Consider the following 57671-nt stretch of genomic DNA (forward strand, 5'->3'; position numbering starts at 1 on the left):
TTAAAAAATGAGATGTATTATGGCTATGAGAAAGACTATTCTTCATTTGAAGAATTCTCAAGAGCAGTTGAGGAATATATTGATTATTACAATAACAAAAGAATTCAGGCAAAAACAAAATGGATGCTCCTGTACAATACAGGATGACATCCATGGGTTCTGCCTAGTTTATAAGTATGTGTCCAGGATTCTGGGTACATATCATTTGTGTCTAACTTTTGGGGTGCAGTTCATATATAAGATGCTTTTTTTATAGCGATTTCCGATTTTTTAACTTAGAATCAATACAGTACAAGTCAATTAGAATGTCCTTCCCAGCCATCGAATTTAATAGAATGTCTGCTGCCTTATGCCCAATTTCCACAGGATTTTGTTCTATCGAGGTAATTTCTGGATTGAATAAATCCGTTAATGCTCCATCATCATAACCAACCAAGCCAATTTTATCAGGAACAGGAATATTTTTTTCCTTTAAAAGTCTGATTAACCCATAAAGTAATCCGCCATTGAAGGCATAAAGTACCGTTTTGACATCATCGTAAATATATTGCTTCATCTGATCCCAAATATCAATATCCCTCGCAACAATGTCTTTTATCTCATTAGTAGTAACAATTATAACCTCAACATCATAATCAGCTAGACCATTTTGTAATCCTTTATAACGGTTTATACGAGGAGAGGCATTTTTTATTTCGGGAGTTAAGATGATAACTCTCTTATAATTATGTTCAGCTATAGTTCTGCCCAAGTTTTGTGATTGAAGAAAATTATCTGATACTACTGCTGGCCATTTCAATGGCTCAACATACCTATCAATTTGAACAAGTGACATTCCTGACGGAATAAAGTCATATTCCAATGAGGACTCACCAATCGGTTGAATGTCAATCCCATCAACTTGTTCATCTATTAATTTTTTAATATTATTGGCTTCTCTTTTTGTATTTAAATCAGAATCCATAATGATAGTATGATAGTCGGTACTATTTAAACGATCCATAACACCTTTGATCATACGCGAAGTATATGAATTCGAGATATCAGCTACGACAATACCAATTATTGATGAGTACTGTGATTTTAAAGCCCTAGCTTGACGACTTGGTCGATAATCTAACTCTTCAATCACTTCTTGTATGCGATTCCTGGTTGCTTCAGACATGCCTTCATACTTGCCATTTAAATAACGAGATATTGTCGTTTTGGAAACTCCAGACAAATTTGCAATATCTGAAATTGTTAATTTTTTATTCATTCTCTTACCTATCTTTAGTATTCAATTTATCTAATTTGATTTTACCACCATATTAGTTCATAAACCATATTACTTTTATAATTTTTTTCTTTCATATTACTTATATTTGTATATTTATAATATAAGTATATCAAAAAATTTAATTCCTATGATATAATTATCTATATTAAACCTTAGGAGAATATTATCTTATGATGAATATGCAAAACATGATGAAGCAGGCGCAAAAGCTTCAGAAACAAATGGAGCAAAAGCAGGCTGATTTGGCGGCTATGTCTTTTGTTGGTAAGTCTGCTCAGGAGCTTGTGACGGCTACTTTTACTGGGGATAAGAAATTGCTTTCCATTGATTTTAAGGAAGCGGTTGTGGATCCTGAAGATCTTGAAACTTTGTCTGATATGACAGCGCAAGCGATTAATGATGCTTTGACTCAAATTGATGATGCGACTAAGAAAACAATGGGTGCTTTTGCTGGGAAAATGCCATTCTAACTTTCTGAACATGATAAAAGGAGCAGAGACCTTGGTCTTTGCTCCTTTCTTTTGGGCTTGGTTTCAAGTGCTACTTTGCTTGGGCTTGGTTTGGGGCTGATGTCGTCTCAACTTTAGGTTAGTTTGGCTGTTTTTTTAATCAAAGAAGCCACCCAGGTCGGCGAAGGGGTTGTTGCTAGCCACTTCTTCTTGTTGGGTCAGGTATTGTTTGTTGTCGTCCAGCTCCAGGAAGGTTTCATAAACACGCGCAGTCATGCGGGCGTCCTCTAGGCTGTTGTGGCCCTTGCCCTTGATGCCTAAAAAGCTAGCAACGGTGGTCAACTTGAGATTGCTAATACCGTTGAGGTCGGTACTGCGACGTTCGAAAGCTTGGTCATAGAGGTCAACCTGGTATTGCCCATTTAAATCGAGGCCGTTTTCCGCTAGGATTGGTAGATCGGATTTTTGGGAATTGTAGCCTATCAGAGGGTAATCACCGACAAATTTTTTAAAGTCCGCTAGAACTGTGTCAACCTTGGGTGCCCTAGCAATTTTATCGGCAGTTATTCCGGTTAGACCATTAATAAAGCTTTGGAGGGGGACATCCGTGTATACATAAGAGTCAAAGCTGTCAACTTCCTCATGCTGGTCCATTTTGACAGCTGACAGCTGGATGAGATGGCTAACCTCATCAACGGTATTAAATTCTAAATCAAAGGCGATGTAATGTGTTAGATTTTCCATAAGTCTCCTAGATAAAAAGACCCTTGAGGGCCTTTATTAGTCTTATTTTCCAAATAATCGGCTAAAGAAGCCTTTTTTACCAACTGTGCCTTTTACTTCTTCGACTTGATTTTTGGCTTCATCAGCTTCAGCTTTTGCTTCTTCTAATTCCAACTTCAAGGTTTCTTTATCAGCCATAGCTTTGGCTGTTAATTGTTGTTGTTGGTCTAATTGTTTATCTTTTTCAGCAATTTGAATGTCTTTCACCCGCATTTGCTCATCTTTGGCTGCCAACTGCTCGTCTTTAGCCATTAATTGATTATAAAGGCGGGTAATTTCAGTGTTTTTCTCATCAACTAAAATTTCTAATAATTCACGTTGTTTAGTTTCTTCACTGATCGGTTCATCGTCAAAAATCGTTTTTTTATAAATTTCTTCCAACTTAATAAGGCCACTACGTTTAACCACAGTGACACCCTTGTCATTTTTATCAAGATCTTCTTCGGGAAGTGCTTTGACACGATTATTGACGGCCTGACGACTGACTCCCAAAATTTCAGCTAGTTCACTAACTGTCTTTTCTATTGTCATATGATCCTCTTTACATTACTGAATATTCTAATAAGCATAGTAACATAATACTAGTATTCTGTCAATTTCAGCTAGGTTAAGGAGGCATTAAAAACAAAATAAGCCGTTTTAATGTACGGCTCGAGACATAGATATTGGATCACCTTCCTTTCAGTTTTCAGACGGTTTCAAGGAAAAAGCCTCCATTTCTATTATTGATAAGATTGACGTAAGAAATATCTCTCTTACTACTTCTATTATAGCGTGGGAAAGATTTCTTGTCTAATGAATACATCCTAAATGACTCTGGTTTATCTGCTATAAAAATTGGAATCATTATGATAAGATAGGCTTATGAATACTTATGATACGATAATAATTGGTGGTGGTCCTGCTGGTATGATGGCAGCCATTTCCTCTAGCTATTATGGCTACAAAACCTTGTTAATCGAAAAAAACCGTCGCTTGGGCAAAAAACTTGCTGGTACAGGTGGGGGACGCTGTAATGTGACCAATAACGGAACTTTGGATGAACTATTGGAAGGCATTCCTGGTAACGGTCGCTTCTTGTATAGTGTTTTCTCCCAGTTTGATAACCATGACATCATCAATTTCTTCCAGGAAAATGGGGTTAAACTCAAAGAAGAAGACCACGGTCGCATGTTCCCAACCACTGATAAATCCAAAACCATTATAGAAGCCCTGGATAAAAAAATCAAGGAACTGGGTGGGCAAGTTATAACAGCTACTGAAATTGTCTCTGTCAAAAAAGAAGGCGACAATTTCTTGCTCAAATCGAAAGACCAAGAATTTAGCTGTCAAAAACTGATTGTCACAACTGGCGGAAAATCCTATCCTTCAACTGGTTCTACTGGTTTTGGCCACGATATCGCCCGTCATTTCAAGATTGAAGTGACTGACCTCGAAGCTGCTGAAAGTCCGCTCTTAACCGACTTCCCTCATAAAGAACTGCAAGGCATCTCCCTGGATGATGTAACCCTATCTTATGGTAAGCATGTCATCACCCACGACCTGCTCTTTACCCACTTTGGCTTGTCGGGTCCTGCTGCTCTTCGTCTTTCGTCTTTTGTTAAGGGTGGTGAAATAGCTGAGCTGGACTTCTTGCCTCAAATGTCTGAAGATCTGCTTAACAGTTTCTTGGAAGAAAATCGCGAAAAAGCTATCAAGAATGCACTTAAGTCCTTAGTTCCAGAAAGGGTGGCTAATTTCTTAAGCACAGCCTATCCCGAAAAAGTTAAGCAGTTAACACCTGTTCAAAAAGAAGAATTGGTCGGAAAGCTTAAGCGATTCCCTATAGCAATTACGGGTAAAATGTCCCTAGCTAAATCCTTTGTGACCAAGGGCGGGGTCGATTTGAAAGAAATCAATCCTAAAACTTTGGAGAGTAAAAAGGTTCCGGGTCTTCATTTTGCTGGGGAAGTTCTAGACATCAACGCCCACACTGGTGGCTTCAACATTACTTCTGCCCTCTGTTCAGGTTGGGTGGCTGGTAGTCCCCATTATTAGGATGTAACATTTTTTAAAAGATGATTTTTAATAATCAAATAGTTTAAACGGAAGACAGGAAATTTATCCTGTCTTTTTTACTTAACCGGTTGCCTATCTTCTCAACTTAGTGTATAATGGTTTTATGTTTTCTTAACCGGTTAATTACCAGTTAAGGAACGGGTCTGATAAGCCCAAAGATTATTAATAGAATGAAGGAGAAAGCAATGGCAAAAAAATCAAAAATTGCTAAATACCAAAAGCAGCTCCAACTGATTGAACAGTACGCTGACCTTCGTCGCGAGCTTAAAGCCGCTGGGGATTATGAAGCACTTCGCAAATTGCCTCGTGATTCAAACCCTAACCGTTTGAAAAACCGCGATTTAATTGATGGCCGTCCCCATGCTTACATGCGTAAGTTTGGCGTTAGCCGTATCAATTTCCGCGACCTAGCTCACAAAGGCCAACTTCCTGGCGTCACTAAAGCTAGCTGGTAAGCTTGTCACACTTTCAAACACTTATTTTGCAGGTGGGTGTTTAACTATTAGTAATCATAGAAGCCAATTATTTATCACAGTAAACTCGGTATGCCAAGATGCCGGGTTTTTTGTTTGTACAAAATATGCTTTCGGCAAATCTTTCTATACAATTTAAGAATGGTTTTCCCTGGATACTGAGATTATGGTTTTTGCCATTTTCGGATTTCTTTAGATGCGAGATTAAAAGTTGTGAATAATGGATTGCCATATTCTAAATTTTTAAAATCTAGTACTTTTATTTTTTAAATTTTTAAGGAGCATATTTTCTGATTATTAAAACCACAATCTGCCATTGTCAGATTCTTAGAGGCTAAATTGATGGTTGTCACTTTTAATTTACCATTTTCTGATTTTCAAAGATAGTAGATTACAAATTGAATCACTTTCACACAATTATTCAAAAAACTCTTAGACCACATGATCTAAGAGTTGATTTTTCTATCATTTAATCAAGATAACTAAAAGCTAAGCTTGGTTTGGCATTGAGGTCCATTTGACCAAAATGACCCAAGTCATATTCAACAGCTGCGGCTAGGGCAATCATTCCGGCATTGTCTCCACAAAGTCGGAGTGGTGGAATAACCACTGGGACATCTGTAATGTCTTGGGCTAAACGTTCACGCAATCCTTGATTAGCAGCAACACCGCCTGCTACAACTAGCATTTTGACTGGGTATTTGGTTAAGGCTTTTTGCGTTTTAGCCATGAGGATATCAAGGACGGCTGCTTGGAAAGAAGCACAAAGATCTTCTAAGACCAGTTCCTCTCCTTTTTGTTCTGCGTTGTGGTGCAGGTTGATAAAGGCAGACTTGAGCCCTGAGAAAGAAAATTCTAAATGGTCTTCCTTTATCATGGCCCTTGGGAAGTTGTAAGTATCTTGCCCTTGGTGAGCTAATTGGTCAATTTCTCGTCCAGCTGGGTAGGTTAAGCCCATTACTCGACCTACTTTGTCATAGGCTTCGCCTACTGCGTCGTCCCGCGTTTCACCAACGATGTGGTAATTGCCAGGTTCTGATACGTAGACCAATTCTGTGTGGCCTCCTGAAACTAAGAGGGCCATCAGCGGATATTCTAGTTCTTTTTCTTCACGCGCAGCCATGAGGTGGCCGGCCATGTGGTTGACTGGGATCAGTGGGATTTGATGGGCCCAGGCAAATGCCTTTGCGGCAGCGATTCCCACCAATAAAGCACCGACTAAGCCTGGTCCATAAGTTACAGCAACGCCGTCCAATTGTTCTGCTGTGATGCCTGCTTCTTGGAGGGCGTCTTCGAAACAGCTGGTGATCACTTCCACGTGATGACGGCTGGCAACTTCTGGCACAACACCACCGAAGCGTTTGTGGCTCTCCACTTGGCTGGCAATGATATTGCTCAAGAGTTCTTTGTCATTTTTGAGGATGGCGACACTGGTTTCGTCACAGGAACTTTCGACCGCCATGATGTATCTATCTGTCATTTCTTCCTTCTCGTTTCATCAATAGTGCCCCTTCGACAGGGTTTTTGTAATAGTCCTTGCGTTTGCCGACGATGGTAAAGTCAGCTTTTTTGTAGAGGGCTTGCGCGGCTAGATTGGATTCTCGGACTTCTAGAAAGATAGGGATGTTATCATCCACGACTCGCTCTAGGAGCTGTGCGCCTAAGCCCTTTCCTTGGTATTGCGGTAAGACCGCAATATTGGTGATTTCGGCTTCGCCTAGTAAATTCTGTAAGGACAGGAAGCCGACAATTTTCTGGTCATCATAGACATAAAAATAGTCAACTTCTGGTGAGGCCATATCACTTGCTACTTGCTCTTTGGTCCAGGGCGACTCTTGGTAAACCTGGCTTAGGATGTCATAAACAGCAGTCATTTTTTCGTCAGTTGCATTCATCTTTAAACACGCTTTATATAGTTTTCATCATTGCCAGCTTGATGAGTTTTCAACCAATTCTCTTCGGCTTCAACTTTTTTCAGATACTCTGGAACAAAGGCGTCAACAGTGACTGCTGGCATGGTTTGAGCTTTTAGTCCCAGTTCATAGGCTGATGGGAGACTTGGTAGAATTTGTGCTTCTGGCAATTGAGTTGTGATAAATTCTCTAAAGACCTCCGCTTCTCCTGTGAAGATGACTTTGGGTTGATCTTTGATTTGCTCGAGTAAATCACCCAAGGCCATGTGTTGGTCTGGTCGGACAGATTCTTGATTGACGTAGAATCCTGCGTAGACATTTTGCCGTCTAGCATCAATTAAGGGGATAACTAAGTCATCTGGTTCCTTGATTCCTGCTGCTAGTGCATAGAGCTTGAAATGCCGACTAAGTCAATTCTTAGGGAGTAAGCTAGGGTTTTAGCTGTTGCGACGGCGACGCGTAAGCCTGTGTATGAACCTGGTCCTTCTGCGACTGCGATTCGACCCAAATCACTAGGCTTCAAATCCAAGGAATGCATTAGAAAGTCGATAGCGGGCATGAGGCTTATGCTATGATTCTTTTTGATATTGATGGTCAGGTCGGCTAATAAAGTTTGGTCCTCTAAGATAGCCAAGGACAGGCTCTTATTGGAGGTGTCAAATGCTAGTGTCTTCATTTTACCCTTCTTTTCTATGGATTTCTATTGTCCAATTATATCACAATTTGCCCTCTCTGAACAAAGGAGCGTTCGCGTGGGAGCTTATGAGCTCAAGATTCTTGCTATCAATGCTTTTACTAACAGCCCCAAATATGGTATAATTCTAGTAATTGCACTGAATCAGGATTAAAACTACTACACTCTTATTTATAGCGAACAGTCACGAGACACATGGTCATTTGACTTGTTTTATTATAGTTTCAATCATTGATGTACCCAGAAAGGAAAAATGAAATGATCTACAAAGTATTCTACCAAGAATCAAAAGACCGTAACCCACGCCGTGAAAATACTAAGGCTTTATATATTGATATTGAGGCTAAAGATGAATTGGAAGGCCGTATCAAAGCCCGTAAATTAGTTGAAGAAAAAACAAGCTACAACGTTGAATTTATTGAGCTTCTATCTGATAAACACTTGGAATATGAAAAAGAAACCGGTGTTTTCCAAGTAACGGAGTTATAATATGTCAACTATCGATTTAAAACCTCATGAAGTTGGCGTCTTCGCCATTGGTGGTCTAGGGGAAATCGGCAAAAACACATATGGTATCGAGTATCAAGATGAAATTATCATTGTTGATGCTGGGATTAAATTCCCTGAAGATGATCTTTTAGGGATTGACTATGTGATTCCTGATTATTCTTATATTGTTGATAATATTGATCGTGTTAAAGCCTTGGTTATTACCCACGGGCACGAAGACCATATTGGTGGGATTCCCTTCCTTTTAAAACAGGCTAATATTCCTATTTACGCTGGTCCTTTAGCCCTTGCCTTGATTCGTGGTAAATTAGAAGAACATGGTTTGCTTCGTGATTCAACCATGTATGAAATCAACCACAATACGGAATTGACCTTTAAGAATATGAGTGTGACTTTCTTTAGAACGACTCACTCTATTCCAGAACCTCTTGGTATTGTTATTCATACATCTCAAGGTAAGATTGTTTGTACCGGTGACTTCAAATTTGACTTCACACCAGTTGGTGACCCTGCTGATATCCATCGCATGGCTGCCCTTGGTGAAGAAGGCGTTCTTTGCTTGCTTTCTGATTCAACCAATGCAGAAGTTCCAACCTTTACTAACTCAGAAAAAGTAGTTGGTCAATCAATCTTGAAAATCATTGAAGGTATCCATGGACGGATTATTTTCGCCTCTTTTGCCTCAAATATTTACCGTTTACAACAAGCTGCGGAAGCTGCCGTTAAGACTGGTCGTAAGATTTGTGTCTTCGGTCGTTCTATGGAAAAAGCTATTGTCAACGGGATTGAACTCGGTTATATTAAGGTACCTAAAGGGACTTTTATTGAGCCTAATGAAATCAAAAATTACCATGCCAATGAAGTATTGATTATGTGTACTGGTAGTCAAGGGGAGTCCATGCTGCGCTTGCCAGAATTGCCAACGGTACGCACCGTCAAGTGACCTTGCAACCTGGTGATACGGTAATCTTCTCTTCAAGTCCAATTCCTGGTAATACAACTAGTGTTAATAAATTAATTAATACCATCCAAGAAGCTGGTGTTGAAGTTATCCATGGTAAAGTTAACAACATCCATACCTCTGGTCACGGTGGCCAACAGGAACAAAAATTGATGTTACGCTTGATGAAACCTAAATTCTTTATGCCTGTCCATGGTGAATACCGGATGCAGAAAGTCCACGCAGGCTTAGCTGAAGACACTGGTATTCCAGAAGAAAACATCTTCATCTTGGAAAATGGTGACGTGCTTGCTTTGACTAGCGACTCTGCTCGTCGTGCTGGCCACTTCAATGCCCAAGACATCTATGTGGATGGTAACGGAATTGGTGACATTGGGACGGCTGTTCTTCGCGATCGTCGTGATCTTTCAGAGGACGGTGTTGTCCTTGCTGTAGCAACAGTTGATTTTGATACGCAAATGATTCTGGCAGGTCCAGATATCCTAAGTCGTGGTTTTATCTACATGCGTGAGTCTGGTGACTTGATTCGTGAAAGCCAACGTGTTTTATTCAATGCTATCCGCATTGCCTTGAAAAACAAAGAAGCAAGTATTCAATCTGTTAATGGAGCTATTGTGAATGCTCTTCGTCCATTCTTATATGAAAAGACTGAACGGGAACCAATCATTATCCCAATGATTTTAACCCCTGACAAAGAAGACTAAAAATAGATAGTCGTTTTTTAGATACTTTACTAAGGTAGCTCGGACGATAGCGACTTCCTTTGGAATTCCATATCTAAATCTTAAGTCTTAAGATTTCCGAAAATGCAGAAACTCTAGGTTTCTGCATTTTTTGCTATAGTGTAAAGTATCTTTTTTGTCATTATTTTAACTCACAAGCATTACTAAGATAAGTATATCAATATGGTGCTTATTATCTGATACATTTTATCAGTATTAAATAACTCCCTCTTTACACAAACTGAAGACAAAGTCTATTTATTTTCAATTGATTGACAACTGTATAATGTTGTTTTGTGGAAGGCTTAATATTATTACCAACTCTTTTAGATTAATTTTTCCACTAAAAAATGTTTCTATATTAAAAAACAACCCGAAGGTTGTTTTTTTTAATGATGTTTTGCTTTATAAGCTTCTGCTTCTGCTTCTGTTGATAAGACAAAGTGACCAGCTGTAATTTCATGCATCTGACGCTCTTGTCCATCCATTTCCATACTTGGATCATAGATTTCAGCAACACGTTTGCGTTCAATATCTGGATCCGGTTCTGGAATAGCTGATAATAGGCTTCGTGTATAAGGGTGGATTGGATTATTGTAGACGTCGTCTGATGTCCCTATTTCTAACATTTTACCCCAGTGCATAACACCAATTCGATCTGATATGTATTTTACCATAGACAAATCATGGGCAATAAAGAGGTAAGTCAAACCACGTTCTTCTTGCAACTTCTGCATAAGGTTAACAACTTGGGCCTGAATAGACACGTCCAAGGCAGAAATTGGCTCATCGGCAATGATGAATTTTGGTTTCACAGCAAGAGCACGGGCGATACCGATACGTTGACGTTGACCACCTGAGAACTCATGTGGGTAACGGGTAACGTGGTCACGGTTAAGACCAACGCGTTCTAACAATTCTTGAACACGCGCTTCACGCTCTTCTTTAGAGTTAGTCAATCCATGGATATCCAAACCTTCAGCAACGATATCACGGATTTTCATCCGGCCGTTAAGACTGGCTTGTGGATCTTGGAAAATCATTTGGGCATCTTTACGGAATTCTAAAAGTTCTTTCCCTTTTAAATTGGAAACCGTTTTGCCGTTGAAGTTGATTTCACCTTCGTTAATTTCATAGAGTTTTAGGATGGCGCGTCCAACAGTTGTTTTACCTGAACCTGACTCACCGACAAGACCAAAAACTTCACCTTCATAGATGTCAAAGCTGACGTTATTAATCGCTTTGACTTCATTCTTTTTGCCTTTATTGAAGATCAATGACACATTTTTAAGCTCAACTAATTTTTTACGTTCTTCAGTCATTAAGCTTGACCTCCATTCTTTTCAGCCCATTTTTCCCAACGCTTTTGAATTTGGAGCGGAGGTGTCACCTTAGGTGCACGCTCATCTAATAACCAAGTCGCTGCGTAATGAGTATCTGAAATTTTAAACATTGGTGGCTCTTCTTCGTGGTCAATATCCAAGGCAAACTCATTACGAGCTGCAAAGGCATCCCCTTTTGGTGGGTTCAATAAATCTGGGGGAGTTCCAGGAATTGACTCAAGGGTTCCTGCTTCTGTATCAGTCGTTGGCATTGATTTTAGAAGTCCCCAAGTATATGGGTGTTGAGGATTATAGAAGACTTCATCAACTGTTCCATATTCAACAATCTTTCCAGCATACATAACCGCAACACGGTCAGCCATACCAGCAACAACACCCAAATCATGAGTGATAAAGATTATAGAAGATGAAATTTGTGATTGCAAGCCCTTCATTAATTTCAAAATTTGGTTTTGAATCGTTACATCGAGGGCAGTTGTTGGTTCATCAGCGATTAAGATTTCAGGGTTAGCAGCTAGGGCAATAGCAATAACTGCACGTTGACGCATACCACCAGACCATTGGTGTGGATAATCATTAATATGCTCTTCAGCATTTGGAATACCAACCTGGTTCATCAATTTCAAAGCACGGTCTAAGGCTTCCTGTTTGGAAACAGACTCATGGATCAAAATAGCTTCAGCAATTTGCATTCCAATTTTCATTGTAGGGTCTAAACTGGTCATCGGATCTTGGAAGATCATGGCAATCTCCTTACCACGAACTTTTACCCATTTTTCTTCTTTGAGCTCATTTAGTTTCTTACCTTTGAAATCAATATCACCAGTAATACTAGCATTTTTAGCATTTAATCCCATTAAGGTACGAGTTGTTACAGATTTACCAGAACCAGACTCACCTACGATAGCAAGTGTTTCACCTTTGTATAATTCGAAATTAATATCACGAATGGCTTTAACGTCTCCAGCATATGTTTTAAAATCAACGTGGAGGTTTTTAACATTTAAGATTGTTTCATTTGACATGTTTTTTCCTCCTAGTCGTTACTTGATTTTGGATCAAATGCATCACGTAAACCATCACCTAATAAGATAAAGGCAAGGGAAATAAGGACGAGAGCAAGGGCAGGAAGCAAGACTTGATATGGGAAATATTGCAAGTTTTCTTGCGCATCCGTAATCAATGAACCAAGTGATGCTGTCGGTGGTTTAACCCCCAAGTTAATAGCTGATAGAACTGATTCATACATGATGGCACTTGGAACAGTCATCATAATTTGAACAATAATGATACCTGAGATATTTGGCAATACATGCTTAAAGGCAATTTTAAAGTTACTTTCCCCTAGTGCACGTGATGCAAGGACAAAGTCTCGTTCACGATATGATAGGGTTAAGTTCCGTACTTGACGTGCCATTGAGGTCCAGCCAACAATTGCAATCGAAATAATGATAGAAAGAACACCATTTCCTAAAAGCAATCCAAGCATAGTAACAATAACCAAGTTAGGGATTGATGAAATAACTTCAATTATCCGTTGCATAACAGTATCCACTTTACCACCAGTAAAACCTGATACCAAGCCATAAGTGACCCCAATAATTAAGTCAATAATGGTTGCGACAATGGCAATTAAAAGTGAAATACGAATACCAACTGTAATCCGTTTTCCAATACTACGTCCTAAATTATCTGTTCCCAATAAGAACTTTTTATCTTCTGGTACCCCTTGATCAGCGTAAGCATCGTTAGGTTCTGTATTGCCAGCATAGGTAATACTACCATTCCAGAAAGGTAAACTTGAGCTGATTTTTGGTGGTAAGTTACGATAAATCGAAACTTCTTTACTGTCAAAACTATTTGCATCATTTTTACTCACAACAAAAGTTGAACCAACAGCAAAAACTAATAGGGTCGCCAAAAAGACCATAGAAACTACAGCTAATTTGTTTTTCTTAAGGCGTCGCCAAGCATCTTCAAGGAAAGATAAGGCTGGCTTTTCAATTTTTTCTTGTGAGTCAGTAGAACCAACACCAACAAGTTTAAATGATTTTGTATCTTCTAGCATCTTACTCTCCTATCCTAGACGTACACGTGGATCTGCAATACTGATAACAACGTCAGTAATTAAGATTGCCACCATTAGCATCAAGGCATAAACAATCGTTGTTCCCATAATAACTGGGTAATCTTTAGTTGGGATTGAAGAGACAAATTGTTGCCCAATACCAGGTATTGAGAAAATCTGTTCAATCAAGGCAGACCCTGTCAAAATATTAGCAGCCATTGGACCAACTAATGTCAAAACTGGAATCATTGAGTTACGATAAGCATGTTTATTGGTTACTTGACGATTAGTCAAACCTTTAGCACGAGCCAACTGGATATAGTCAGTATTTAAAGTTTCAATCATTTCACTACGGAAGAAACGAGTAACTTGCGCAAATACTGGAATGGCTAAACCAAATGTTGGCAGAATAGTTTGTGCAAAAGACCCCCACCCAGAAAGTGGTAATAGACCCCATTTGAATCCAAAATAGTCTAATAGTAATAAACCAATGATGAAGGCTGGTACAGAGATCCCTAAAGTAGAAATCACACTTAAGAAGCCATCAATTTTATTGTTTTTATTACGTGCTGAAATAGCACCAACTAACAATCCACCAGAAATACCGACAACAAGAGCTTGAATCCCTAAATGGACAGAAACGCCAAGTCTTTGCGTGATCAATTTGGTTACGGATTGGTTGATAGATTGATAACTTGTACCAAAGTCCCCATGCAATACATCAAATAAGTACTTCAAATACTGTTGCCACAATGGTTTATCTAAGCCATATTGCTTATTCATCATAGCAATCATTTCTGCTGTTAATTTGGGACTGTTGTAAGGTGTTCCTGGCATAATTTGCATTAAGAAGAACGATAGAGTTACAACTACCCATAAAGTTACTAATAAAATAGCAACACGTTTTAATAAATATCTAGTCATGATTTCCCTCTAACAAAAGCAAGAACTGGGGTCACCAATTCTTGCACTATTTCGTTACGATTAAGGTCTCTTATTTTTTATAAGCGTGTGTAAAGTCAACGTTTAAACCAGTTGAGTTACGAACAAGACCTTTGATGCTTGGATTTTGTAAAGCTTGTGTCGTTCTGAAGTATACTGGGTTGTAGTAAGCATTGTCATAAAGAATTTTTTCAGCATCTTTATAATCTTTTGCTGCTGCATCAGTATCTAGAGCATCATCAGTGATGGCTTTTTTGTAAGCTGCATCATATTCTTTACTTGCGAATTTACCATAGTTGTAGGCTGCATCTGAAGTGAAGAGACCGTAGAAGGTAGAACCTTCTGGATAGTCACCACCCCAAAGTACTAGAGCAACTTCAAAGTTTTGGTTTTTAGTATCTTCAAGACGTTGTTTGAAGGTTACAAATTTTTCTTCAACTGTAAGACCAGGAAGAGCTTTTTCCCAAGTTTCTTTAATGTAGTCAACTGTCGCTTTAGCAACTGGGCTATCAGCATCCGCAGTAACTGTTACTTTAACAGAATCTTTACCAAGTTCTTTCAAACCTTCTTTAAAGACTTTAGCTGCTTCTTTTTCATCGTAGTTATAGCCAGGTTCAACAAATTTAGTTAAGTCTGAACCATCTTTAAGTTTTGCAAGGCCTGTTGGGGCAATCGCTGTCGCAGGTTTTGAGCCAGTATCCACAGCTGCCGCTACGATTCCAGCGCGGTCAGTTGCCAAGTTAAGAGCCTGACGAATTTTAGTGTTAGCAAGAGCCTCTACTTTACCAGTTTGATTATAAACCATATAAGCAGTTGTTGCTTCTGGTACATCTACAACATCTTTATTTTTCTTGTTAGCATTGTAGATTGCTGAAGTTCCTGAAATGTTAGCTAAATCAAGTTTACCTTGTTTATACATTTGAACAGCAGTATCTGGTTTTTTAACAGTTTGAACATTGATTGCTTTAGTTTTAACTTCTTTAGCATTCCAGTAGTTTTTATTTTTAACAAGTTTGAATGTACCACTTGTACCATTCCATTTTTCAACAGTGTATGGTCCAGAATAAATTTGTTTGTCTGATGAAGTACCGTAATCTTTACCAGCTTTTTTCACAAATTCTTCTTTTTGTGGCATGAAGTTTGCAAATGACAACAAGCTCTTGAATTGTGGTGATGGTTTAGAAAGTGTGAAGATAACTTTGTTGCCTTCAGCTTTAACACCTAAAGAGTTGATATCTTTGTTCGCACCACTGTTAATTTCTTCAGCATTTTTTAAGTGAGCATCAAAAGTCAAATAAGCATACTCAGAGGCAGTAGCTGGATCAACAATACGTTGCCAAGAATAAACAAAATCTTTAGCAGTCAATTCGCTACCGTCAGACCATTTCAAGCCATCACGAAGAGTAGCTGTGTAAGTCAAGCCGTCTTCTGAAACGTCAACACTTTTAGCTAATTCAGGTTGAAGTTTACCTTTTTCGTCAACACGGAGTAAGTTACTTTCAGAGTTCCCAATTGCTAAAGCAGAATAGGTGTCCGTATTTTTGGAAATATCCAATGAGATAATTTCTGTTGGTGTATACCAGTTGATTTCATCTTTGTTTCCTGATTGGGCTGTTGATTTGTTTCCACAAGCCATTAAGAGTGTTGCAGAAGCAAGAGTAACTGCTCCAAGACCTAAACGTTTCCAATTTGCTTTTTGTTGCTCGTTCATGTAAAGACCTCCTAGTCAAACATTTTTTGTGTAAAAGTTGATAGATTAAATTATATCACAATTCAGAAAAAAAGGAATAGATTTATCTGAAAATTTTGATATTAAATTTTTATAAAATACTATAATTTTCAAACCTTATCATACCAAGGATTATGCACTCTTGTGTTAATAAAAAATCAGTCAGATGAATATAATAAAAATCACTAAGAAAACTTAGTGATTTTATCATTAGTAACTATGTAAATAATTATCGATTTCCCATTGTGAAACAAAGGTTGCATATGAAGCCCATTCAATACGTTTAGCTTCAATAAAGTTCGTATAAATATGCTCACCTAGAGCATCAATCACCACTTCATCTGTTTGAAGTGCTTTAAGGGCATTATGTAGAGTAGATGGAAGATCAACAATACCAGCTTCTTGACGTTCTTCCATAGTCATTGTATAGATGTTAGCTTCAACAGGGCTTGGAGCTTCAATTTTATTGATGATTCCGTCAAGTCCTGCTTCTAAAAGCACAGCCATTGCAAGATATGGGTTGGCAGTTGGATCTACAGAACGCAATTCTAAACGAGTACCATTACCACGAGAAGCAGGTACGCGAATCAATGGAGAACGGTTACGACCTGCCCATGCCACATAAACTGGTGCTTCATAACCTGGAACTAAACGTTTGTATGAGTTAACTGTTGGGTTAATAATCGCAGTGAAGTTATAGGCGTGCTGCATTAAACCACCTAAGAAGTAATAAGCATCTTCTGATAATTGCATCCCTCGACTATCATTTTCATCGAAGAACGCATTTTTTCCATCTTTATCAAACAGTGACATATTGCAGTGCATACCTGAACCAGCAATTCCAAATTTAGGTTTTGCCATAAAGGTAGCATATAAGCCATGTTTACGAGCAATTGTCTTAACAACCAGTTTAAAGATTTGAATATTATCACAAGCTTTTAAGGCATCATCGTACTTGAAGTCAATTTCATGTTGACCAACAGCCACTTCATGGTGACTTGCTTCTACTTCAAAGCCCATTTTTGTCAAAACATTAACGATTTCACGACGTGTATTATCAGCTAAGTCAGTAGGAGCTAAATCAAAGTAACCACCATTGTCGTTAACTTCGAGAGTTGGATTTCCTTGTTCATCCATTTTGAAAAGGAAAAATTCTGGTTCTGGTCCCAGGTTAAACGATTTATATCCGACCTCTTCCATGTGTCTTAGGGCACGTTTTAGATTACCGCGGGGATCGCCAGGGAAAGGCTCACCTTCGGCAGTATAAATGTCACAAATCAAGCCTGCGACGGCACCATTTTCATCACCCCAAGGGAAAACAATCCAGGTATCCAAATCTGGGTATAAATACATATCTGATTCATTAATACGGACAAATCCTTCGATAGATGAACCGTCAAACATTGCTTTATTTGATAAGACCTTCTCCAACTGTTCGTCGGTTGCTGGAATTTCAACGTTTTTCATAATTCCCATAATGTCAGTAAACATTAAACGTAAAAACGTGACATTTTTTTCCTTAACTTCGCGACGAATGTCAGCTGCTGTGATTGCCATAGAAATAATTCTCCTTACTATTTCCAAAATCTAGTTCGTAGTTAAATACGAAAGTTACCCATTGACTGTGCTGGTGCTGTAAAACCACCTTGATTTAAGAGTTCATCACGTAGAATCCGCCTAACATCAGCATCAGTTAATGCTTTATCAGCCTGATTAAATTTTGTTTCCCTTTGAATATACTCACGTTTTATGGCAGCTATATTGAGACCATCATCAATGAAATCTTTAATTTCTAACAAACGGTCCATATCATTCAATGAAAACATACGACGATTACCCTCAGTTCGTTCCGGTTTAATCAGTTCTTGATCTTCATAGTAACGGATTTGCCTTGCAGATAAATCTGTTAGCTTCATTACTGTACCAATCGGAAAGACAGCCATCGAGCGTCTTAATTCTTTTTCTTTCATGAATCCCCCTTTCACATCCTTTATTATAACCTATGAAAATTAAATGTCAAGGAGCGATGTGATATTTCCTCACATCGCTCCTATTTTTTTCATTTTTGCAATTTCTTGCGAATAAATTCAATGTCTGTATTGACCAAAATAGCAATAAAAACACCACAAAAGGTTTCAAATACCCTAGCTAAAACATAGACAAAAGTATCTCCAGTCGGAATGGATAGTGTTATCACTAATAAAGCTGCCACCGCTCCAATTATTCCTGCCTTATTATTAATAGCCACATTAATAATGATAGTTAGCATGGTTACAATGGGCACAAAAACTAAAGTTACCCAAAATTGATGATTGAAGAAAATTTGCAGGACATAGTAAAGCATGGCACATAGACCTCCTATACTATTCCCAATAATTCTGGAAGTCCCAAAAGAAACTGTTTCATCCATACTTTCACGTAAACTAAAAACGGCGGTTAAGGCCCCAATTTGTAAACCTTCTAAGCCAAACATATGAAAGAATAAAATGACCAAGAAAACGGAAAGCCCAGTTTTCAAAGTTCTCATCCCTAATTTCATTTTCTTGGGATCAAAATAATATTTCATCTTCGGTTTTCCCCTTTCTGAATATAGTAAGTGTACCATATTCAGCAGTCATTTGTCATTTGGCTTTAGCAAAGGACTAGAAAAAAGTGAATTTTTGAATATTTTCTCAAAAATATAAATTTTTCTTCTTGAAAGCTAAAATATTATATTATAATAAATTATATTTTACTTAGTTAAAGTCATTTTTGATAAAAATTTTAACTATAAGATTCTGTTTTTATATTTCACATAGGAAAAAGAGCCACTATTTTATTTATAGATAAAAATAACAAAGAGAGTTGGTCTAACCAACTCTCTCAATTCTTTTATTGGCGCAGTAGCTGAATGGCTGTTCTTCCTCTACTTGAAAGCGAACAAGCTATTCAGACTTGCGAGGGTGCGTCTAGGGAATCACAGATTCCTAACTTACCGCTTATTTCTCTGTTAATGCAGCTAGTCCTGGTAGTTCTTTACCCTCTAATAATTCCATTGAAGCTCCGCCACCTGTTGAGATCCATGAGAATTTTTCTGCACGGCCTAAGTTAATTGCTGCAGCTGCTGAATCGCCACCACCGATGATTGATTTAACACCTGGTTGTTTAACAATTGAATCCATAACACCGATTGTTCCTGCTTGGAAATCAGGGTTTTCAAAGACACCCATTGGTCCATTCCATACAACAGTTTTAGCGCCTTCAAGAGCTTTATCAAATTCAGCAATTGATTTTGGTCCGATATCTAGACCTAGGAATCCTTCAGATACAGCTTCACCTTCTGTATCGCGAACTTCTGAGTAGTCGGCAAAGGCATTTGCCTCTTTAGAGTCAACTGGTAAAATTAATTTGCCATTTGATTTTTCAAGTAATTCTTTAGCAATTTCAAGTTTATCTTCTTCAACAAGAGAATTACCAATTTCAATTCCTTGTGCTTTGTAGAATGTATAAGTCATTCCACCACCGATAAGAACTTTATCAGCTTTCTTAAGAAGATTTTCAATAACACCGATCTTATCTGAAACTTTTGAACCACCTAGAATTGCAACGAATGGACGTTCCGGAGTTTCAACTGCTTCTTTAATGTATGCAATTTCATTTTCCAAAAGGAAACCTGCAACAGCTTTTTCCACATTTGCAGAAATACCAACGTTTGAAGCATGAGCACGGTGAGCAGTACCGAAAGCATCATTTACAAAAATGCCATCGCCAAGTGATGCCCAATATTTACCTAATTCAGGATCATTTTTAGATTCTTTTTTACCGTCTACATCTTCAAAACGTGTATTTTCAACTAGAAGTACTTGTCCATCTTCTAAAGCATTAATTGCTTCTTCCAATTCAGCACCACGAGTTACTCCAGGGAAAACAACATCTTGACCAAGTTTTTCTGCTAAGTTTTTAGCAACAGGTGCAAGTGATTTACCTTCTTTATCGGCTTCTTCTTTAACACGACCTAAATGTGAAAAGAGAATTGCACGGCCACCATTTTCAACAATGTATTTGATTGTAGGTAATGCGGCAGAAATACGGTTATCATTTGTGATAACACCATCTTTCAAAGGGACATTAAAGTCAACGCGTACGAGAACCTTTTTCCCTTTTAAGTCAAGGTCTTTAACTGTCATTTTAGCCATTTGTATAGACTCCTTAATAATATTTTATACACCCTATTATAGCATAATTTTGAAAAGATAGATAAAAAATGAAAGTAATTAATTATATTTTTCACAAATTTTTCATACAAAAAAAAGGAAGATTTCTCTTCCTTTTTCTATCTAAAATTATTTAGCAATTTTTGCGAAGTACTCAAGAGTACGAACAAGTTGAGCAGTGTAAGACATTTCGTTGTCATACCATGAAACAACTTTAACTAATTGATTTCCATCAACAGTTTGAACTTTAGTTTGAGTAGCATCGAATAATGAACCGAAAGCCATACCAACGATATCTGATGATACGATTGGATCTTCAGTGTAACCATATGAATCGTTAGCTGCTGCTTTCATAGCTGCATTAACTTCTTCAACTGAAGTTTCTTTTTCAAGAACTGCTACTAATTCAGTAACTGATCCAGTTGGAACAGGAACACGTTGTGCAGCACCGTCAAGTTTACCATTTAATTCAGGGATAACAAGACCGATTGCTTTAGCAGCACCAGTTGAGTTAGGTACAATGTTTGCTGCAGCAGCACGAGCACGACGAAGGTCACCACCACGGTGTGGTCCGTCAAGAACCATTTGGTCACCAGTGTAACCATGGATAGTAGTCATTAAACCTTGTTTAACACCAAAGTTATCTTGTAAAGCTTTAGCCATAGGAGCTAAACAGTTTGTAGTACATGAAGCACCTGAGATAACTGTTTCAGTTCCATCAAGGATATCATGGTTAGTGTTAAATACAACTGTTTTCACATCGTCTCCACCAGGAGCAGTGATAACAACTTTTTTAGCACCGTTTGCATGTAAGTGTTTTTCAGCAGCTGCTTTTTTAGCAAAGAAACCAGTTGCTTCAAGAACGATTTCTACACCGTCAGTTGCCCAGTCAATTTGTTCTGGATCTTTTTCAGCAGAAACTTTGATAAAGTTACCGTTTACTTCGAATCCACCATCTTTAACTTCAACTGTTCCGTCAAAACGACCTTGAGTTGTATCATATTTCAATAAGTGTGCAAGCATGTTAGGGTCTGTAAGGTCGTTAATACGAGTTACTTCAACACCTTCAACATTTTGAATACGACGGAATGCAAGACGTCCGATACGACCGAAACCGTTAATACCAACTTTAACTACCATTAGTGATTTCCTCCTTATGAAAATCAAAAGAATTATTATTAAGGGACAAGCCCCTACCTATTGTGAAAAGATTAACAACAAGAACTTGTTCCAACCTTTCAACAGAACTATTATATAACTATTTCTTAAAAATTGCAAACAAAATAACTAATTTCACAAACTTTAAAAGTCCCATAATCCCCTATATATCAAGGGTTTTGTGAAAGTGTTTTCACTGTTATATAGCATAGAAATCCTAAACCTATCAAAAAAGAAGTTAAGACAAAGTCCCAACTTCTTCTTAGTGAATTAATTATTCACCATGATTTTTTTTGATAATTTCTTCTTGAACAGATTTAGGAACATCTTCATAATGGTCAAATACCATCATAAATGTACCACGTCCTTGAGTTGCTGAACGAAGGATAGTTGCGTAACCAAACATTTCTGCAAGAGGAACATATGCACGAACAACTTGTACATTTCCACGAGCTTCCATACCATCAACGCGTCCACGACGAGCAGTAACGTGACCCATAACATCTCCCAAATTATCTTCTGGAGCTGTAATAGTTACAAGCATCATTGGTTCTAAGATTGAAGGTTGTGCAGATTTTGCAGCTTCTTTAAGTGCAAGTGATGCAGCAATCTTGAAGGCAGTTTCGGATGAATCGACATCATGGTAAGAACCATCATAAAGTTTAGCTTTAACGTCTACTAATGGGTAACCAGCAAGGACACCGTTAGCCATAGATTCAACCAAACCTTTTTCTACTGCAGGGATGAATTCACGAGGAACCACACCACCTACGATTGCATTTTCAAATTCGAATCCTTTACCTTCTTCATTTGGAGTAAATTCAATCCAAACGTCACCAAATTGACCTTTACCACCAGATTGGCGTTTGAAGAAACCACGAGCTTGAGTTGAAGCACGGAATGTTTCACGGTAAGATACTTGAGGAGCACCAACGTTTGCTTCAACCTTGAATTCACGTTTCATACGGTCAACAAGGACATCCAAGTGAAGTTCTCCCATACCAGCGATAACTGTTTCACCAGTTTCAACGTTAGTTTCAACGCGGAATGTTGGATCTTCTTCAGCAAGTTTTTGAAGAGCGATACCCATTTTATCTTGGTCAGCTTTAGATTTTGGCTCAACCATTAATTGGATAACTGGTTCTGGAACTTCAATTGACTCAAGAATAACTTTTGCTTTTTCATCAGTCAATGAGTCACCAGTTGTAGTGTTTTTCAAACCAACTGCTGCTGCGATATCCCCAGCATACACTTTTTCAATTTCTTTACGAGTGTTTGCGTGCATTTGAAGGATACGTCCGATACGTTCACGTTTATCTTTTGAAGTATTCATAACGTATGAACCACTTTCAAGGATACCTGAGTAAACACGGAAGAATGTTAAACGACCTACGAATGGGTCAGTCATGATCTTGAAGGCAAGAGCTGCAAATGGCTCTTCATCAGATGCTGGACGAGTTTCTTCTTCTTCTGTATCAGGTTAACACCTTTGATTGCAGGAATGTCAAGTGGGCTTGGAAGGTAGTCAATAACTGCATCAAGCATTAATTGAACACCTTTATTTTTGAAAGCTGAACCACAAAGAACTGGGAAGAATTCAACGTTGATAGTTGCTTTACGAATACCTTCTACAAGTTCTTCATTAGTGATTTCTTCACCTTCAAGATATTTCATCATTAATTCTTCATCAGTTTCAGCAACTGCTTCAACTAATTTTTCACGATATTCGTTAGCTTGATCTACATATTCAGCAGGAATATCTTCTTCACGAATATCTGTACCAAGGTCGTTAGTATAGATTTCAGCTTTCATCTTAATCAAGTCAATGATACCAGAGAAATCATCTTCAGCACCGATTGGTAATTGAATTGGATGAGCATTTGCTTGAAGACGGTCATGAAGTGTGCTTACTGAATAAAGGAAGTCAGCACCGATTTTATCCATTTTATTAGCAAAAACGATACGAGGAACTTTATATTCAGTTGCTTGACGCCAAACTGTTTCAGTTTGAGGTTCAACACCTGATTGTGCATCAAGAACAGTTACAGCACCATCAAGTACACGAAGTGAACGTTGTACTTCAATTGTGAAGTCCACGTGACCTGGTGTATCGATGATATTTACACGGTGTCCATCCCATTGTGCAGTTGTTGCAGCTGATGTGATTGTGATACCACGTTCTTGTTCTTGCTCCATCCAGTCCATTTGTGATGCACCTTCATGAGTTTCACCGATTTTATGGATTCTACCAGTGTAGTAAAGAATACGCTCTGTTGTAGTTGTTTTACCGGCATCAACGTGAGCCATGATACCAATATTACGAGTTTTTGCTAGTGAAAATTCGCGAGCCATTAGGTTGTTTCTCCTATTATTTTTTTGATAAGTTTATTATATCATGATTTATAAAAAACGGATAGGCAGGACCTACCCGTTATCAAGATTATTAAACTTTTGCAGTCTTGATTATTATCAATTCAAAAAATTGAAAAATCTTACCAACGGAAGTGTGCAAATGCACGGTTAGCTTCAGCCATTTTGTGAGTATCTTCACGTTTTTTAACTGATGCACCAGTGTTGTTAGCAGCATCCATGATTTCTTTTGCAAGACGTTCTTTCATAGTGTGTTCACCACGAGCACGTGATGCATTTACTAACCAACGAAGACCTAAAGTTGTACGACGTTCAGGACGAACTTCAACTGGGACTTGGTAGTTTGATCCACCAACGCGGCGTGCACGTACTTCAAGTACAGGCATGATGTTGTCCATTGCAGTTTCAAAAACTTCTAAAGCATCATTACCAGTTGCTTCTTTGATTGATGAAAAAGCATCATATACGATAGTTGCAGCAGTACCACGTTTACCATCAAGCATAACACGGTTGATAAGACGTGTTACAATTTTTGAATTATATAATGGATCTGGCAATACTTCGCGCTTAGGCGCTTGATTTTTACGACTCATTGATTCTTATCTCCCTTCTATTATCCTTTAGGACGTTTAGCACCGTATTTAGAACGGCCTTGTTTACGATCAGCAACACCTGCAGTATCAAGGGCACCACGAACGATATGGTAACGTACCCCTGGAAGGTCTTTTACACGTCCACCACGAATAAGAACAACACTGTGTTCTTGCAAGTTGTGTCCGATACCTGGGATGTATGCTGTAACTTCAATAAGGTTGCTCAAACGTACACGAGCGAATTTACGAAGGGCAGAGTTAGGTTTTTTAGGTGTCATAGTTCCAACACGAGTTGCAACCCCACGTTTTTGTGGTGCAGACATTTTAGTGTGAACTTTTTTATGACTGTTGTAACCGATATTCAAAGCTGGTGAATCTGATTTTTCAATTTTAGATTTACGTGGTTTACGTACCAACTGGTTAATTGTAGGCATCTACATTCTCCTGTATTTTTTTATTTTTGGTTGATATAGCACTTGGTGACAGCCTATATCTGGGTGTACTTTTGCAACAATTGTCAGCACGTCTCTGTACACTTTTGAGAGACCAAAAGTAAAAAGTACCGTCTACTATAGTAACATAGACGGCACTACTTGTCAATTCAATTTCACTTGAATTTTCTTATTTTTTACTATCTTTTCTAAGTTTATATCCAGTTAAACCTACGGCTGCTAACATAACAACTCCAGCACGGATAGCACGCTTTGTACTTTCATCGTTCGATGTTGCAATATTTCCAGCGGTTGTCGAACCAGTTGCATATTCTTTTTTATCAGAACTATTGTTTTTCGTTACATTTTCAGCTACTTTACCAACAACACTTTGACTTCCAACAACACTTGGAACTACAGGGAGTGCTTCTTTAAAAGTTTCTGCAGCATTGGCAGTTACAGCTTTTACTGTTGAAGCTATAACCTCATTAGCTTTTTCTTCAACTTTATTAACTGCACTTGCAATAACTTGACTTGTTTCATTAATAACTGATTTCGAAGCTTTTTCTTCCACCGCTACTTCTTTTTCAGCATTCATTGCATCCTCAACCGGTACAATTGGTGTAGGGACAACTGGTACAGTTTCAACAGGTTTTACAGGAACTGTTGGAGTATCTAAATTTTTATCCCCGTTAGTTACATCTGGGATAATACTACCAGTAGGTACCTTTGGATCAGTGGCAGCAGGTCTGTCAACTGTCGGTTTATTAAGTGTTCCTTTGTCTTCAAGTTGATTTGCAAGGCGTTCTTTTAAGTCTACCACTTGTTGATCATTTGCCTTAATTTCTGCTTCTAAATTAACTTTAAGGCTAGCCAATTCTCCAAGACGTTTATTCTTCGCAGCTAAATCTGAGATTGTTTTAGCTAAATCACGTTTAGCAGCGTCAAGCTCATCTTGAGCGTGTTGTTGGTTTTGAGGATCTTGTTTGATGTCAACTATTTTTTCCAGTTCAACTTTTTTCGCAACTAAAGCCGTCGCTTGTAAAGCAAGAGATTTTTGTTGCTCTTCTAAAGTATGGAGAACAACTTTTTGGCTAGCTAAATTCGCTAACACTTTATCTAGTTCAGCCTTTATTTCTGCTTGGTTTACTTGTGCTTGCTTCAATTGTTTTTGCAAGTAAGCTTTAGACTCTTTTAATTGTTCAACTTGCTTAGCTAAGCTTGTTGCTAAAGTTTTAGCAGCATCTAATTGAACTTTTTTGACATTCACTTGTTTCTGAGCGATAACCACTTGAGCTTCTGATGTTAGGTTATTTAAACGATTTTGAAGTGATGTGATTTTACTAGAAATCGTTACGATACTTGTTTTAAGATTTGCAACTTTAGTTTGATCAATTGTCGTTTTCGTTGGAGCAGAAACAAGCGTTTTATCAAATAAGCTTGCATAACGAATATTGGAAGCTGGGAATACTACATAGTGAGTTCCTAATCCAGCAACAGTTTCAGTTGAAACACCTAGATAGACAGGAGCACTTGGATTAGTCTTATCACTTCTAAGTAGGTTAACTGTATGACCAAAAGTATTGCCATGCATGTTATCAGTAAAGAGCATATATCTCAATGAGTTGTAAATACTCCGTTTGATACCATTCACTGTATAAACATCATTGAAGAAGCCGATGTTCTCATACATATTATCATCATTGCGAATTAAACCAACCGAAGTCGCCGCATTCTCAATCAATGTTCTATCGTGTGGGCCGATGCCATAGTGACCAGCTACACCCGGTTGCCCATAATTAAAGAATGGCACCCTTGTTCCGTGAGTTGCTTTGTAAGTTGTTGTCAAAATACGTGCAAATTCTTGTGACCCCTTAGAGACAACAATTGGAGATAGACCAAGTTGACTACGGACAGAATTAATCATCGATGCCGCAAACAAAGCTAGTTCGTCTTGGATTTCAGGCGTTAACTTATCAGGATTTACAAAACGGTTTAAATCGTTAGCAATATCAACATAATGATTAATTGACGCGCCCGGATTAGCTTTTGAAACCAAAGTTGATTGCATTTGATAGTAAGCATTAAGATAAGATTGGCTACCAATGTAACCACTAGAAATCAAACGTTTAATTTCATTAATTGGGTAACCAGCTGGAGCAACCATTTTGTTAGCACCAGTAATGTTAACATTGATATTGCTAGAAGCTGTCTGAGCTTTAGCTAATTCAGCTTTTTTACTTGCCAAGGCTGCTTGATTACTAGTCAATTCATTTGTTAGTTGTGTTTTAGTTGTATTAGTTACAGTCTTTAAGTTTGTTTGAGCTTTTGCTAAGTCGTCAGACGCTGTCTGAACTGCCTTTGTTGCATTTTCAGCTTGTGTCGTAATAGTTTCTGGTTTTGAAACTAAATTAGTCAAATTAGTGACTTCTTTATTAGCTGCTTTAGCTTGATCAGCTAATTTTTTAGCTTCATTTGAAGCAACTAAAACCTCATTGGCTTGAGCGGCAACTTCTGTGCTGACTTTAACTTCAGCTGCTTTTGTCGCTTGAAGCTGACTGTTAGTTTTTGCTAAATCAGCCTTATGTTGATCAACAAGTGCAGTAAACTCTTCCTCAGAAGCGTTTGAAACGGTTTCTAGGGTTTGTTCAGCTTTTGCAACAGCAGTTTCATTTGCAACTTTTTCAGCTTCCAATTTAGCAACTTCTTGAGTTGTTTTTTCAATAGAAGTATTTACTGTCGAAAGTTCTGTTGTTTTCTTTGCTAAAGTCGCTTCTTTAGTAGCAAGAGCTGCTTGTGTTTCTTCTGCTGTTGAAGTTGGTGCTGCTGCATTACTCGTTTCACGGCTAGCATATTCATCAGCTTTGACTTGTTGTTGCACACCGACACTTGCTCCTAATAAAGCCAATGTAGATGTCAAAGCAATTGTTGTTTTAAGTTGCTTCCCTTTAATGTTTTCGGTTTCCATCTTATTTCCCTTTTCTCTCTCATTCAATTCCTTATTTTTTATTGAAGATATTTCCAACTTCGACAACAACCTTGTTATTCTTAACATCGATTTCAGACACTTTAAGTAGTGACTTGTAAGCCATATCTTCGCGTTCTTCTCTAGCATTTTCGGCAAAAACCGCTACACCAACTAGTGTACTATCAAATTCTGCTAAGAGACTAATCATCCCGGTGATGGTTCCACCACCTTTTAAGAAATCATCTACTATCAAAACTCTACTATTAGGTTGCAAGCTTCGTTTAGATAAAAACATCTTTTCAATACGATCACTCGAAGCACTCGCATAGTTTACCGATACTGTTGACCCTTCAGTGATTTTTAAATCACGTCTAACAATTACAAATGGTACATTCAATATATTTGCAACTGCATTTGCTAAAGGAACACCTTTAGTTGCAACAGTCATAACTGCGTCAATTTTTTGTCCTTTAAAAGCATTTGCAATAATGCGACCAATATTTTGGAGAATTTTCGGAGTACTTAGTAGATCAGATAAATAAATATATCCACCTGGTAAAATACGATTATTCTCCGATAGACGCTCACACAAGTCTTGAACAATACTCTTCGCTTCTTCTTCAGAAATACTTGGTGTAAAGACAACACCGCCACTTGCTCCTGTTAAAGTCTCGATTTCACCGATATTTGATTCTTCAAAAGCTTTTTTAATAATAGCGATGTCTTCAGAGATAGAAGATTTAGCTGCTTCATATTTCGTTGCAAATGTATTTAAACTTGTTAATTTATACGGATTGTTAATCAAGTAATTTGAAATAACTACCATCCGTTCACTACGTCTTAATTTCATAATGACCCCATAATAATGTATTTTAGCACATTATAACACAAAGACAAAAAAAAGACGAACGTTCGCAACTGCAACAAATCGCCTTTTTAAGCTATTCTCGGACTTTTTGATAATAATTTAACAAAAATGTAACAATTAATACTTCGGTTTGTAAAATGAGCGATTATCCATTGCAAAAATACGGTTGGTCATCTCACCTTCACTTACACGCCCCAAAGCTGTAAGCATCATCATCATATTGGCATCAATATTATCAATCATATGTAATATTTCGGCTTCCATAATTCTTGGACGGACAGGACTTCCAAATTCAAGTTGTCCATGATGACTTAGAATTAAATGACGTAAGACAATAACTTCTTCCTTTGTATCATCAATTTGCAATTCGTTAATAACCTTTGTGATTTCTTCATTAATCAAAGAAATATGACCAATTAAATTACCACGAACCGTATATTCTGTATGATCAGGACCAGTTAATTCTAAAACCTTTGCCAAATCATGCAACATAATCCCAGAAAAAAGAAGACTCTTGTTCAACTCAGGGTAAATATCACCAATGCTGTCAGCCAAACGCACCATGGTAGCGGTATGATAGGCCAAACCTGACTCAAATGCATGGTGGTTAGTTTTTGCAGCTGGATAAGTATAAAATTCTTTATCAAATTTACGATAGAGGGCTCTAACAATTCTTTGCCATGTTGCATTTTCAATTTTGAAAAGCATTTGCTCCAAATAATCTCTGACGTCTGAAACACTTACAGGTGCCTTTTCTTTAAAATCACGTGGATCATTTGGTTCACCGTCGCGTGTGTTCCGTAAAGTAATTTGGTTAACCTGTGGTGTCCCATTATAAACTTCACGACGGCCTTTCATATGAACTATTTTACCAGCCACAAATTCCTCAACATTAAAAGGTTGAGCATCCCAAAGATTCCCCGATATTTCTCCAGAATCATCTTGGAAGGTAAAGGCAATAAAATCCTTCCCCGCTCTAGTCTTTCTGACTTCTGCAGATTTTATCAGATAAAAGCCTTCGAATAATTGGTCTTTCTTCATTTGGTTAATTTTCATTAGTATCCTCTTCTAAATCAGGCAAATTAAGTAAGGTTTCGGTATCCTTATCTTGGTAAGTTTCAACCTTGGTTAAGGCTCTAACAATAGCATTTGTTCTTGTAGAAATCAAAGAATCCAGTGTTGAATTAGCAGTATTAATTTGTTTTTGTGCTTTAACTAAAATACCGCCAAATTTTTCAAATTCAACCTTAACATTACCCAAAATCTTACTAATATCGTCAGCATTTTTTTGAATATTTAAGGTTTTGAATCCTACTGATAGGGAATTAAGCAAAGCAGATAAGGTTGACGGACCGGCAACAACAATATTGTCTTCTCTACGGAGAGCATCGAAAAAGGCTGCGCTTCGAACCACTTCTGAATAGAGACCCTCAGTTGGTAAAAATAGAATCCCAAAATTTGTGGTTTCAGGTGGCTTGATGTACTTCTTATTGACATCTTTAGCAAATCGCTTGATAGCTGCTAAAAGTGCTTTTCGAGACTGATCGATTAAAACTTTGTCTCCAGATTCATAGGCATCTTCCAATCGATAATAATCTTCTAGTGGGAATTTAGAGTCAATTGGTAAATAGACATAGTCATCTTCATGTTGACCTGGTAATTTAATGGCATATTCTACCCGTTCGCTAGAACCCTTAATTGTCGCAAACTCTTTTTCATACTGTTGAACAGTTAAGATGTCTTCAATAATTTGACCTAATTGTAATTCTCCAAGAATACCTCTTGTTTTAGTGTTTGAAAGAACTTTATTAAGGGTCCCGACATCTTTAGCAACTGAACGCATTTCACCAAGACCCAAATTAACATTTTCCAGTTGTTTTGAGACAGTTTCAAAGGAGACTTGAAGACGTTTATTTAAGGTTTCTTCTAGCTTTTCTTCGACAGTTCGGCGCATTTCTTCTAAGCGTTTTTCGTTAGAATCTTGCATTTCTTTAACCGATTTTGAAAGATTCTTATCAATCAATGTCAGCCTTTGATCACTACGATCGCGACTTTCTGATAAATTTTGATAGAGAACTGTTTTTAAATCATTCAATTGTTGATAAAGTTCGTTCTGATTGCGATTCACCAATGAACTCATCTCAATAATCTGATTTTTACTAAAACTTTCTAATTGATAAGATAATTGATCCGAAAGATTATCAGCATTGGTCTCTAAAGTTTTTTGCAACAGACCCTCTAAGGCTTGTACTTTTTGATAGAGAAAAATACTGATAACTCCCATCAGAATGAGTAGAATCACAATAATAATTTCCAACTTAACTCCTATCTTTACTTTGAATAATAATGATATAACCTGTTTGAGTACTAACTTCTATTGCCTGTCCTATGAATTCATTACTAGAATAGACTTTTTTCTGAAAATAATTACTAGCATCCAAGTCATATTTCGCCCCTCTTATGGTTAATGGGGATTGACTTTCAGACATGAAAGACACGTATTTCATGCCTTTTACTTCTTTAACCAAATGACTACCACTTGGGCGAAACTGGACAATATTTTGCGCGTCCATCAATTGAATTTGGGACATAAAAGGTTCAATTTCCGGATCGCTAGGAAGATAGAGATTGGACATCAAATGATCTAACCGTCCACCAAAGGCTGCAAATATAGTCACTTGGGCATCTGGAAATTCCTGAAAAATCATTTTAAGGGCTAATTCCGTATCTGTATCGTTTTTTTCAGCTGGTGCTTGTTGGAACTTTTTGGCCCTCTCCTTTATATCCGATAATTCTTGAGCAGAAACGGAATCAAAATCGCCAATCGCATAATCAATTGGAAAATTTCCTGCCATAAGGTGTAGATTTCCGCGATCAATACCAACGAAATAGTCAAATTCCCCAAAAATCCCTGAAAAATCACCACCAGCGACTAAGGCAATCTTAGGCATCTAAAGCTGTCCTTAAGGTTTGAACTTGCGACACTAGGTCTTCAGCTTTAAAGAGATATGAGCCTGCAACGAAAACGTTAGCCCCTGCTTTGGCGCATGCAGCTATGGTTTTATCATCTACACCACCATCAACTTCAATATCAAAATCAAAGCTATTTGCTTGACGCAAGTCAACAACCTGCTTCACTTTATCAAGGCATTCAGGAATAAAAGCTTGTCCCCCAAATCCTGGATTAACAGTCATAATTAAGACTTGGTCGACTAAAGAAAGAACTGGTTCAAGAGCTGAAACTGGAGTTCCTGGATTAATAACCACTCCAGCCTTCATACCGGCAGCTTTAATTTTTTGTAAAGCGCCATGAATATGACTCGTACTTTCTGTGTGAATGGTCATGATATCAGCACCCGCTTGTGCATAGGCATCTACGTAACGCTCAGGGTTAACAACCATCAAATGGCAATCAAAAACGAGTTTACTATGTTTGCGCATACTAGCAACGACATCCGCACCAAAGCTGATATTGGGTACAAATTGCCCATCCATGATATCAATATGAACATATTCCGCATCAGTTTCCTCAATACGTTTCAATTCAGAAGCAAAATTAGCGTAATCAGCCGCTAAAACAGATGGTGCGATTTTGTAACTTGTCATTAGATAGACCTACTTTCTTTTAATTACTTTTTTAAAGGTTTCACGACGATTTTCAATTTCACTGAGAAATTGTAAGAAATTATCATAACGAACTTGCCAAATATCCCCTGATTCAACAGCTGCTTTTACAGCACACTGAGGTTCATGGCGATGACTACAAGAACGGAATTTACAATGATGACTATAATGTCTAATCTCTGGAAAAGCTTCACTTAAATCTTCTGCATTATCGATGGCGTAGTCTAAATTGGAGAATCCTGGCGTATCAGCAATTTTTCCGCCATTAACATCATAGAAACTGACAGCACGAGTGGTATGGCGTCCGCGTCCCAAACTATCTGAAATGGCTGCCGTCTCCAAGCCGAGTTCTGGTGAAATTTTATTGAGCAGAGTCGATTTACCAACCCCGGTTTGCCCCATAAAAACAGTAATTTTACCAGTCAAATGAGGTAGTAAATCTTCCAAGGACAAGGCAAAATCATAGCCAATATCATGATATTTTTGAGCAATAGCCTCAATGTCAGACAGATCATCAAGCAAATCAAGTTTCGAAATATAAACAATTGGTTTTATAGCTTTGTTTTCCAGCAATACTAAAAAGCGATCTAATAGATTACTATTAAAATCCGGTTCTTTAGCCGACATGACAACAACAGCTTGATCGATATTGACAATCGGTGGTCTAACCAATTCATTTTTACGCTCTTGAATTGCTAGAATGTAGCCTTCCGAATTATCTTCAGCAGAAAATTCCACAAAATCACCAACATAAGGGATTTGGCCTTTTTTCCTAAAATTTCCACGCGCTCGTGTTTGAAATACTTTTCCTTCTGACTCAACATAATAAAAGCCAGCTAGGGATTTAACAATTCTACCTTGCAAATGAACTCCTCTTAACTATAATAACAATAAGTTCATTATAGCAAAAATAAGGACTTAAAGCAGTAGATTTACATTTTTGTAAAGCTGAGAGTCTCAAAAATATCAGAGCCTTATTTTTTTATTAATAATTAGTGCAAAATTCTTGCAGGAGATTTTTTCTTGTGGTATAGTTCTCAGGGTAACTATTTGAATTTCTGAAAATATAATGTATTTCATTCATCTACAAAATCATCACTTACAAAAGGAGAGAAATATGTCAACAGATTACAACGTTGATATCCATGGCAAACACTTTAATAGAACCGCAATGGTCATTCTATTATTGGTCGCAACCTTTGCCGGGATTTTAAATCAAACCAGTCTTGGAACTGCTATTCCTACTCTTATGGATAGTTTTAACATCAACCTGGCAACAGCTCAACAAGCAACAACCTGGTTCTTATTAGCAAACGGGATTATGATCCCTGTCTCTGCTTACCTGGCTACTCGCTTTTCAACAAAATTACTTTATGTCTTTGCCTATGCCACTTTGGTAATCGGTTTATTGATAACTGCTCTTGCCCCAACATCGAACTGGACTCTTTTCCTTGTTGGACGTATCGTTCAAGCCATCGCTGTAGGGATCACAATGCCTCTAATGCAAGTGGTTATGGTCAATATTTATCCACCTGAACAACGAGGTGTAGCTATGGGGCTCAGTGGATTAGTTGTCGGACTTGGCCCTGCCATTGGCCCAACATTTGCCGGTTGGCTCTTAAAACATGATATCATCCTCTTCGGCCATAATTTGGCTTGGCGTGCTATCTTTGTCTTACCGCTCATTATATTGGCTATTTCCTTCTTGCTATCTCCATTCTTAGTGAAAGATGTTATTCCAAACAAAAAAATGACTTTAGATGTCCCTTCCTTCATCTTGTCAATTATCGGTTTTGGCCTTTTCCTTTGGGGATTTACCAATGTAGCTAGCGACGGTTGGGGCGATATCAAAACAGTTATCACACCAATTCTCGTCGGAGTGATGTTCATCGCAATCTTTATTCACCGTCAATTAATTTTGGACCAACCCTTTCTTGATATCCGTGTCTTCAAAGTAAAACAATTCTCCATGACGACCCTTGCTATTGCTCTGTCGATGATGGCTATGATGGGGGTTGAGATGATGCTTCCGCTATACTTACAAAATGTACATGGTCTTTCAGCTCTTGATTCAGGGCTTGTCCTATTACCCGGAGCCCTAATGATGGGACTTGTCAGCCCTATCGCAGGTAGTGTCTACGATAAAGTTGGTGCTCGCCGCTTAGCTTTAATTGGGTTTTCAATCCTTGGTATAGGGACTATCCCATTCATTTTCCTTACGGGCACAACACCAGACCACTATATTACGCTATTGTATGCTGTTCGAATGTTCGGTATCGCTATGATTATGATGCCTTTAACAGCTTCAGCGATGAGCGCCTTACCGCCACATGAGGCCGCTCACGGAACCGCTTCTAATAATACGGCTCGTCAAATCGCATCTGCTATTGTTGTTGCCCTCTTATCAAGTGTGACACAAAACGTCATCAATACTAATAAACCTTCAAAACTTTTACAAGAACAAAACCCACTCGAATATGCTGCTAAGATGCTTGATGCTAGCTTAAAAGGCTTCCATGTCTCATTTGCCATTGGTCTTTCCTTCGCCCTTATTGGTTTTGTTGTCGCCCTTTTCCTTCGCAAAGGAAAAGTAATTGAAGTAGAAAAGGAGCTTTAAGATGACTCTATTACTCATCATATTATCAACAGTCCTATCCTTCGTGACCTGGATGTATATCCAAAAAGCAGGACTTCGATATCTATTAGGTAGCCTATCATTAATCACTCTTTTAATAAGTACGCTCCTCTTAACCAATCATTTTGTCAACCACAGTGGTATGAAAGTGGAAACAAAAACAGAAGAAAAAGTTATTTATACAGCTGGTGATCCCAATACCTCTTTCGGACTGCTGATTAACCAAAAAATTGGTAGCAAGTCTGACCACCATGTTTTGGTCTTTAGAGACAGAAAAGACCAAAAAGAAGCCAAAGCTCACTTTGTTCCCAATAAGAAAAAAATCAATCAAGCTATTAAAAAGACAGCTAATTATCAATTAGCTGATACTGACAAAGCTATTCTTAAAACAAGAACCAAACGATATGTTTGGGCTTCTGATTTTGATAAACTTATGTACGGTTTTGGGGGCGAAAATCATGAACTCATTTCGGAAAAATCACAAATCATTGTCCCAAAAGATTCTTGGTTAGTTCTAACACCAAAACAAGCTAAAAGATTAACTAAATTAGCACCTCAGCTTAAATTACAACAAGAAAAAGCCATGAAAGCTAACCCCAAAATGGCTATGCAGATGCAAGCATTAGCCAAAAAAGATCCAAAAGCCTCCACCAAAATGCAAATAGAGCAATTGAAAAAAGCTCTTGACATTACAGAATAGAAATAGCCTTTCCTATATAGGAAGGGCTATTTCTGAAATAAGAGGTAAGTCATTTATTCAAACAGGAATCTATCCTGTCATCATAACAAGAAAAACTAACATTGCTCCACCAAAAATGAGAAGAAAAGCTACTACCGGCCAAACAAATTTCAACCAATGAGAATACTTCATATCGAGCATTTGTAAAGTTGCCATAACCAATCCAGTAGGTGCAAGAAACAGCATCGCATATTGTCCAAACTGATAAGCCATAACAACAATATATCTCGGAATACCGACAGTATCTGCTAATGGTGCTAAGATCGGCATTGACAATACTGCGAGACCTGAAGATGAAGGAACAACAAATCCTAAGAAGAAGTAGATAATCATCATTACGATGATAAAGATTGGCCCACTAACATGAGAGGCAATTTTTGAAGCACCAAATAACATGGTATCCGAAATAAAACCTTGATTCAATATAATATTAATACCACGTGCCAAACCGATTATTAAGGATACCCCAATTAAACTAGCGGCTCCATCAACAAATTCATCAACTACCACCTTCTCTCCCACACCATCTGGTCCAGTTGCCGTTAGGAACATGATGACAATGGTAATCGCTAGAAATGATGAAGCCATCGTTGGGAACCACCAACCTTGTGACATAACACCCCAGACCATTAGTGGGAAAGATATTGTAAATAAAATAAGAATCAATTTTTGTCTAAGAGTAAATTTTGCATCTGCCAAGCCAGCAACTAGGCCCCATTTTTCATTGAATTCTTCCCGATCTTCATAAGAGTAAGAAAAACTTGGATTAGATTTTATTTTTTTAGCATACCAATATAAGTAAGCCACAACAAAAATAGCACCAGCAATACAGCCAAAAGTACGCCAACCTAAACCTTCTGTAAAACTAATACCTGCTGCATTTGAAGCAATTACAGATGAGAAGGGGTTAATAGTCGAGAATGAAGTACCTACAGAACTAGCTAAGAAAATAGCACCAACACAAACAATTGAATCATATCCCATAGCCAAGAAAACGGGAACTAAAATGGGATAAAACGCTACTGCTTCTTCTTCAATTCCACAAAGTGTACCACCTAAAACCATTAACAGTGATACTAGAAAAATAAGGGTAAACTCTCTTCCTTTAGTTTTTTTGGTTAATGCGATTAATCCTGACTCAAAAGCACCACTTCGACGTACCACACCAATCATACCACCAAGAACCATGATAAATACCATGATGTCAACAGCTTCAATGGTTCCATTTACCATACTTGTTGTAATATCAGCTGGGCTAGCAGGGTTTTGTTTTAATCTTTTGTATGTATTTGGTACAGAAATGGGTTTACTAATGGCACCAGAAGTAAAATCTTTGATTTTAATATTGACACCAATTTTATCTAGCTGATCTTGAGTTGCAGATAATTTTTTAACAGAACCAGTAGGTTCTGTAATCACCAACTTTGAACTTTCAAGATTATATTGTAATTTAGCATATGAACCGGAAGGAACAATATAGGTAGCAATAACCGAAATAATAGTTAATATAAATAGTATTGTGAAGGCACCAGGCATGCGAAAAGGTTTTTTTGCTACTACCCCTCCTTCTGTGTTTACACTCTTTTTCATATCAAATCTTCCTTAAACGTTTATTCTAAAATATGTTGTTATATCAGTATCAAAGGCGTGAAAATTGGAGGATAATTCTTACTTTTAAGATTCACGCTACCTAAATCATATTATTTTGTAATATGTGTACCAGTTTGACCCTTTAGGGCAGCTTCTAATCCATCTAAAGAGGTAATAATAGCTTTTCCATGAGGATTTTGGTCAAGGAAACTGAGACAAGCAATAATCTTTGGTAACATACTCCCTCTAGCAAACTCTCCGTGATTGACATAATCAATCAATTCCCCTGACGTAACATCTGTTAAACTTTCTTGATTTTCTTTTCCAAAATGAACGTACACATGTTCAACAGCAGTTAAAATAATTAACTGTTCTGCACCAAGTTTTCCAGCTAGCAAAGCACTTGATTGATCTTTGTCAATAACTGCAGCTACACCTTGGTAAGAATTGTCCTCATTTAGAATGACAGGAACTCCTCCGCCACCTCCTGCAATGACAAGCATTCCAGATTCAATTAAGTTTTTAATGCTGTTTAATTCTAAAATATCTTTAGGTTGGGGCGAAGCCACTACGCGCCTATAGCCCCGTCCTGCGTCTTCAACAAACGTATACCCTTTTTCAGCTGCAATTTTTTCAGAAGTTTCCTTATCATAGAAGCTTCCTATTGGTTTTGTGAGATTGTAAAAAGCACCATCATTAGGGTCAACTTCAATTTGCGTTACGATCGTAGCCACTTCTTTTTCAATGCCTTCTTTACGTAATTCATTTAGTAAACTTTGTTGAAGATGGTAACCAATATATCCCTGACTCATTGCCCCGCATTCAGGAAAAGGAAAGGAGGCGCCTTGACCTTGTTCCGCAGCAAAATTCATCCCTAAATGAATTGCACCAACTTGTGGACCATTTCCATGACTTATAACCACCTCATGCCCAGCTTTAATGAGCGCAACGAGAGATTTGGCAGTACCTTTAACCAAACTAAGTTGTTCTTCTGGAGAATTTCCGAGAGCATTGCCTCCTAATGCTACAACAATTTTTGTCATAATATCCCCCCTAGTCGCCTAAGGTTGCCACCATGACAGCTTTAATAGTGTGCATCCGATTTTCAGCTTCTTGGAAGACAACTGAATGAGGACCCTCAAAAACTTCATCTGTGACTTCCATCTCTTTCAAACCATATTTGTCAAAAATTTCTTTTCCGACTGTGGTATCAATATTATGGAAAGAAGGCAAACAGTGCTCAAAGATAACATTTGGATTTTTTGTCATCTCAATCATTTCCTGAGTCACACGATAAGGTTCTAGTAAAGCAATTCTTTCTTTCCATACTTCATCTGGTTCTCCCATTGAAACCCAAACATCTGTATAAAGAACATCAGAGTTAAGAACTCCCTGTTCAATATCGTCAGTTACCTCAATGATCGCTCCAGTTTTATTAGCAATTTCTTGACATTTGCTTAAGAGTTCTTTTTCAGGTTGAAGTTCCTTTGGACATACCAAATGGAAGGTCATCCCAACAATTGCTGCCCCCATCATCAAGGCATTAGCGACATTATTACGACCATCACCAACATAGGTAAAGTTAATTTCTTGATATGGTTTTTTAAGACATTCTTTTGCGGTTAAGAAATCCGCTAAAACTTGTGTTGGGTGGTCAGCATCTGTTAAACCATTCCAAACAGGTACTCCAGCATATTCTGCTAAAATTTCAACCGTTTCTTGTGAAAATCCACGGTATTCAATTCCATCATACATACCACCAAGAACCCTTGCTGTATCCTTAGCCGTCTCTTTCTTACCCATCCGACTTCCTGTAGGGCCAAGATAAGTTACATGAGCACCTTGATCATATGCTGCAACTTCAAAAGCACAACGAGTTCGAGTAGAATCTTTTTCAAAAATGAGTGCGATATTTTTACCTACCAACTTCTGCTGTTCAATTCCAGCATACTTAGCACGTTTTAAATCTTCAGAGAGATTTAAAAGAAATTCGACTTCCTGAGTTGTAAAATCCAATAAAGTTAGAAAATTACGATTACGTAAATTTTTCATTGCTAATTGCCTCCTTTTTATTTATACTCTTAGTATAGTTAGCGCTTTCACAAATCTTCAGTTTTACTCAAAAATAATCACAAATAAATTTTAGGAATTTTTTATGCTCGATATCTTATCAGAAAGTCACTTAGAAAGACGACAAAGAATTATTGTTGCAGCTATAACTATTGCTCTAGCAGCACAAATTCATATTTCAACAATAACTGACGGCTTTATACTGACCTTATCTCTTTTTATACTGCCCGTTTTTTTATTTTTCAACGATGATGTCAATCCCTTTAGTATTTGTTTGGGAATTGCAATAGTTTCCCCTATATTCAGAGGATTACTATTAATGGTAGTTGGAGATGCCTCCTTTTTAAAAATAATCGAATTCGTGTTAACGGATATGGCATTCTATTTATGTTATGGATCTTGCTTTTATTTTATATATTGGAGTCGCTCCTACCGTAATAAAGGAACATTTTTTTTAGCCATCATCATTTGTGATTATCTTTCAAATATTTTGGAAATAAGTCTTCTCTTAAATTTTCACCATTATTCATTAAAAATTTTTCAACTTCTATTTTTAACAGCATTAATCAGAGCTTTTGTTAGTTGTGCCTTAGCTTACACATATAGTTATATGTCACTTCTCTTATTAAAGGATTATCACGAACAACGCTACTATTATTTTATTTGGTCAACCTCTGCTGTAAAAAGTGAAGTCTATTTTATGCAAAAAAATATACTTGAAATTGAAAACATTATGAAAAATGCATATTTATTGGATAAAGAGTTGACAAAACATCATCTTCCTCAAGAATACCAACATTTATCTTTAGATATTGCCAGGGATGTCCATGAAATAAAGAAAGATTATCAAAATGTGATAAAAGGATTAGGTACTTATTTTAGTGTTGAAAATGAATCGAGCATGTTACTTAAAGATATCTTTCGTATTGTTTTATCATATGTTAGAAGTTTAATTCAAGCCCATCAGCAAGATATTATCATAACAGAACATATCAAAAGCAAGATGAGTGTTTCCAACTATTATTTCCTCCTTACTGTCATTTCAAACATTATATTAAATGCAGTTGAAGCAATAGATAAGCAAAAAAATGGCACAATCGCTGTCAGTACAAAAGAAGACGATCATTTACTAATAATAACTATTAAGGATAATGGCCCAGGTATTTCTGAGAAGATGAAAAAATATATTTTTCAACCTGGTTTTTCAACAAAATTTGATGCCAATGGGGATATTTATCGTGGTATTGGCTTATCTAATGTCAAAGTTATTGTAGAAGAACAATTCGAAGGAAAGATTTCTTGTTCTGATAACAACCCTAAAGGTGCCATCTTTACGGTTACTCTTAGTAAAGAACGGTTAATGAAAGGAGTGAGCGAATGAGATTTTATATCATTGATGACGATCCATCGATGACAATGATTCTTCAAGAAATCATTGAAGAAGATTTTAATCATACAGTATGCAAAAACCACAAATGATTCTACCGAAGCCTATAATGATTTGTTGTTGATTGATATTGACATTGTTCTGATAGACCTACTTATGCCTAAACTAGATGGAGTAACTTTAGTTGAAAAAATACATAAGAGTCGGCCTAAATTAAAATTCATTATGATTTCTCAAGTAAAAGATGAAACTCTTCGTCAAAATGCCTACCACGCAGGAATAGAGTTTTTTATTAGTAAACCAATAAACATCGTTGAAGTTCGTTCTGTGGTTAAAAAAGTCAAAAAAAGCATTGAAATGGAGGCCAAGTTAAAACTTATACAAGATCTTTTAGGACCGAATCTTGCTCAGAAAACTCAAGAAAATATTGAAGAACGACAACTCGAAAAAATCCGAACCATATTATCCTATTTAGGGATTACTTCAGAAGCAGGCTATACTGATATTATGACTATTTGTAAAGTCATGCTTGATCATAACATCACCTTCGAAAAAGTAGACTTTGAAGACTCCTTAGGATTAGATGCTCATCAACAAAAAATCATCTTGCAACGGGTTAGACGTGCTGTAAAAAAAGCAATGATCAATATTGCTCACCTTTGTATTGACGATTTTGAAAATGAAATCACACTTCAATATGCAAATGCACTATTTGGCTACCAAAATATTCACCAGGAAATCCAAGTCATTCAAGAACAAAGTTATCATGGTGGTAAAATTGCACTACGTAAATTCTTTGATGAACTCATCGTTCAAAGTCATAATGCACTTTATACATAATAGTAACAATAAAGAATGACCTCATCTTCATCGATTTAACTCCATATATAAAAAGATTCCTATTTATTTCACATAAATAGGAATCTTTTTATATATTTACTTCTTTTAAAGCGTCAGCTAATTTACCAAATTCTGCTATAGTAAGTGCTTCACCACGAACTGAAGGTTTAATATTTGAAAGCTCTAGAGCTTTTTCTAGCTTCGTTTTAACTTCTTCAGTTTTGCCAAAATGACTGGTTAAATTGTTCCAAAGAGTCTTACGACGATGGACAAAGCCCATCTTAGCAACTCGGAAGAAGAAATCCTCATCTTGAACCTTAATTAAAGGTTCAACACGGCGTTCCATTTTTAGGATAGCAGAATCCACATTTGGTGCTGGAACAAAGACTGTTCTTGGAACGATAAAGGCAACTTTTGCAGCCATATAATATTGAACGGCAATTGATAAACTACCATAAGCTTGGTGTTAGGTTCAGCAGATATGCGATCGGCCACTTCTCTTTGCATCATAACCACAAACTCTTGGAAAGGAATTTTACTTTCAATCAAGTGCATGAGAATTGGAGTCGTGATGTAATAAGGTAAGTTCGCAACAACTTTGATAGGTAATTCCGGATTTTTAAAAGCTTTTATTTGTGTTTGTAAATCAGCTTTCAAAATATCTTGATTAATAACTTGAACATTGTCAAAATCTCTTAAGGTATCTGCTAAAATGGGAACCAAACGATCATCGATTTCAAAAGCCATAACTTCCGCTGCATTCTCAGCTAAAAACTCAGTTAAAGCTCCAATACCAGGACCAATTTCAATAACATTCACATCCTTATCAATCTTTGCCGTATCAACAATCTTTTGCAAGATATTGGTGTCCGTCAAAAAGTTTTGACCAAAGGATTTTTTAAAAGTGAAACCATGGCGTTCAAGGATAGCTCTAGTCACACTGTAATCAGCAATTCTCATTTAATTTATATTCCTACTTTTTTCTTTTCTCTATTGTAGCATAATTTTTTTACCTCATAAAAAAATGGGAAAAATTTGTCAAAATGTATTGACAATATTTCATAAATTGTTTATTATTTTTTTATAAGATTAATCTAATTAAATTAAAAATCGTCGACTAAAAAATAAATTAATACTAAGCAGAAAGGATAGTTAATGAAAAAAAAGATTTTTAAAATAGTTGTTTACATTTTGACAATATGTAGTATTTTTCCTTATTTATCTTCAACAGTAACTACTGTTTATGCAAATGAAGAAAAGTATATCAGTCAATCAGAAGTTGATGCCGTTGCAATCGAATTCGAAAAATTATTTTCAAATGGAATAATTATTTCTGGTAATAATTATTCTATTAACTATGATTATTTAAATAATAACTATACATCTGAAGAAATACAGGCTTTCATTAATTTGATGGCCTCTAGTGAGTTATCTCCTATATCTTCGGGCCGTAGAAAAAGAAGCATAAGTTCATTTGTAGTTTGTATGAAAGACAAAGCTGTTTCAGATATTGCTGATATGTTTAAAGTTAGTGCTTTTGTTAGTTTTGTACAAAGAAAGGCTTGGAAAGAAGCAGCCAAATTTGCCGTCTCTTGGTTAGCTAAAAATGGGATTAAACGAAATGTGGCAGCTACAGCTGCACTTTTATCTTGGTACGGAATTCAGTGCGCAGGACATTAAAATACTGGGTAAAATATGACTTCCCGTTAGCCTTATTGTCAACAGTTTGTTATCTCATTTTTTCTTATTTATTAAGCCTTGGACACGGCAATTTTCATCCAAATTGGTTTGAAATTTTAGGTTTATTTCTTCTCATTAATTTAGTTGAATTAATTTTTCGAAAACAATAGACAGCAAATCAAAAACTCACAAGCCAACCTTGTGAGTTTTCATTATTTATTGTAGTCAGCCATGACCTCTTCAACTTCTGCTAAAGTAATGCCAAAAAGATCCAGTCTTTTTAAAAGTTGTTTTCCATTGCAGTAGCCAATGCGGAGTTGATTCCCCAAAAATTCCCGTCTTTGTCGACTTTCTTGACCTAGAGTTAAACCCAGCCTCATTAAATCGGCACTTGTAATATCAAACTGGTTATCATCATCAAAAGCTTGGGTTACTTTTGACAAGGCTTTTTGCAAGTCCTCAAAAGAGGCATGTTCAACACCCAGTGATCGTCCCTTGGACTTGGATCCTGGAACAGCCTCGTCACGGTTCAAAAAGGCATGGCGGACCGTTGGTACAGCTTGCATGATGATTTTTCGAATCCGTTCCCCATTGTAATCAGGATCCGTGAAAACAATAACACCACGTAAGTCTTGCAATCTCTGGATGCGTTCTAAATCTTCCTCATTGATCGCTGAACCTTGCGTTTCGTAGGTATCGACTTCATAAAAACGTCTTAGATTAGCTGTATCGTCCTTACCCTCGACAACTACCACTTCTTGAATTTTAATTCTATCTGTCAATTCTAAAAATCCTTTTCGCATTTTCTGTCGTTGCGGCAGCCACTTCCTCAACTGAAATACCCCGTAATTCCGCAATCTTATCAACCACATATCGGGTATAGGCTGTGCGATTCTCCCGACCACGCTTAGGAACAGGCGCTAAGTAAGGGGCATCGGTCTCTACCAAGATTTTGTCTAGGGGTAATTGCTGAGCTGCTTCCTGAATGTCTAGTGCTTTTTTGAAAGTAACGACTCCTGAGAAAGAGATAGTCATGCCGAGCTCTATGAATTTGTTAGCCATTTCTAAGGAACCCGAGTAAGAATGCATGATTCCCCCACGAGGGCCCACACCAGCTTCTTTGATGACTTGATAAGTATCTTCTAAAGCCTCACGGGTATGGACCACAAAAGGTAAATTATAATCCTTAGACAGTTGAATTTGTTTCTTAAAGACCTCAATCTGTACTTCTTTAGGATCTTCCATCCAATGATAGTCCAGACCAATTTCCCCTAAAGCAGTCACTTTAGAGTCCTTTAAATGTGAAATAAGCATCTCCTCAACGTCCTGGTTATAAGAACCAGCTTCCGTCGGATGCCAACCAATAGTGGCATAAACCTCAGGGTACTTATGGGCCAAGGCAAGTGCACCATCAATTGTTTCTTGGTCAAAGCCGACCACATTATGATAAATCACGCCCATCTCTTTAGACAGAGCCAACTCCTCATCCTCTTTACCAATAAAGTTCTCTACATTTAAATGGGTATGGGTATCAAAAATTTCAAGCATTTTGTGACCACCTTTCAATTTACACTTCTCGTTTGACTATTATAACATATGTCACTTGCCTTTGGCAGAAGATGCCACTCAAAAACAGCTAGACAGGGTCCTAGCTGTTTACATTTCATAATAGGATAAAAGGCTTAAGATTTCCAGTACATTTTGCGTTTGACAAATCTTATTAAAGCAGTCTGGATTTTGACTGATGTAGTGAATCACTGAAAAGAGTTTCTTAAATTCTGAACTTTTTAAGACTTCCTTGGTTACCGAAATCATCATAACAATGGAAATCATCTCGCCATGCCAATCAATAGGTTTTTTTAAAGTTGCAATGGAAACCATGGATTGTTTGACAAATTTAGGGTTAGCATGGGGCAAGGTTATAAAAGGTGCCACTCTTGTACTTGAAAAACGATCCCGTGATAAGAGTTCATTAACAAACTGCGCTTCAACATGATCATGAGCCAATAAATTATTTCCCATAAAGCGTAAAATAGCTTCAGGGTTATCCAATTCCAATTGCGGATAGATAAAGAAAGGTTGGGTAAATGAAGCTAAATCAAAGCTTTGGCCCTGTTCACCAGGGCTATTTTCTAACATATACTTTTCAATGGTCATCAAATCATCTTGGCTTATCATCGGTGAAATCTGAATAACAGGAATTTTCTCCATTTCTAAAGCCACTGTTGATAAGATAAAATCATAACCTGAGTGTTTCCTTAACCCACTAGACTCTTTATGATTGACCAAATCCACCACCTGAAGTTCAGGAAACTCTCGATTGAGACGGGCCTCAATAAAGGTGGCCATCGCCTTGGAATATTCACTAACTAATAGGACCTTAAAAGTCTTGCTTTTTTGAAATTTTTGTCTTTCAATAGCCGACTGAAAATGAATGGTTAAGTAAGCAATCTCATCCTGAGGAACAAAGTGCTCTTCTTGCTTAAAATAGTCATCCAAGAGCAACTGTAAAACCAAAAACAGCTGTGGATAGGCATAAAAAACGGCCTCCGTCAACGGATTTGAAATGCTCAAGTGATAGTTTAAGCGAAAATAGGTCGACGAAAGATGGGAGCTAAGGTTGCTTTTGAGAATAGCATCTTCTCTCAGAGGGTAAGATAGAATATCGCTGACTTGCTGAATCAAATAATCCATCAATGCCGCTGCTTCTTGATCAAATTGTAGATCTGGCCGCAAAGAGGGAAGCGACGAAGCAATTCTTAAAGCCAAATAATTAATTTCACTAGGTGAAAATTGGATAGGATAAATCATAGCCAGTTGCGCTAGAACTTGACTAGAAATTGCTTGCGCCTGCGAATTTTCGACAGCTTCTACTTCTGAAAGACTTAACTCAACTTCCTTAGAACTTTTCATCCTTTCTAACATAAAATAGATATGATAGTCAATATTACTTAAATCACTATCAACAGAAATCTGATTAGCTTCTAAAACTTCTAACAGGGTGTCTCTAACCACTTTCAAACGGTCTTGCTTAAAGAACTCTTTTAGGGAAGGATTTTTTAAATCAGATTTCTTCATCTTTTTTAAAGTTTGTATCAGCAACCGTCGCTTCTGGTCTTCCTCACCAAGGACATAAGTTCCATAACCAGGTTTAGTCATTAATTCTAAGCGATGGTAAGCAAAGTAAGGCTTTAATTTGCGAATTTCTTCTTGGATTAACTTCCGGTTAACAAAGAGTTGCTCGGCTAATTCATCCAAACTAATCTTATCATTTGGATTTTGAAGAATATGAAAGACAATCAGTTCTTGCAACTGTTGATTATCTGGAGGTGTCTGTGCCACTTCCATCAGTTGTTCTAAGAGTTTCTCTTTGTCCAAAGAATCTCCCTTTAATAAGATGCCAATCCCTTTTTTTCGTTCCAAAACAAGGCTATTTCTCTGTTTCTCAATCAGTGCATTGATCGTAGAAAGGTCTTTTTGTAGGGTCCGCTCTGAGACAGCTAATTTTTTAGCAAGAACACTAGTTGTTTGGTAATATTCTTGTTTAATCAAATCTTGCACTAACTGGATTTGTCTTGAATTCATAGGTTCCTTTCTTCAAAAACGCCGAAAATCGATATGCTTCTATCATAGCATATCGATTTTCTATTTGATTTTCAGATTAAATTTCTTTCAATAAGTTCTTAACATCTTCTTTAGTTGGAGCGTTTAATAAAGCTTGACGGAAATCTTGGTCCATCAATTTACGAGATAAGCTTTGTAAAATTTTGAGATGGATATCATCTTGATTATTTTCCGGAACGGCAATCATAAAGATCAATTTTGCAGTTTCACCGTCTAAGGATTGCCAGTCAAGACCTTTTGTTGAACGTCCAAAGGCTAAACTTGGTTTTTTGACTAGCGCAGATTTAGCATGCGGAATAGCAATTCCCATACCAATACCTGTCGTACTTTCGCCTTCTCGCGCATATATGTCGTCTTTAAAAGTCTCTAATTCAGCAACATTACCTGTATTGACCAAACGACTGGCTAAATCAGTAATGGCGCTATCCTTACTGTCATCAGCCAAATCTAAAGTAATACTTTCATCTGCTAGTAGATCCATAACATTAAGTTGTGATTGCTCAGAATGACTGATCTTTTCTTCAGTAATATTTTCATCCACATGAGTTGCTCCAGTTACAGGACCAGCTACTTGGAGTTTCGGTTTTAAGAAACTTAACATCAGAACTGTAACCGCGATGCCAACGATAACGGATACAAAGAACATTAAGACATTATCCACAGCACCTAGTACTGCGACAATTGGACCCCCATGGGCAACATGGTCAGTTACACCTGAAAGAATAGCAATTACACTACCAACCATTGAACCAACAACAATACTTGGAATAGTACGAAGTGGGTCCGTTGAAGCAAATGGAATAGCCCCTTCAGTAATACCAAATAAGCCCATAGCAAGTGATGCTTTACCTGCTTCACGCTCTGCCTTAGTGTAACGGTTCTTCAATAAAAGACTTGCAACCCCTAAAGCTAAAGGTGGGATACAAATAGCAACCGCAATTGGTCCCATAACAGAGTAGTTGCCATCAGCAATTAGACCTGAACCAAATAGGAAGGCTACCTTGTTGAAAGGTCCACCCATATCAAAGGCAATCATTGCCCCTAAAATCATGGCAAGGATAACCTGACTTCCACCTTGCATGCCCGCCAAGAAGTGAGTGAGTGAGGTGAAGAGCCATGCAACCGGACCCCCAATGACATAGATAAATAGGAAACCAACAATCAAGGTTGTTAAAATCGGAATGACAATAATCGGCATGATTGATTGAAGCGCCTTTGGAACCTTAACTTTTTTAATCGCTAGAGCAATAAAACCGGCAAGGAAACCGGTAATAATACCACCGATGAAACCAGCGTTAGCAGTACTACCATATAGCGAACCATTGGCAGCAAGCATACCACCGATAAAACCAGGTACTAAACCAGGACGATCGGCAATACTTTCAGCAATAAAAGCTGATAGAATTGGAACCATTAGACCCATAGCAGCTCCACCAAGTGTTAGCATGGTTGACCACATGGTTCCTTCTGGAACTTTCAAGCCTTCTGGAGTTGGGTGACCACCTAAAGACAAAGAAACAGCGATCAGCAAACCACCTGTTACAACAAAAGGTACCATATAGGAAACACCCTTCATCAAACTACGGTATATTTTTTGTCCCAGGCTATCTTCACCAGCTTGAGCTGATTCTTCCGAAACTTCCATGGACTGATAGCGTTCTGCTCGGCCATCAGCAATCTTTTGAATCAAGTCTTCAGGATGATGAATCCCCTCTTGAACGCCACATTCAATCACAGGTTTTCCATTAAAGCGACTCTTATCAATTTTAGTATCCGCTGCGATAATAACGCCATCTGCTTGGGCAATATCGCTGGCTGTTAGACGATTTTCAACCCCTATAGAACCGTGCGTCTCGACCTTGACGTCATAACCCATTTCCTTACCGGCATTTTCTAAATTTTCAGCCGCCATATAGGTATGAGCGACCCCAACCGGACAAGAAGTAATTGCAACAATCTTCTTCATTTTTTCTCCTTTTTCCTCTTTTAGTCATTTTTAGTATAGCAGAGCTGCCAGTCAAACTTAAGGAAGAACAACTTCCGTTGCTCCGGAAACTTTTGCCCTAAGTGACCTATAAGAATTGATTGATTCCCCATATTGTGAAGACTTTATTTTCACCTATACCTTTCATTAATTTATGATATACTGAATTGGTAGTGCTTACAGGAGGATTTGACATGCGCAGAGATCATCGTTTAATTACCCAGATTGAAGACTCTTTAGAACAAATGACCGAATTAGAAAAAGAAATTGGTCGCTTTTTTATTGAAACCGAACTTGAAGACGATGATTTGACCGCTGCCAAAATCATTTCTAAATTACACATTTCTCAGGCAGCCCTCACCCGTTTTGCTAAAAAATGTGGCTTCGCTGGCTACCGCGAGTTTTCTTTCGAATATAGCAAAAGCCTGCAAGAATCAAGGGTTAGCTTTCAGCCATTCCATTTAGAACTCACTAAGCGAGTCCTCTTAGATTATGATGCTTTAGTGAATAAGACTTATGATTTAGTTAACGAAAGTAAACTGCAGGAATTAGCCAAGGCCTTTGATCAAGCTGAACGGATCTACTTCTATGGCAAAGGGTCTTCTGCCCTGGTTGCCCAAGAAATGAAATTACGTTTTATGAGGCTCGGTCTCATCTGTGACGCTTATTCTGACACCGATGGCTTCACTTGGGCCAATAGTATAGTTAACGACAATTGTCTGGTCTTTGGTTTTTCACTCTCAGGTAAAACACGCTCGGTTATCGAGGCCCTAGATAAGGCCAGTCAAAAGGGAGCTAAGACTATTCTGCTGACAACTAACAGTAACCAGCCATTCCCAAAAAACATTGAAACAATTGCCGTTGCATCCAACCATAAATTGAACTACGGCAATCGCATCACTCCACAGTTTCCACTTTTAATCATGATGGATATCATATATGCCTACGTCTCTGCTATTGATAAAGATCAGAAAGAAGAAATTTTTAAAAATACCATTATCAAGTGAAAAAAGTTCTAAATCATGTTTAGAACTTTTTGTTTTGGTTTATTAACTCTGTTTCTCCAAGAAGTGATAATAGGCTCCAAACATTCCTGCATTATTTTCATGGCAGGCAAAGACAACCTTAGTTTTCTCAAAGATACTTGAGACTAGGTACTTAGAGAGTGACTTTTTAATTAAGGGTTCTAAATATTCTTTCTGACCCATAATACCTCCACCAAGTACAACACATTCCGGATTTGCAACATAACAAATATTTGCAATACCTTGGCACAAATAATCAACAAGTTGGTTGATTGCTGCTTTACATTCTTCATTACCAGTTTTAGCTTCTTCAAAAATCCGCCGTCCTGTCCAATTCTCAGTGTTATCATTAAGGCGTTTTGCAACATCCTTGATCAAGGCAGTAGTCGATGCTAAATCCTGAAATTCTCCATCACTAAGGTGCATATAGCCCACTTCACATGCCGAAAAACTATGACCATGAAAAACTTTGGAGTCGATTAATAGGCAACCACCGATACCAGTTCCTATTGTTAGACAAAGAGCAACGCTGGCATCTTTAGCACTGCCAGAAATAACTTCTGCTAAACCGGCACAATTGACATCATTTTCTACTTCACAAGGAATAAGAAATTCTTGCTCTATACTCTTTTTAAATGAGATTCCTGCATAATTTGGTATCTGAGGTCCGGCATAGAAAATTTCTCCTACTTCCGGATTCACCATTCCAGCTGTCGAAATGGCAACCCCTTTTAGCTCAACTTCATGATTAAAATGGTTGACCAAAGATATCACTTTTTCTAAGATAGCCGGACCACCTTTTGAAGCTTCGGTTGCAATTTCTTGTTTGCTAAGAAGTTTGCCTTTGTTTGTGATGAGTCCATATTTAATAGCAGTACCACCAATATCAATGGCTAAAATATATGTCATTGTTGACTCACCGACCTTCACAAAATTCAGCTTTAGCTGATATAATCAGATTTGACGCTTCTTGGCAAATAGCCAGATCACTCTCAATTAGTGGGGCAAGTGGTGACCTAACTGAACCGATATCTAAGCCTTCATTTATTCTTAGAACCTCTTTGATTACTGCGTACATATTTCCATGACCTGAAACAAGAACTGAAATAATGTCATTGATTTTACATTGTAGTTCATAAGCCTTAGCAATTTCTTTTTCAGCAATGAGCTGATTTAAGCTTAAAAACAACTCTGGCATTACTCCATAAGTACCACCAATACCCGCTGCAGCTCCCATCATGCGTCCGCCTAAAAATTGTTCATCTGGTCCATTAAAGACAATATGATCTGCAGCTCCCAAAGAAGAAAATATTTGAATGTCTTGTACAGGCATTGACGAATTCTTAACCCCAATGACACGAGGATTTTCCAACATTGTTTGATAAAGACTAGGACTTAGTGCCGTTCCGGCTAATTGAGGGATATTATAAATAATAAAGTCAGTTTTTGGAGCTGCCTGAGAAATGGCATTCCAATAGTCAGCTACTGCATAATCTGGCAATTTGAAATAAATTGGTGGAATGGCAGCTATGGCATCAACACCTAACTCTTCAGCATGTTTTGCTAATTCAATACTATCTTTAGTGTTGTTGCAAGCCACATGATTAATAACGGTTAACTTCCCTTTAGCTACTGCCATGACGTTTTCCAAGACTATCTTCCTGTCCTCAACACTTTGGTAAATACATTCCCCAGAAGACCCATTCACATAAAGACCTTGAACTCCTTTTTCAATAAAATAACCTGTTAATGCTTGAACAGCTTTTGGATCAATATTTCCATCCTTGTCATAGCAGGCATAAAAGGCTGGAATGACTCCCTGATACTTCCTTAATTTTTTCTCTGGCATTTTTAACTCCTATTTTTTAAACTAAGACATTTTAACTTTCAGAACTTGTTTTTTAATTTCCTCAAAGCCCGTAATCGCTTGACCAGGTTGATGGTATTCATTTGGCAAGAAGATAAGAAAATAACCAGGTTCCAATTGAATATCCATAAATTTTTGACAAGTGACAAGGCCAAAATCATCTTCGATTTGATAAGGAGTCAACTCTTCTTCTGAAAATAGGCCAAATTTTAAATGTTCTTTACCATCTAATAATAAATGGATATCAGCATAATCCTTATGGTATTCGAAGGATTGATCTTCTTTATTAGTTAACCTTGTTTCATTATAATTTAGAAAAACATCTGAATCCTTAATAATATTTTTCCCAATTTTTAAGGAAATACTATCCTGGCTTACTATATAATCAATAGCAATATCAAGATTTTCTGAAATCCCTTTATAGTCAGTAATATGACTCAACTTATCAAATATCAAAAGCGATTATCCTTTCATTTGTCATTTAAGACTTTTGAGCGTTTAATCCCCTCAGAAATAGCTTTATTTCCTTTTTCAACAAAAGCATCCAATGCTTCTTTAGAAGATTTTTCACCTGTAAGAACAGCTTGGATTTCAGGGAATAAGGCATTTCTCACTTCAACATAACCTGATGTATTATTAGAGAAATTAATAACGTACTGATCATTATTGATATAGGTTTCAAGTATTGGATTGTTTGCTTTTTCTTTCTCAACCAATGATTTACGAACTGGCATAAAATTCATACTTGCTTTAATAAGCTCTTTATTTTCTGAATAATATTTGACAAAATCTTTAGCTAGTTTTTGACGTTTGTCTCCATTTGTATTAAAGACTGCTGAACCCAAGACATAGGTAAATGATTTTGGCCCATCTACACTAGGAATATTCGCCAAACGAGCATCAAATTTATTTACAGTCCCAGCTTCCATACTGTCTAACATGCCTTTATACAGAACGGCATTGGTAAAGCTAACAGCAACTTTTTTATTTTGGAACATGGCATTAACATCGTTACTTGTTAAAGACTCAGCTCCAGAAGTAATCATTTTCTTGTCATTGAGTTCTTTAATATACTCAAGTGCCTTCACACCCTTTTTATCATTAACATTCAATTGACCATCTTTTGCAAAGAAGCTGCTTCCGTACATTCTGAGATACATCATTGTCCATGTATCCCCCTGATTGTTTTTCGCATAGAAACCTAAAGGTGTTACTTGGCTGTCACTTTCTTTCAGCTTTGTCAAGATTGTATTGAAGTCATCCGTAGACCAGCTTGCAATTTTATCTTTATCAGCGATGTATTCTTGTAGTCCTGCTTTTTCAAACATTTCAGCATTATAAGCTAACATACCTGGATTTTGAGCGAACGGATAGAAATAGGTTTTATCTTTAATTTGAACATTGTCCCAAACTGATTTCGAAATATCAGCTTTGTTTTTTTGATCAATGACAGAATCTAGTGGAGCTAGTAACCCTTGATGTGCTAAATCTGATATGGCAAATGTTGATTCAAAGAAAACGTCAGGTAAAGTCTTGGTTTGAGTAGCAACACTTAATTTACTATCACGTTCTTCACCTGGAATAACTTGGATTTTAATTTTTTTACCTGGATGCTCTTTTTCATACAACTTAGCTGCTGTTTTGAAGAAGCTATCATAGTCAGCCCCTTTTTCATCGCCTTTATAGGTCCCTTTCCATTGCGGTGTTAACCAAACTTCAATTTCATTTTGGTTCTTTTTCTCTTTAGCTGATTCTTTGGAAGAACAAGCTGTTAGCCCTAATAGAGGGATTACTGCAAGAGTGACATAGCGTAAAAGATTCTTTTTCATAATTTATCCTTTCAGAAATAAAAATTGTTGATATTTTTTGTTTTAACAAACCCTATTCTTTAATAGCACCGTTGGTAGCACCTTTTACAAAGAAACGTTGAAACATAAAGAAGATGACTATCATAGGAATTGCTGCAATAGCTGCACCTGCAACTTTTAATCCAATGTTAGGATTGATATCTTGTTGGAGACTTGCCACCCCAATAGTTAATGTCTTCATTTCTTTACTTCTAGCCATCAGTAATTGCCATAAATAATCATTCCAAGCAGTCACAAAGTTCAAGATAAACAAGGCTCCAATTCCTGGCTTCACAATTGGTAACATCAGTTTACTAAAAATAGTCCATTCGCTAGCACCATCTAATTTCGCAGACTCTCTAATTGATTCTGGTATGACTTTAAAATAGGAATAAAGCATAAAAGTTCCAAAACCAGTTGCCAAGTTTGGTACTACCATTGCCTGGTAAGTATCGACCCAGTGCAATTTTTCAATAATATCAAATAAGGGAACGATAAAGGTCTCCTTTGGAATCATTATAGATGCGATAACTAAAATAAAGAGGACTGTTTTTCCTTTGAAATGTAGTTTTGAAAAACCGTAGGCAGCTAAGGCAGAGATATAGACACTCAGTAAAGCTGTCATAAATGAGACAATAAAACTATTGAGAACCCACTTAAACGTCGGTTGTCCCTGAAAAAGTTCTTTTAGATTTCCTAAATACCATTCCTTGGGAAGAATGTCAGGAGGCATTTGGTAGATTCCAGATGACGTTTTAAAGGTATTTGTTAGTAACCAGAAGAGGGGGAGTAAAAACAAGATAGCAAGTATAAAGACAATGATATTAGTGACTAAATCAAAGCCTTCCATTTGTTTTATTTTTTTCACAAATAGCCTCCTTATTGTTCTGCCTTAATAAATGCTCTTAATTGCGGAATACTTAATAGTAAAGCAATAATAAACATCAATACACCAATGGCTGCCGCTGCTCCAGTATTGTTGTAAACAAAAGCATTTTGATACAAATAATACATCATCGTAACAGAGGCATTGTTTGGTCCACCTCCAGTTAACAATTGGATAACAACAAAAATCTTCAAAACCGCAATAATATTGATAACAACTAAATAAGCGGTAGTCGGTCTAACTAGCGGAATAATAATATGTCTAATTCTTTGCCCCCTTGTTGCGCCATCTAATTGTGCTGCTTCAAAATAATCTTGGGAAATACCAATCATTGTTGCAAGATAGAGGATGATTGCTTGTCCAACATTTCCAACGAAAGTCACAAAGACGATAATCGGCATAACCGTTTTAGTGTTTCCTAATAAATTAAGGTGGTGTACACCAATATTTTCAAAGCAGTAACTGATTAAACCATTGGATGGATTGAGTAAAAAGTTCCAAACAATACTCATAACTACCATTGATACCATTACTGGTAGGTAGTAAGCTCCTCTGATAAAAGAAACATATCGACTATTTTTATCGTAAACTGTCGTTGCTACAAACAAAGCAAAGACAATTGTCAAAATAACAATAGCAACGACAAAGAAGACGGTATTTACTATGGACTTAACAAAAACAACATCTTGAAAGAGATTAGCAAAATTTTCAAAACCAACAAAGTAAGATTCAACGCCATAGACGGAATACAAACTCATCTTAAAACCTTTAACGACAGGATAAAGTATGAAAATCAGCATTAATAGAAGTTGCGGTCCAATAAACAAATAACCAGTATAATCTTGCTTTAGTTTCATTGAATGTTTCTGCACAGGCTACCCCTTTCATTTTTAAGCTTTCAACACATTGATAAACCGTTGGGCGATTTCTTTAGGTCTGGTAATAGCACCGCCGATGACGATGCCGGCCACGCCGATGTCATGTACCCGTTTTAGATCCTCATGAGTGTGTATTTTTCCTTCAGCAATAACAGGGATGCCGGCCTGAGTCAGTTGATTCATCAGTTCCAAATCCGGTCCCTCTGCTTGTCGACTATAAGGCGTGTAGCCAGAAAGCGTCGTCCCGACAAAGTCCACACCTGCTTCATAGGCTGCGAGACCCTCCTCGTAAGTGCTAATATCTGCCATCAGTAGCTGCTTGGGATACTTGGCTTTGATTTCTTTGATAAATTGCTCGATTGTCTTTTGGTCATAGCGAAGCCGACGCGTGCAATCAAAGGCCAGAACAGCAATATTGAGAGCCGCCAGTTGATCTATTTCAGTCATGGTGGCCGTTATGAAAGGTTCCTGGGGGGATAATCTTTTTTTATAATGCCAATAATTGGCAAATCAGTGACCTCTTGAATCTCTTTTATATCCCTAACGGAATTAGCTCTAATCCCAACAGCTCCAGCTTCTTGCGCTGCCTTAGCCATAAGTGGCATAACCCCACCTTCTTCTGTATACAAGGGTTCACCCGGAAGGGCCTGACAAGAGACAATAATGCCATCTTTGATTTGCTTTAAAAATTCTGATTTTGTTATTTGAACCGGCATTCTTTTCTCCTTCATTTAATAATTTCGAGAACGTTCACAGTCCTTATTATAACAATCATAAAAGCGTTTTCAATACTTAGTCTCTATTTAGAAATTACTTTCAAAAAATCAGCTTTTCCCAATTCTCCTGAAAGTATTTTCAGATAAAAAAAGCCAGGACATCATGTCCTAGCATATTAAGCTATAGAAATTTTTCTGAGACCAATCTCATTTGAGGAGATACTATCAATTAATTGATGGACTGAGGTCTGCCCTCACTCATTGACCACATTTTTAGCTTGACCAGCCTGAAAGGCTTTTAGGTTATCTAGGGCAATAGTCATCAACCGCTGTCTTGCTTCATAAGGACGCCAAGCAATGTGCGGTGTTATAAAGCAATTGTTAGCCGTTAATAGTGGGTTGTCTGCACGGATAGGTTCTTTGGTAACCACGTCTAGACCTGCGGCATAGATTTTACCTTCATTGAGAGCTTTGGCTAGGTCAGCTTCATTAATGAGTCCACCTCGGCCAGTATTAAGGAGAATGACGCCATCCTTCATTTTGGCAATGGAAGCCTGATTAATCATTTCTTGCGTCTCTTTGGTTTGTGGCACATGAAGACTAATAATATCAGCCTGCTGATAAAGCTCTTCTAGGGTGACTTGCTTAGCCCATTCTGCTTGCGCAGCTTTTGGACGATGATTCCAATAGATAACTTTTAAGTTAAAAGCATGGGCAATTCTTGCTGTAGCTTGGGCAATTTGACCATAACCAATTAAGCCAATCTTTTTTCCCTGCAGTTCAATCAGAGGAGCCTTCTGGTATGAAAAATCTGGGTTATTTTGCCATTGGCCATCGTGGACGGACTGATGATGAAGACCTACCTGATTGACAATTTCTAATAGTAAGGCAAAGCTTAATTGAGCTACTGATTCTGTACTATAAGCAGGAATGTTAGTCACTTTGATTTGAGCATCCTTGGCTGCTTGAGTATCAATAACATTATAGCCAGTGGCAAGAACGCCAATATAAGAAAGATTTGGGACTGCTGCTATTATCTCGGCGTCTATTGGGACTTTATTGGTTAAAACAGCATCAGCATCACCAATACGCTTGATAATTTCCGCTTTGTCATTATAGGGTGTCCGATCATAAACCTTCACTTCTGCAATCTCTTCAAAAGTTTCCCAACTTAAATCACCTGGATTTAGACTATAACCATCTAGAACAACAATTTTCATAATAAGCACTCCTTTACTCGATTACTCCTATTTTATCAAGATAAAATCTAAAACAAAAGCCACAAGATTAAAAGTCCTTTTAATCATTTAAAGAACAAAAAAACCAAGAGTCTCGAGCACTCTTGGTTTGATTTTATTTTGTATTCGCAATTATGCAGATAATACTTTACGCCCTTTACGACGACGGCTAGCTAGCACGCGACGTCCGTTTTTTGTTGACATACGGTGACGGAATCCGTGTTTACGTTGACGACGGATTTTACTTGGTTGATAAGTACGTTTCACAGTGAATACCTCCTCATAGATTTTCGTATTCGTTTAGCCGGCTATTGTGATATCAGTTACTAAACATACCTTAATATTCTATTATATAATGACTACCTTGTCAAGCTATATTTCCCATTTGTTTCAGATTCTCTGGTAGTTGTTTATTTATTTCTTTCCCGCAACTTTTTGTTAATTTCTTGACTGCTACGGTAGTTTAAAATATAAATGATGATCCAAATGATGAGATAAACAAGAGAGAACTCCAGGAAGAAACCTAAATATTCTTT

General features: G+C 37.4%; 50 protein-coding genes and 6 pseudogenes (1 of these 56 running past the window's edge). 12 read left to right on the plus strand and 44 right to left on the minus strand.

Annotation, left to right across the window (positions count from 1 at the left end; genetic code table 11):
* The first annotated feature begins 12 nt into the window (after nt 1–12).
* A complete protein-coding gene (locus AT575_RS11105) occupies nt 13–147 on the plus strand; it encodes an IS3 family transposase (RefSeq protein ID WP_425444831.1) in 135 nt (44 codons plus the stop codon).
* A gap of 103 nt (nt 148–250) precedes the next feature.
* Here the strand turns inward: AT575_RS11105 and AT575_RS08700 are convergent, their stop codons facing one another.
* Entirely contained in the window at nt 251–1258 is a 1008-nt protein-coding gene (locus AT575_RS08700) for a LacI family DNA-binding transcriptional regulator (RefSeq protein WP_102777993.1), read from the minus strand.
* A gap of 191 nt (nt 1259–1449) precedes the next feature.
* On the opposite strand from AT575_RS08700, the gene AT575_RS08705 reads away from it, so the two are divergent.
* A complete protein-coding gene (locus AT575_RS08705; protein ID WP_102777994.1) occupies nt 1450–1749 on the plus strand; it encodes a YbaB/EbfC family nucleoid-associated protein in 300 nt (99 codons plus the stop codon).
* Nucleotides 1750–1884: 135 nt separating this feature from the next.
* On the opposite strand, the gene AT575_RS08710 is transcribed toward AT575_RS08705, so the two are convergent.
* Complete coding sequence (locus AT575_RS08710) at nt 1885–2472, minus strand: 3'-5' exonuclease (RefSeq protein ID WP_102777995.1); 588 nt, start codon at nt 2470–2472, stop codon at nt 1885–1887.
* Between the two features lie 42 nt (nt 2473–2514).
* Nucleotides 2515–3042 carry a DUF536 domain-containing protein gene (locus AT575_RS08715; protein ID WP_102777996.1) on the minus strand — a complete coding sequence of 176 codons (528 nt, stop codon included), beginning with the start codon at nt 3040–3042 and terminating at the stop codon, nt 2515–2517.
* Nucleotides 3043–3375: 333 nt separating this feature from the next.
* Between AT575_RS08715 and aao the strand changes: the two genes are divergently transcribed.
* Entirely contained in the window at nt 3376–4548 is a 1173-nt protein-coding gene (aao, locus tag AT575_RS08720; RefSeq protein ID WP_102777997.1) for an aminoacetone oxidase, read from the plus strand.
* 206 nt (nt 4549–4754) lie between these two features.
* Nucleotides 4755–5024 (plus strand): 30S ribosomal protein S14, encoded by a 270-nt coding sequence (gene rpsN / locus AT575_RS08725; protein WP_071793982.1) that lies wholly within the window; start codon nt 4755–4757, stop codon nt 5022–5024.
* 487 nt (nt 5025–5511) lie between these two features.
* Here the strand turns inward: rpsN and tsaD are convergent, their stop codons facing one another.
* The 3 genes and pseudogenes from tsaD to tsaB form a co-directional block, all read right to left on the minus strand.
* Nucleotides 5512–6522 (minus strand): tRNA (adenosine(37)-N6)-threonylcarbamoyltransferase complex transferase subunit TsaD, encoded by a 1011-nt coding sequence (gene tsaD / locus AT575_RS08730; RefSeq protein ID WP_102777998.1) that lies wholly within the window; start codon nt 6520–6522, stop codon nt 5512–5514.
* Nucleotides 6512–6937, minus strand: a complete 426-nt coding sequence (rimI, locus tag AT575_RS08735) for a ribosomal protein S18-alanine N-acetyltransferase (protein ID WP_102777999.1) — start codon at nt 6935–6937, stop codon at nt 6512–6514. The genes tsaD and rimI overlap by 11 nt, the downstream gene beginning before the upstream one ends.
* Before the next feature lie 2 nt (nt 6938–6939).
* A pseudogene (gene tsaB / locus AT575_RS08740) lies at nt 6940–7631 on the minus strand (tRNA (adenosine(37)-N6)-threonylcarbamoyltransferase complex dimerization subunit type 1 TsaB).
* A 276-nt stretch (nt 7632–7907) separates the two neighbouring features.
* On the opposite strand from tsaB, the gene AT575_RS08745 reads away from it, so the two are divergent.
* The gene (locus AT575_RS08745) at nt 7908–8138 is read left to right on the plus strand and encodes a DNA-dependent RNA polymerase subunit epsilon (protein WP_102778000.1); all 231 of its coding nucleotides are present in this window, start codon (nt 7908–7910) and stop codon (nt 8136–8138) included.
* A 1-nt stretch (nt 8139) separates the two neighbouring features.
* Nucleotides 8140–9824 (plus strand): annotated as a pseudogene (gene rnjA / locus AT575_RS08750) (ribonuclease J1).
* A 407-nt stretch (nt 9825–10231) separates the two neighbouring features.
* Here the strand turns inward: rnjA and AT575_RS08755 are convergent.
* The 20 genes and pseudogenes from AT575_RS08755 to rsgA all read right to left on the minus strand — a co-directional run bounded on the left by AT575_RS08755 (nt 10232) and on the right by rsgA (nt 32993).
* Nucleotides 10232–11164: an ABC transporter ATP-binding protein gene (locus AT575_RS08755; RefSeq protein ID WP_102778001.1), complete on the minus strand. Its 933-nt coding sequence runs from the start codon at nt 11162–11164 to the stop codon at nt 10232–10234.
* Nucleotides 11164–12210 carry an ABC transporter ATP-binding protein gene (locus tag AT575_RS08760; RefSeq protein ID WP_102778002.1) on the minus strand — a complete coding sequence of 349 codons (1047 nt, stop codon included), beginning with the start codon at nt 12208–12210 and terminating at the stop codon, nt 11164–11166. Before AT575_RS08760 ends, AT575_RS08755 begins: the two co-directional genes overlap by 1 nt.
* Before the next feature lie 11 nt (nt 12211–12221).
* Nucleotides 12222–13253, minus strand: coding sequence for an ABC transporter permease (locus AT575_RS08765; protein ID WP_102778003.1), 1032 nt, complete (start codon nt 13251–13253; stop codon nt 12222–12224).
* 9 nt (nt 13254–13262) lie between these two features.
* The gene (locus AT575_RS08770; protein WP_102778004.1) at nt 13263–14177 is read right to left on the minus strand and encodes an ABC transporter permease; all 915 of its coding nucleotides are present in this window, start codon (nt 14175–14177) and stop codon (nt 13263–13265) included.
* 70 nt (nt 14178–14247) lie between these two features.
* Nucleotides 14248–15906 (minus strand): peptide ABC transporter substrate-binding protein, encoded by a 1659-nt coding sequence (locus tag AT575_RS08775; RefSeq protein WP_102778005.1) that lies wholly within the window; start codon nt 15904–15906, stop codon nt 14248–14250.
* Between the two features lie 228 nt (nt 15907–16134).
* The gene (gene glnA / locus AT575_RS08780; RefSeq protein WP_102778006.1) at nt 16135–17481 is read right to left on the minus strand and encodes a type I glutamate--ammonia ligase; all 1347 of its coding nucleotides are present in this window, start codon (nt 17479–17481) and stop codon (nt 16135–16137) included.
* A gap of 41 nt (nt 17482–17522) precedes the next feature.
* Nucleotides 17523–17894: a MerR family transcriptional regulator gene (locus AT575_RS08785; protein WP_102778007.1), complete on the minus strand. Its 372-nt coding sequence runs from the start codon at nt 17892–17894 to the stop codon at nt 17523–17525.
* Nucleotides 17895–17983: 89 nt separating this feature from the next.
* A complete protein-coding gene (locus AT575_RS08790; protein ID WP_102778008.1) occupies nt 17984–18490 on the minus strand; it encodes an FUSC family protein in 507 nt (168 codons plus the stop codon).
* A gap of 412 nt (nt 18491–18902) precedes the next feature.
* A complete protein-coding gene (locus tag AT575_RS08795) occupies nt 18903–20099 on the minus strand; it encodes a phosphoglycerate kinase (RefSeq protein WP_102778009.1) in 1197 nt (398 codons plus the stop codon).
* Nucleotides 20100–20246: 147 nt separating this feature from the next.
* On the minus strand, nt 20247–21257 hold the full coding sequence (gene gap / locus AT575_RS08800) for a type I glyceraldehyde-3-phosphate dehydrogenase (protein WP_102778010.1): 1011 nt from the start codon (nt 21255–21257) through the stop codon (nt 20247–20249).
* 292 nt (nt 21258–21549) lie between these two features.
* Nucleotides 21550–23627, minus strand: a pseudogene (fusA, locus tag AT575_RS08805) (elongation factor G).
* A gap of 140 nt (nt 23628–23767) precedes the next feature.
* Nucleotides 23768–24238 (minus strand): 30S ribosomal protein S7, encoded by a 471-nt coding sequence (rpsG, locus tag AT575_RS08810; protein WP_071794000.1) that lies wholly within the window; start codon nt 24236–24238, stop codon nt 23768–23770.
* 20 nt (nt 24239–24258) lie between these two features.
* Nucleotides 24259–24672 carry a 30S ribosomal protein S12 gene (gene rpsL / locus AT575_RS08815; RefSeq protein ID WP_003085715.1) on the minus strand — a complete coding sequence of 138 codons (414 nt, stop codon included), beginning with the start codon at nt 24670–24672 and terminating at the stop codon, nt 24259–24261.
* Between the two features lie 187 nt (nt 24673–24859).
* Nucleotides 24860–27637 carry an SEC10/PgrA surface exclusion domain-containing protein gene (locus AT575_RS08820; RefSeq protein ID WP_102778011.1) on the minus strand — a complete coding sequence of 926 codons (2778 nt, stop codon included), beginning with the start codon at nt 27635–27637 and terminating at the stop codon, nt 24860–24862.
* A 31-nt stretch (nt 27638–27668) separates the two neighbouring features.
* Entirely contained in the window at nt 27669–28487 is an 819-nt protein-coding gene (purR, locus tag AT575_RS08825; protein WP_102778012.1) for a pur operon repressor, read from the minus strand.
* Nucleotides 28488–28622: 135 nt separating this feature from the next.
* Nucleotides 28623–29561, minus strand: coding sequence for a 3'-5' exoribonuclease YhaM family protein (locus AT575_RS08830; RefSeq protein WP_102778013.1), 939 nt, complete (start codon nt 29559–29561; stop codon nt 28623–28625).
* Complete coding sequence (locus tag AT575_RS08835; protein ID WP_415746775.1) at nt 29551–30789, minus strand: DNA recombination protein RmuC; 1239 nt, start codon at nt 30787–30789, stop codon at nt 29551–29553. The genes AT575_RS08830 and AT575_RS08835 overlap by 11 nt, the downstream gene beginning before the upstream one ends.
* Nucleotides 30790–30823: 34 nt before the next feature.
* On the minus strand, nt 30824–31456 hold the full coding sequence (locus AT575_RS08840; RefSeq protein ID WP_102778015.1) for a thiamine diphosphokinase: 633 nt from the start codon (nt 31454–31456) through the stop codon (nt 30824–30826).
* Complete coding sequence (rpe, locus tag AT575_RS08845) at nt 31449–32111, minus strand: ribulose-phosphate 3-epimerase (protein ID WP_102778016.1); 663 nt, start codon at nt 32109–32111, stop codon at nt 31449–31451. The genes AT575_RS08840 and rpe overlap by 8 nt, the downstream gene beginning before the upstream one ends.
* A 9-nt stretch (nt 32112–32120) precedes the next feature.
* The gene (gene rsgA / locus AT575_RS08850) at nt 32121–32993 is read right to left on the minus strand and encodes a ribosome small subunit-dependent GTPase A (protein WP_102778017.1); all 873 of its coding nucleotides are present in this window, start codon (nt 32991–32993) and stop codon (nt 32121–32123) included.
* Between the two features lie 253 nt (nt 32994–33246).
* On the opposite strand from rsgA, the gene AT575_RS08855 reads away from it, so the two are divergent.
* Nucleotides 33247–34746: an MDR family MFS transporter gene (locus AT575_RS08855; protein ID WP_102778018.1), complete on the plus strand. Its 1500-nt coding sequence runs from the start codon at nt 33247–33249 to the stop codon at nt 34744–34746.
* A 1-nt stretch (nt 34747) separates the two neighbouring features.
* Nucleotides 34748–35464 carry a DUF4811 domain-containing protein gene (locus tag AT575_RS08860; protein WP_102778019.1) on the plus strand — a complete coding sequence of 239 codons (717 nt, stop codon included), beginning with the start codon at nt 34748–34750 and terminating at the stop codon, nt 35462–35464.
* Nucleotides 35465–35533: 69 nt separating this feature from the next.
* On the opposite strand, the gene AT575_RS08865 is transcribed toward AT575_RS08860, so the two are convergent.
* The 3 genes from AT575_RS08865 to argF form a co-directional block, all read right to left on the minus strand.
* The gene (locus AT575_RS08865; protein ID WP_102778020.1) at nt 35534–37093 is read right to left on the minus strand and encodes a YfcC family protein; all 1560 of its coding nucleotides are present in this window, start codon (nt 37091–37093) and stop codon (nt 35534–35536) included.
* Nucleotides 37094–37203: 110 nt separating this feature from the next.
* Complete coding sequence (arcC, locus tag AT575_RS08870; protein ID WP_102778021.1) at nt 37204–38136, minus strand: carbamate kinase; 933 nt, start codon at nt 38134–38136, stop codon at nt 37204–37206.
* Between the two features lie 10 nt (nt 38137–38146).
* Entirely contained in the window at nt 38147–39145 is a 999-nt protein-coding gene (argF, locus tag AT575_RS08875; protein ID WP_102778022.1) for an ornithine carbamoyltransferase, read from the minus strand.
* Nucleotides 39146–39248: 103 nt separating this feature from the next.
* Between argF and AT575_RS08880 the strand changes: the two genes are divergently transcribed.
* Nucleotides 39249–40544, plus strand: coding sequence for an ATP-binding protein (locus AT575_RS08880; protein WP_102778023.1), 1296 nt, complete (start codon nt 39249–39251; stop codon nt 40542–40544).
* A pseudogene (locus AT575_RS08885) lies at nt 40541–41390 on the plus strand (DNA-binding domain-containing protein). Before AT575_RS08880 ends, AT575_RS08885 begins: the two are co-directional and overlap by 4 nt.
* Nucleotides 41391–41478: 88 nt before the next feature.
* Here the strand turns inward: AT575_RS08885 and rsmA are convergent.
* A pseudogene (gene rsmA / locus AT575_RS08890) lies at nt 41479–42350 on the minus strand (16S rRNA (adenine(1518)-N(6)/adenine(1519)-N(6))-dimethyltransferase RsmA).
* Between the two features lie 195 nt (nt 42351–42545).
* On the opposite strand from rsmA, the gene AT575_RS08895 reads away from it, so the two are divergent.
* Nucleotides 42546–43070, plus strand: coding sequence for a hypothetical protein (locus tag AT575_RS08895; protein WP_102778024.1), 525 nt, complete (start codon nt 42546–42548; stop codon nt 43068–43070).
* Between the two features lie 212 nt (nt 43071–43282).
* Here the strand turns inward: AT575_RS08895 and rnmV are convergent, their stop codons facing one another.
* The 4 genes from rnmV to AT575_RS08915 form a co-directional block, all read right to left on the minus strand.
* Nucleotides 43283–43873, minus strand: a complete 591-nt coding sequence (gene rnmV / locus AT575_RS08900) for a ribonuclease M5 (RefSeq protein WP_102778025.1) — start codon at nt 43871–43873, stop codon at nt 43283–43285.
* Nucleotides 43842–44618, minus strand: a complete 777-nt coding sequence (locus AT575_RS08905) for a TatD family hydrolase (RefSeq protein ID WP_102778026.1) — start codon at nt 44616–44618, stop codon at nt 43842–43844. Before AT575_RS08905 ends, rnmV begins: the two co-directional genes overlap by 32 nt.
* Nucleotides 44619–44726: 108 nt before the next feature.
* The gene (locus tag AT575_RS08910; protein ID WP_102778027.1) at nt 44727–46655 is read right to left on the minus strand and encodes a BglG family transcription antiterminator; all 1929 of its coding nucleotides are present in this window, start codon (nt 46653–46655) and stop codon (nt 44727–44729) included.
* 76 nt (nt 46656–46731) lie between these two features.
* On the minus strand, nt 46732–48660 hold the full coding sequence (locus AT575_RS08915; RefSeq protein ID WP_102778028.1) for a fructose-specific PTS transporter subunit EIIC: 1929 nt from the start codon (nt 48658–48660) through the stop codon (nt 46732–46734).
* Between the two features lie 212 nt (nt 48661–48872).
* Between AT575_RS08915 and AT575_RS08920 the strand changes: the two genes are divergently transcribed.
* A complete protein-coding gene (locus AT575_RS08920) occupies nt 48873–49685 on the plus strand; it encodes a MurR/RpiR family transcriptional regulator (protein WP_102778029.1) in 813 nt (270 codons plus the stop codon).
* Between the two features lie 42 nt (nt 49686–49727).
* Here AT575_RS08920 and AT575_RS08925 read toward each other — a convergent pair whose 3' ends face one another.
* The 10 genes and pseudogenes from AT575_RS08925 to AT575_RS08970 all read right to left on the minus strand — a co-directional run.
* Nucleotides 49728–50612, minus strand: a complete 885-nt coding sequence (locus AT575_RS08925; RefSeq protein ID WP_102778093.1) for an ROK family protein — start codon at nt 50610–50612, stop codon at nt 49728–49730.
* Between the two features lie 7 nt (nt 50613–50619).
* Entirely contained in the window at nt 50620–51552 is a 933-nt protein-coding gene (locus AT575_RS08930) for a dihydrodipicolinate synthase family protein (protein ID WP_102778030.1), read from the minus strand.
* A gap of 21 nt (nt 51553–51573) precedes the next feature.
* Nucleotides 51574–52026 (minus strand): NanQ anomerase/TabA/YiaL family protein, encoded by a 453-nt coding sequence (locus AT575_RS08935; RefSeq protein WP_102778031.1) that lies wholly within the window; start codon nt 52024–52026, stop codon nt 51574–51576.
* Nucleotides 52027–52040: 14 nt separating this feature from the next.
* A complete protein-coding gene (locus tag AT575_RS08940; protein ID WP_102778032.1) occupies nt 52041–53399 on the minus strand; it encodes an ABC transporter substrate-binding protein in 1359 nt (452 codons plus the stop codon).
* A 52-nt stretch (nt 53400–53451) separates the two neighbouring features.
* Nucleotides 53452–54285 carry a carbohydrate ABC transporter permease gene (locus AT575_RS08945; RefSeq protein WP_102778033.1) on the minus strand — a complete coding sequence of 278 codons (834 nt, stop codon included), beginning with the start codon at nt 54283–54285 and terminating at the stop codon, nt 53452–53454.
* A gap of 11 nt (nt 54286–54296) precedes the next feature.
* A complete protein-coding gene (locus tag AT575_RS08950; protein ID WP_102778034.1) occupies nt 54297–55160 on the minus strand; it encodes a carbohydrate ABC transporter permease in 864 nt (287 codons plus the stop codon).
* Between the two features lie 33 nt (nt 55161–55193).
* A pseudogene (locus AT575_RS08955) lies at nt 55194–55897 on the minus strand (N-acetylmannosamine-6-phosphate 2-epimerase).
* A gap of 254 nt (nt 55898–56151) precedes the next feature.
* Nucleotides 56152–57117 (minus strand): D-2-hydroxyacid dehydrogenase, encoded by a 966-nt coding sequence (locus AT575_RS08960; RefSeq protein WP_102778035.1) that lies wholly within the window; start codon nt 57115–57117, stop codon nt 56152–56154.
* Nucleotides 57118–57267: 150 nt separating this feature from the next.
* Nucleotides 57268–57402, minus strand: coding sequence for a 50S ribosomal protein L34 (gene rpmH, locus AT575_RS08965; RefSeq protein WP_000831903.1), 135 nt, complete (start codon nt 57400–57402; stop codon nt 57268–57270).
* A 143-nt stretch (nt 57403–57545) separates the two neighbouring features.
* Nucleotides 57546–57671, minus strand: the final stretch of a protein-coding gene (locus AT575_RS08970; RefSeq protein ID WP_102778036.1) for a DUF3021 domain-containing protein. The gene runs 261 nt beyond the window's last position; the window shows 126 of its 387 coding nt (coding positions 262–387); its start codon lies off the right edge, out of view; the stop codon is at nt 57546–57548.

Source organism: Streptococcus penaeicida (assembly GCF_002887775.1).
GTDB lineage: Bacteria > Bacillota > Bacilli > Lactobacillales > Streptococcaceae > Streptococcus > Streptococcus penaeicida.

What these genes read in the sequence shown, in the direction of transcription:
- AT575_RS11105 (WP_425444831.1), top strand. Translation starts at nt 13, where the DNA reads ATGTATTATGGCTATGAGAAAGACTATTCTTCATTTGAAGAATTCTCA.
- AT575_RS08700 (WP_102777993.1), bottom strand. Translation starts at nt 1,258, where the DNA reads ATGAATAAAAAATTAACAATTTCAGATATTGCAAATTTGTCTGGAGTT.
- AT575_RS08705 (WP_102777994.1), top strand. Translation starts at nt 1,450, where the DNA reads ATGATGAATATGCAAAACATGATGAAGCAGGCGCAAAAGCTTCAGAAA.
- AT575_RS08710 (WP_102777995.1), bottom strand. Translation starts at nt 2,472, where the DNA reads ATGGAAAATCTAACACATTACATCGCCTTTGATTTAGAATTTAATACC.
- AT575_RS08715 (WP_102777996.1), bottom strand. Translation starts at nt 3,042, where the DNA reads ATGACAATAGAAAAGACAGTTAGTGAACTAGCTGAAATTTTGGGAGTC.
- aao (WP_102777997.1), top strand. Translation starts at nt 3,376, where the DNA reads ATGAATACTTATGATACGATAATAATTGGTGGTGGTCCTGCTGGTATG.
- rpsN (WP_071793982.1), top strand. Translation starts at nt 4,755, where the DNA reads ATGGCAAAAAAATCAAAAATTGCTAAATACCAAAAGCAGCTCCAACTG.
- tsaD (WP_102777998.1), bottom strand. Translation starts at nt 6,522, where the DNA reads ATGACAGATAGATACATCATGGCGGTCGAAAGTTCCTGTGACGAAACC.
- rimI (WP_102777999.1), bottom strand. Translation starts at nt 6,937, where the DNA reads ATGAATGCAACTGACGAAAAAATGACTGCTGTTTATGACATCCTAAGC.
- AT575_RS08745 (WP_102778000.1), top strand. Translation starts at nt 7,908, where the DNA reads ATGATCTACAAAGTATTCTACCAAGAATCAAAAGACCGTAACCCACGC.
- AT575_RS08755 (WP_102778001.1), bottom strand. Translation starts at nt 11,164, where the DNA reads ATGACTGAAGAACGTAAAAAATTAGTTGAGCTTAAAAATGTGTCATTG.
- AT575_RS08760 (WP_102778002.1), bottom strand. Translation starts at nt 12,210, where the DNA reads ATGTCAAATGAAACAATCTTAAATGTTAAAAACCTCCACGTTGATTTT.
- AT575_RS08765 (WP_102778003.1), bottom strand. Translation starts at nt 13,253, where the DNA reads ATGCTAGAAGATACAAAATCATTTAAACTTGTTGGTGTTGGTTCTACT.
- AT575_RS08770 (WP_102778004.1), bottom strand. Translation starts at nt 14,177, where the DNA reads ATGACTAGATATTTATTAAAACGTGTTGCTATTTTATTAGTAACTTTA.
- AT575_RS08775 (WP_102778005.1), bottom strand. Translation starts at nt 15,906, where the DNA reads ATGAACGAGCAACAAAAAGCAAATTGGAAACGTTTAGGTCTTGGAGCA.
- glnA (WP_102778006.1), bottom strand. Translation starts at nt 17,481, where the DNA reads ATGGCAATCACAGCAGCTGACATTCGTCGCGAAGTTAAGGAAAAAAAT.
- AT575_RS08785 (WP_102778007.1), bottom strand. Translation starts at nt 17,894, where the DNA reads ATGAAAGAAAAAGAATTAAGACGCTCGATGGCTGTCTTTCCGATTGGT.
- AT575_RS08790 (WP_102778008.1), bottom strand. Translation starts at nt 18,490, where the DNA reads ATGAAATATTATTTTGATCCCAAGAAAATGAAATTAGGGATGAGAACT.
- AT575_RS08795 (WP_102778009.1), bottom strand. Translation starts at nt 20,099, where the DNA reads ATGGCTAAAATGACAGTTAAAGACCTTGACTTAAAAGGGAAAAAGGTT.
- gap (WP_102778010.1), bottom strand. Translation starts at nt 21,257, where the DNA reads ATGGTAGTTAAAGTTGGTATTAACGGTTTCGGTCGTATCGGACGTCTT.
- rpsG (WP_071794000.1), bottom strand. Translation starts at nt 24,238, where the DNA reads ATGAGTCGTAAAAATCAAGCGCCTAAGCGCGAAGTATTGCCAGATCCA.
- rpsL (WP_003085715.1), bottom strand. Translation starts at nt 24,672, where the DNA reads ATGCCTACAATTAACCAGTTGGTACGTAAACCACGTAAATCTAAAATT.
- AT575_RS08820 (WP_102778011.1), bottom strand. Translation starts at nt 27,637, where the DNA reads ATGGAAACCGAAAACATTAAAGGGAAGCAACTTAAAACAACAATTGCT.
- purR (WP_102778012.1), bottom strand. Translation starts at nt 28,487, where the DNA reads ATGAAATTAAGACGTAGTGAACGGATGGTAGTTATTTCAAATTACTTG.
- AT575_RS08830 (WP_102778013.1), bottom strand. Translation starts at nt 29,561, where the DNA reads ATGAAAATTAACCAAATGAAGAAAGACCAATTATTCGAAGGCTTTTAT.
- AT575_RS08835 (WP_415746775.1), bottom strand. Translation starts at nt 30,789, where the DNA reads ATGGGAGTTATCAGTATTTTTCTCTATCAAAAAGTACAAGCCTTAGAG.
- AT575_RS08840 (WP_102778015.1), bottom strand. Translation starts at nt 31,456, where the DNA reads ATGCCTAAGATTGCCTTAGTCGCTGGTGGTGATTTTTCAGGGATTTTT.
- rpe (WP_102778016.1), bottom strand. Translation starts at nt 32,111, where the DNA reads ATGACAAGTTACAAAATCGCACCATCTGTTTTAGCGGCTGATTACGCT.
- AT575_RS08855 (WP_102778018.1), top strand. Translation starts at nt 33,247, where the DNA reads ATGTCAACAGATTACAACGTTGATATCCATGGCAAACACTTTAATAGA.
- AT575_RS08860 (WP_102778019.1), top strand. Translation starts at nt 34,748, where the DNA reads ATGACTCTATTACTCATCATATTATCAACAGTCCTATCCTTCGTGACC.
- AT575_RS08865 (WP_102778020.1), bottom strand. Translation starts at nt 37,093, where the DNA reads ATGAAAAAGAGTGTAAACACAGAAGGAGGGGTAGTAGCAAAAAAACCT.
- arcC (WP_102778021.1), bottom strand. Translation starts at nt 38,136, where the DNA reads ATGACAAAAATTGTTGTAGCATTAGGAGGCAATGCTCTCGGAAATTCT.
- argF (WP_102778022.1), bottom strand. Translation starts at nt 39,145, where the DNA reads ATGAAAAATTTACGTAATCGTAATTTTCTAACTTTATTGGATTTTACA.
- AT575_RS08880 (WP_102778023.1), top strand. Translation starts at nt 39,249, where the DNA reads ATGCTCGATATCTTATCAGAAAGTCACTTAGAAAGACGACAAAGAATT.
- AT575_RS08895 (WP_102778024.1), top strand. Translation starts at nt 42,546, where the DNA reads ATGAAAAAAAAGATTTTTAAAATAGTTGTTTACATTTTGACAATATGT.
- rnmV (WP_102778025.1), bottom strand. Translation starts at nt 43,873, where the DNA reads ATGCGAAAAGGATTTTTAGAATTGACAGATAGAATTAAAATTCAAGAA.
- AT575_RS08905 (WP_102778026.1), bottom strand. Translation starts at nt 44,618, where the DNA reads ATGCTTGAAATTTTTGATACCCATACCCATTTAAATGTAGAGAACTTT.
- AT575_RS08910 (WP_102778027.1), bottom strand. Translation starts at nt 46,655, where the DNA reads ATGAATTCAAGACAAATCCAGTTAGTGCAAGATTTGATTAAACAAGAA.
- AT575_RS08915 (WP_102778028.1), bottom strand. Translation starts at nt 48,660, where the DNA reads ATGAAGAAGATTGTTGCAATTACTTCTTGTCCGGTTGGGGTCGCTCAT.
- AT575_RS08920 (WP_102778029.1), top strand. Translation starts at nt 48,873, where the DNA reads ATGCGCAGAGATCATCGTTTAATTACCCAGATTGAAGACTCTTTAGAA.
- AT575_RS08925 (WP_102778093.1), bottom strand. Translation starts at nt 50,612, where the DNA reads ATGACATATATTTTAGCCATTGATATTGGTGGTACTGCTATTAAATAT.
- AT575_RS08930 (WP_102778030.1), bottom strand. Translation starts at nt 51,552, where the DNA reads ATGCCAGAGAAAAAATTAAGGAAGTATCAGGGAGTCATTCCAGCCTTT.
- AT575_RS08940 (WP_102778032.1), bottom strand. Translation starts at nt 53,399, where the DNA reads ATGAAAAAGAATCTTTTACGCTATGTCACTCTTGCAGTAATCCCTCTA.
- AT575_RS08950 (WP_102778034.1), bottom strand. Translation starts at nt 55,160, where the DNA reads ATGAAACTAAAGCAAGATTATACTGGTTATTTGTTTATTGGACCGCAA.
- AT575_RS08960 (WP_102778035.1), bottom strand. Translation starts at nt 57,117, where the DNA reads ATGAAAATTGTTGTTCTAGATGGTTATAGTCTAAATCCAGGTGATTTA.